Source organism: Hyphomicrobium sp., from assembly GCF_047600905.1.
Lineage (GTDB): Bacteria > Pseudomonadota > Alphaproteobacteria > Rhizobiales > Hyphomicrobiaceae > Hyphomicrobium_B.
Window position 1 is genome coordinate 2850905 of the sequence record NZ_JASGKD010000001.1, and the last position, 57671, is coordinate 2908575.

52 protein-coding genes and 1 pseudogene (2 of these 53 running past the window's edge) are annotated in these 57671 nt (G+C 59.6%); 20 read left to right on the plus strand and 33 right to left on the minus strand.

Features of this window, described 5'->3' with window-relative positions:
- The 13 genes from QM780_RS13695 to motA all read right to left on the minus strand — a co-directional run.
- On the minus strand, window positions 1-525 hold the 5' portion of the coding sequence (locus QM780_RS13695) for a MotE family protein (RefSeq protein WP_415071010.1). Its footprint begins 198 nt before the window's first position; the window shows 525 of its 723 coding nt (coding positions 1-525); the start codon lies at window positions 523-525; the stop codon falls past the left edge of the window.
- A complete protein-coding gene (locus QM780_RS13700) occupies window positions 522-1628 on the minus strand; it encodes a flagellar basal body P-ring protein FlgI (protein ID WP_415071011.1) in 1107 nt (368 codons plus the stop codon). Before QM780_RS13700 ends, QM780_RS13695 begins: the two co-directional genes overlap by 4 nt.
- Entirely contained in the window at window positions 1625-2110 is a 486-nt protein-coding gene (gene flgA / locus QM780_RS13705; RefSeq protein WP_415071012.1) for a flagellar basal body P-ring formation chaperone FlgA, read from the minus strand. Before flgA ends, QM780_RS13700 begins: the two co-directional genes overlap by 4 nt.
- Window positions 2110-2898, minus strand: coding sequence for a flagellar basal-body rod protein FlgG (gene flgG, locus QM780_RS13710; protein WP_415071013.1), 789 nt, complete (start codon window positions 2896-2898; stop codon window positions 2110-2112). The genes flgA and flgG overlap by 1 nt, the downstream gene beginning before the upstream one ends.
- A gap of 11 nt (window positions 2899-2909) precedes the next feature.
- Complete coding sequence (locus QM780_RS13715) at window positions 2910-3230, minus strand: flagellar hook-basal body complex protein FliE (RefSeq protein WP_415071014.1); 321 nt, start codon at window positions 3228-3230, stop codon at window positions 2910-2912.
- Window positions 3230-3646: a flagellar basal body rod protein FlgC gene (gene flgC / locus QM780_RS13720; protein WP_415071015.1), complete on the minus strand. Its 417-nt coding sequence runs from the start codon at window positions 3644-3646 to the stop codon at window positions 3230-3232. Before flgC ends, QM780_RS13715 begins: the two co-directional genes overlap by 1 nt.
- Window positions 3647-3649: 3 nt before the next feature.
- Window positions 3650-4027: a flagellar basal body protein gene (locus QM780_RS13725; protein ID WP_415071016.1), complete on the minus strand. Its 378-nt coding sequence runs from the start codon at window positions 4025-4027 to the stop codon at window positions 3650-3652.
- A gap of 98 nt (window positions 4028-4125) precedes the next feature.
- Window positions 4126-4545 carry a hypothetical protein gene (locus QM780_RS13730; protein ID WP_415071017.1) on the minus strand — a complete coding sequence of 140 codons (420 nt, stop codon included), beginning with the start codon at window positions 4543-4545 and terminating at the stop codon, window positions 4126-4128.
- A gap of 16 nt (window positions 4546-4561) precedes the next feature.
- The gene (locus QM780_RS13735; RefSeq protein ID WP_415071018.1) at window positions 4562-5647 is read right to left on the minus strand and encodes a flagellar biosynthesis protein FlhB; all 1086 of its coding nucleotides are present in this window, start codon (window positions 5645-5647) and stop codon (window positions 4562-4564) included.
- A gap of 33 nt (window positions 5648-5680) precedes the next feature.
- Window positions 5681-6667: a FliG C-terminal domain-containing protein gene (locus tag QM780_RS13740; RefSeq protein WP_415071019.1), complete on the minus strand. Its 987-nt coding sequence runs from the start codon at window positions 6665-6667 to the stop codon at window positions 5681-5683.
- A gap of 36 nt (window positions 6668-6703) precedes the next feature.
- On the minus strand, window positions 6704-7015 hold the full coding sequence (gene fliN / locus QM780_RS13745) for a flagellar motor switch protein FliN (protein ID WP_415072043.1): 312 nt from the start codon (window positions 7013-7015) through the stop codon (window positions 6704-6706).
- Between the two features lie 213 nt (window positions 7016-7228).
- On the minus strand, window positions 7229-8200 hold the full coding sequence (locus QM780_RS13750; RefSeq protein WP_415071020.1) for a FliM/FliN family flagellar motor switch protein: 972 nt from the start codon (window positions 8198-8200) through the stop codon (window positions 7229-7231).
- A gap of 75 nt (window positions 8201-8275) precedes the next feature.
- Window positions 8276-9160, minus strand: coding sequence for a flagellar motor stator protein MotA (gene motA, locus QM780_RS13755; RefSeq protein WP_415071021.1), 885 nt, complete (start codon window positions 9158-9160; stop codon window positions 8276-8278).
- A 169-nt stretch (window positions 9161-9329) separates the two neighbouring features.
- Between motA and flgF the strand changes: the two genes are divergently transcribed.
- The 3 genes from flgF (at window position 9330) to QM780_RS13770 (ending at window position 12147) form a co-directional block, all read left to right on the plus strand.
- On the plus strand, window positions 9330-10073 hold the full coding sequence (gene flgF / locus QM780_RS13760; RefSeq protein WP_415071022.1) for a flagellar basal-body rod protein FlgF: 744 nt from the start codon (window positions 9330-9332) through the stop codon (window positions 10071-10073).
- 94 nt (window positions 10074-10167) lie between these two features.
- Window positions 10168-11490 carry a FliI/YscN family ATPase gene (locus tag QM780_RS13765; protein ID WP_415072044.1) on the plus strand — a complete coding sequence of 441 codons (1323 nt, stop codon included), beginning with the start codon at window positions 10168-10170 and terminating at the stop codon, window positions 11488-11490.
- Between the two features lie 234 nt (window positions 11491-11724).
- Window positions 11725-12147, plus strand: a complete 423-nt coding sequence (locus tag QM780_RS13770) for a hypothetical protein (protein WP_415071023.1) — start codon at window positions 11725-11727, stop codon at window positions 12145-12147.
- 12 nt (window positions 12148-12159) lie between these two features.
- Here the strand turns inward: QM780_RS13770 and QM780_RS13775 are convergent, their stop codons facing one another.
- From QM780_RS13775 to QM780_RS13785, 3 genes are all read right to left on the minus strand, one after another.
- On the minus strand, window positions 12160-12900 hold the full coding sequence (locus tag QM780_RS13775; protein WP_415071024.1) for a lysozyme: 741 nt from the start codon (window positions 12898-12900) through the stop codon (window positions 12160-12162).
- A 56-nt stretch (window positions 12901-12956) separates the two neighbouring features.
- Window positions 12957-14189, minus strand: a complete 1233-nt coding sequence (locus tag QM780_RS13780; RefSeq protein ID WP_415071025.1) for a CBS domain-containing protein — start codon at window positions 14187-14189, stop codon at window positions 12957-12959.
- 134 nt (window positions 14190-14323) lie between these two features.
- On the minus strand, window positions 14324-15292 hold the full coding sequence (locus QM780_RS13785; protein WP_415071026.1) for a LysR family transcriptional regulator: 969 nt from the start codon (window positions 15290-15292) through the stop codon (window positions 14324-14326).
- 118 nt (window positions 15293-15410) lie between these two features.
- Between QM780_RS13785 and QM780_RS13790 the strand changes: the two genes are divergently transcribed.
- The 11 genes and pseudogenes from QM780_RS13790 (at window position 15411) to QM780_RS13840 (ending at window position 28507) form a co-directional block, all read left to right on the plus strand.
- A complete protein-coding gene (locus QM780_RS13790; protein ID WP_415071027.1) occupies window positions 15411-16673 on the plus strand; it encodes a sarcosine oxidase subunit beta family protein in 1263 nt (420 codons plus the stop codon).
- A 12-nt stretch (window positions 16674-16685) separates the two neighbouring features.
- Window positions 16686-16982: a sarcosine oxidase subunit delta gene (locus QM780_RS13795; protein ID WP_415071028.1), complete on the plus strand. Its 297-nt coding sequence runs from the start codon at window positions 16686-16688 to the stop codon at window positions 16980-16982.
- Window positions 16979-19964 (plus strand): annotated as a pseudogene (locus QM780_RS13800) (sarcosine oxidase subunit alpha family protein). Before QM780_RS13795 ends, QM780_RS13800 begins: the two are co-directional and overlap by 4 nt.
- Entirely contained in the window at window positions 19957-20487 is a 531-nt protein-coding gene (locus QM780_RS13805; RefSeq protein ID WP_415071029.1) for a sarcosine oxidase subunit gamma, read from the plus strand. The pseudogene QM780_RS13800 and the gene QM780_RS13805 overlap by 8 nt, the downstream one beginning before the upstream one ends.
- A 165-nt stretch (window positions 20488-20652) precedes the next feature.
- Complete coding sequence (locus QM780_RS13810; RefSeq protein ID WP_415071030.1) at window positions 20653-21306, plus strand: helix-turn-helix domain-containing protein; 654 nt, start codon at window positions 20653-20655, stop codon at window positions 21304-21306.
- 129 nt (window positions 21307-21435) lie between these two features.
- Entirely contained in the window at window positions 21436-22332 is an 897-nt protein-coding gene (locus QM780_RS13815; RefSeq protein WP_415071031.1) for a class II glutamine amidotransferase, read from the plus strand.
- A gap of 23 nt (window positions 22333-22355) precedes the next feature.
- Window positions 22356-23042 carry a protein GlxC gene (locus tag QM780_RS13820; RefSeq protein WP_415071032.1) on the plus strand — a complete coding sequence of 229 codons (687 nt, stop codon included), beginning with the start codon at window positions 22356-22358 and terminating at the stop codon, window positions 23040-23042.
- Entirely contained in the window at window positions 23042-24379 is a 1338-nt protein-coding gene (locus QM780_RS13825) for an FMN-binding glutamate synthase family protein (protein ID WP_415071033.1), read from the plus strand. Before QM780_RS13820 ends, QM780_RS13825 begins: the two co-directional genes overlap by 1 nt.
- A gap of 70 nt (window positions 24380-24449) precedes the next feature.
- Window positions 24450-25757: a type III glutamate--ammonia ligase gene (glnT, locus tag QM780_RS13830; protein WP_415071034.1), complete on the plus strand. Its 1308-nt coding sequence runs from the start codon at window positions 24450-24452 to the stop codon at window positions 25755-25757.
- Between the two features lie 213 nt (window positions 25758-25970).
- On the plus strand, window positions 25971-27143 hold the full coding sequence (locus QM780_RS13835) for an FIST N-terminal domain-containing protein (protein ID WP_415071035.1): 1173 nt from the start codon (window positions 25971-25973) through the stop codon (window positions 27141-27143).
- Window positions 27140-28507, plus strand: a complete 1368-nt coding sequence (locus QM780_RS13840; RefSeq protein WP_415071036.1) for a hybrid sensor histidine kinase/response regulator — start codon at window positions 27140-27142, stop codon at window positions 28505-28507. The genes QM780_RS13835 and QM780_RS13840 overlap by 4 nt, the downstream gene beginning before the upstream one ends.
- Window positions 28508-28517: 10 nt before the next feature.
- Here the strand turns inward: QM780_RS13840 and QM780_RS13845 are convergent, their stop codons facing one another.
- The 11 genes from QM780_RS13845 to QM780_RS13895 form a co-directional block, all read right to left on the minus strand.
- Complete coding sequence (locus QM780_RS13845; RefSeq protein WP_415071037.1) at window positions 28518-29189, minus strand: response regulator; 672 nt, start codon at window positions 29187-29189, stop codon at window positions 28518-28520.
- A 236-nt stretch (window positions 29190-29425) separates the two neighbouring features.
- Complete coding sequence (gene hrpB / locus QM780_RS13850; RefSeq protein WP_415071038.1) at window positions 29426-31900, minus strand: ATP-dependent helicase HrpB; 2475 nt, start codon at window positions 31898-31900, stop codon at window positions 29426-29428.
- A 43-nt stretch (window positions 31901-31943) separates the two neighbouring features.
- Window positions 31944-32618, minus strand: coding sequence for a ribulose-phosphate 3-epimerase (rpe, locus tag QM780_RS13855; protein WP_415071039.1), 675 nt, complete (start codon window positions 32616-32618; stop codon window positions 31944-31946).
- Between the two features lie 24 nt (window positions 32619-32642).
- Window positions 32643-33518 (minus strand): phosphoribulokinase, encoded by an 876-nt coding sequence (locus QM780_RS13860; protein ID WP_415071040.1) that lies wholly within the window; start codon window positions 33516-33518, stop codon window positions 32643-32645.
- 39 nt (window positions 33519-33557) lie between these two features.
- Window positions 33558-34601, minus strand: a complete 1044-nt coding sequence (locus tag QM780_RS13865; protein ID WP_415071041.1) for a class 1 fructose-bisphosphatase — start codon at window positions 34599-34601, stop codon at window positions 33558-33560.
- A gap of 230 nt (window positions 34602-34831) precedes the next feature.
- Window positions 34832-35572: a peptidase gene (locus tag QM780_RS13870; protein ID WP_415071042.1), complete on the minus strand. Its 741-nt coding sequence runs from the start codon at window positions 35570-35572 to the stop codon at window positions 34832-34834.
- 27 nt (window positions 35573-35599) lie between these two features.
- Window positions 35600-36412 (minus strand): transglutaminase family protein, encoded by an 813-nt coding sequence (locus tag QM780_RS13875; RefSeq protein WP_415071043.1) that lies wholly within the window; start codon window positions 36410-36412, stop codon window positions 35600-35602.
- 10 nt (window positions 36413-36422) lie between these two features.
- Entirely contained in the window at window positions 36423-37370 is a 948-nt protein-coding gene (locus tag QM780_RS13880) for an alpha-E domain-containing protein (protein ID WP_415071044.1), read from the minus strand.
- Between the two features lie 7 nt (window positions 37371-37377).
- On the minus strand, window positions 37378-38772 hold the full coding sequence (locus tag QM780_RS13885; RefSeq protein WP_415072045.1) for a circularly permuted type 2 ATP-grasp protein: 1395 nt from the start codon (window positions 38770-38772) through the stop codon (window positions 37378-37380).
- A 215-nt stretch (window positions 38773-38987) separates the two neighbouring features.
- Complete coding sequence (locus tag QM780_RS13890) at window positions 38988-40178, minus strand: MFS transporter (protein ID WP_415071045.1); 1191 nt, start codon at window positions 40176-40178, stop codon at window positions 38988-38990.
- Between the two features lie 105 nt (window positions 40179-40283).
- Window positions 40284-41960, minus strand: a complete 1677-nt coding sequence (locus QM780_RS13895; protein ID WP_415071046.1) for a formate--tetrahydrofolate ligase — start codon at window positions 41958-41960, stop codon at window positions 40284-40286.
- Window positions 41961-42217: 257 nt separating this feature from the next.
- Between QM780_RS13895 and QM780_RS13900 the strand changes: the two genes are divergently transcribed.
- Window positions 42218-43450, plus strand: a complete 1233-nt coding sequence (locus tag QM780_RS13900; RefSeq protein ID WP_415071047.1) for a cyclic nucleotide-gated ion channel — start codon at window positions 42218-42220, stop codon at window positions 43448-43450.
- A 61-nt stretch (window positions 43451-43511) separates the two neighbouring features.
- Here the strand turns inward: QM780_RS13900 and QM780_RS13905 are convergent, their stop codons facing one another.
- From QM780_RS13905 to QM780_RS13920, 4 genes are all read right to left on the minus strand, one after another.
- Window positions 43512-43685, minus strand: a complete 174-nt coding sequence (locus QM780_RS13905) for a hypothetical protein (protein ID WP_415071048.1) — start codon at window positions 43683-43685, stop codon at window positions 43512-43514.
- A gap of 218 nt (window positions 43686-43903) precedes the next feature.
- Complete coding sequence (locus tag QM780_RS13910) at window positions 43904-44692, minus strand: PP2C family protein-serine/threonine phosphatase (protein WP_415071049.1); 789 nt, start codon at window positions 44690-44692, stop codon at window positions 43904-43906.
- A 7-nt stretch (window positions 44693-44699) separates the two neighbouring features.
- On the minus strand, window positions 44700-45512 hold the full coding sequence (locus QM780_RS13915; protein WP_415071050.1) for an FHA domain-containing protein: 813 nt from the start codon (window positions 45510-45512) through the stop codon (window positions 44700-44702).
- A 110-nt stretch (window positions 45513-45622) separates the two neighbouring features.
- Window positions 45623-46267: an FHA domain-containing protein gene (locus QM780_RS13920; RefSeq protein ID WP_415071051.1), complete on the minus strand. Its 645-nt coding sequence runs from the start codon at window positions 46265-46267 to the stop codon at window positions 45623-45625.
- A gap of 260 nt (window positions 46268-46527) precedes the next feature.
- Between QM780_RS13920 and QM780_RS13925 the strand changes: the two genes are divergently transcribed.
- The 5 genes from QM780_RS13925 (at window position 46528) to prmB (ending at window position 54608) form a co-directional block, all read left to right on the plus strand.
- The gene (locus tag QM780_RS13925; protein ID WP_415071052.1) at window positions 46528-48876 is read left to right on the plus strand and encodes a protein kinase domain-containing protein; all 2349 of its coding nucleotides are present in this window, start codon (window positions 46528-46530) and stop codon (window positions 48874-48876) included.
- A 135-nt stretch (window positions 48877-49011) separates the two neighbouring features.
- Window positions 49012-50178 (plus strand): thermonuclease family protein, encoded by a 1167-nt coding sequence (locus tag QM780_RS13930; RefSeq protein ID WP_415071053.1) that lies wholly within the window; start codon window positions 49012-49014, stop codon window positions 50176-50178.
- A 741-nt stretch (window positions 50179-50919) separates the two neighbouring features.
- Window positions 50920-52287 (plus strand): DUF2541 domain-containing protein, encoded by a 1368-nt coding sequence (locus tag QM780_RS13935; RefSeq protein ID WP_415071054.1) that lies wholly within the window; start codon window positions 50920-50922, stop codon window positions 52285-52287.
- A 237-nt stretch (window positions 52288-52524) separates the two neighbouring features.
- A complete protein-coding gene (locus tag QM780_RS13940) occupies window positions 52525-53628 on the plus strand; it encodes a fatty acid desaturase (RefSeq protein ID WP_415071055.1) in 1104 nt (367 codons plus the stop codon).
- A gap of 23 nt (window positions 53629-53651) precedes the next feature.
- Entirely contained in the window at window positions 53652-54608 is a 957-nt protein-coding gene (gene prmB, locus QM780_RS13945; RefSeq protein WP_415071056.1) for a 50S ribosomal protein L3 N(5)-glutamine methyltransferase, read from the plus strand.
- An 8-nt stretch (window positions 54609-54616) separates the two neighbouring features.
- Here prmB and QM780_RS13950 read toward each other — a convergent pair whose 3' ends face one another.
- Together QM780_RS13950 and sucD are read right to left on the minus strand one after the other, a co-directional pair.
- Window positions 54617-57466 (minus strand): phosphoenolpyruvate carboxylase, encoded by a 2850-nt coding sequence (locus QM780_RS13950; protein WP_415071057.1) that lies wholly within the window; start codon window positions 57464-57466, stop codon window positions 54617-54619.
- Between the two features lie 103 nt (window positions 57467-57569).
- On the minus strand, window positions 57570-57671 hold the end of the coding sequence (gene sucD / locus QM780_RS13955; RefSeq protein ID WP_415071058.1) for a succinate--CoA ligase subunit alpha. Its footprint extends 798 nt past the window's final position; the window shows 102 of its 900 coding nt (coding positions 799-900); its start codon lies beyond the right edge, outside the window; it ends in the stop codon at window positions 57570-57572.

Here is a 57671-nt window from a genome sequence, read left to right on the forward strand (position 1 = left end):
CTTCATCCGGCTGTAGATCTGGACGAGGGAATCGGTGGCGCGCGCGGCAAAATCCTCTCGCAACTTCATCCAGTTTTTCAGCACTTCAGCTTTTGCCGTAAGGAGCGAAATCCGATCGTCGATGTCTTTTTGCGCCTTCTGCAAATCGCGCGTCTGCTGAGCGATTTGCGCGGCCGACGTCGTATCAATAACGCTCGAGCAATATTGCTGCGCGGGGCTCAGCTCCGGTTTGACCGTCGGCGGTAAGGGAAGAGCGTCGGGGTCTTTCCCATCTGACTTTTCGGGCTTGCTGTCGTCAACGGCTATGCGGAAGGAGTAGGCGATAGGCTCGGAGGCTCCGGCGGTTTGGCGAAGCTCCAACGACCGTGCGCTTCTGTCGACAGGCGGCCCGACCATCGGCTTCATCAGGCTATCGGCGAAGGATGGCGATGTGCCGAGGACCAAAGCAGCGAGGACGATGGCGACGACGCCGCTAATATCCAAGAGTGCCGCGGCGCGAGTCCAACTTATGATTCCAGGCTTCATTGTACGACGAGCTCCGCTTGCAACGCGCCCGCCGTCTTCATCGCCTGCAGGATCGCGATAATGCCGATTGGCTTTAAGCCCATTTTGTTAAGTGCGCTGACAAGCTCGCGCAGGTTGGCGCCGTTTACCGTCGCAACGTTGCCGCCGGCTTCATTTACGTCGACTTGCGTATTGGGCACGACAACCGTCTCACCACCACGAGAGAACGGAAGCGGCTGCGAGACCTGAGGCGTTTCGGTGACGCGCACTGTTATATTGCCGTGCGCCACGGCGACGGTCGAAATTTTTACTTCGCTGCCGATGACGATCGTCCCCGTTCGCTCGTCGATTACGACGCGCGCCGACTGATCCGGATCGACTTCAAGCTCGCCGAGCTCGGCGAGAAGCCGGGAGGACAGAATGCCGGGAGGTTTGCGGATCATGATGCTCTGCCAGTCGCGGGCTCTGGCGAGCGGCATGCCGAAGCGGCCTTTGGCAAAGTCATTGATGACGTCCATTATCCGCACGGCCGTCGTGAAGTCCGGATTGCGGAGTTCGAACTCGAGCGGCATTGATTCATCGAAGGCGCCCGGGGCGTCCTGCTCGACGATGGCGCCATTCGGTATCCGGCCGCGCGTCGGAATTCCCGACGTGATCGATTCGGCCGCGCCTTTTGCGAGATATCCCGAGATCGTCACTGCGCCTTGCGCAGCGGCATAAATTTTCTGGTCGGCGCCCGAAAGCGGCGTCAAAATCAGGGCGCCACCTGCCAACGACTTGGCATCACCAATCGACGACACCGTCACGTCGAAGCGCGCACCCTTTGACGCGAACGGCGGAAGTTCGGCAGTGACCATGACAGCGGCGACGTTTCGCGTTCGCGGCTCGTATTGCGAGCCTCGAATGTTGACGCCCATTCGATCGAGCATCGCCTGCACCGACTGCTGCGTGAACGGCGAGTTGCGCAGCGTGTCGCCTGTTCCGTTGAGGCCTACGACAAGGCCATAGCCCACGACCTGGTTGACGCGGACGCCTTTGAGATCGGTAATATCCTTGATTCGCGTGGCTTGAGCGGAAGCCGTCGCGGCGAGCAGGAAAAACAATGCGGCGATCGCCAATTTCATTGATCGCTCACCGTCAGCGACTGATCGGCTTCGATGCGCGCCTTGATGATCACGCCGGATTCCGGATTGCGAACGTTGATGATTTCTCCCGCGGCTCCCGATTGCAGGGGAACGCCGACGCCGATGATCGAAACGTATTTGGAATTGTAGGTGAGTTTATAGGTGCGTCCTTGCTTAATGAGATCCTCGGCACGCACGCCCGATTCTGGAATCAATTCGCCGGGCAAGAGAGTGCGGCGCGCGACTTTGCCGATAAGATCCTGTTCGTTCTCGCCGAATACGGGCGGATTGTCGGGCGACACGATCAGCTGCCGCTCAATGAGAGTTCCATCGCTGATCCGGTCGCCCGGATAGATGACAGCGCGCGGCACGAAGACCGTCCGACCGGAATCGCCTGCGTCGGCTGCCACGCTGAATGCGAAGCCGGCGAGCAGCGTGACACCGATGAGGACCTTACCTCGCATGTCGCGCGAGAGAGACATCAGCGGATGTCCTTCGTGATCACGTTATACATATCGTCAGCCGCCGATATGACCTTTGAATTCATTTCATAGGCACGCTGAGCCGTGATGAGCTCAGTGATTTCCTTGACCGGATCGACATTCGAGCTTTCGAGATAACCCTGCTGAATGGTGGCGAAACCATCGTCGCCAGGATTGCCGATAACGGGCGTGCCGGAAGCCTGCGTTTCCTGGAAGAGGTTGCCTCCCAGAGGCGCGAGGCCGGTTTCGTTCGCGAAATTTGCCAACGTCAATTGACCGAGAAGCTGCTGCGTTCCGGTCGTCCCGACGATCGCGTAGACCTGCCCGGAGGCATTGACAGTAATGTCGGTGGCATTGGTCGGGACAGTAATGCTGGGAATGACGAGGTTGCCGTCGAGCGTGATGAGCTGGCCCGTCGCATTTCTGTTGAAGGCGCCATCACGGGTATAAAGGATTTCGTTATTTTCGCCCTGAACCTGAAAATAGCCACGGCCGTTCAATGCGAGATCGTAGTGATTGTTGGTCGAAGCGAGCGACCCCTGCATCGACAGATGGCGGATCGCGACCGTCCTGGCACCGAGACCGATGGAGTTGCCCTCGGGAATGATGGTTTCGTCGTCGCGAGCCAGCGTACCGGCGGGGCGATCGGTCTGGTACAGCAAATCAGCGAACTCGGCACGAGATCTCTTGAAGCCGGTCGTATTGATATTCGCGACGTTGTTGGCGATGACCTCAACGTTGGTTTGTTGCGCGGCCATGCCGGTCGCCGCAATCGAAAGCGCTCGCATGGATCGTCACCTCAGATCTGCATTCTGCTGATTTCTTGATATGCGCCCACGACTTTGTCGCGGACGGCGACGACAGTGCGCAGCGCCTGATCGGCCTGCATAACGGCCTGCACGACTTGCTGCAGCGGTGCTTTACCTTGCATCCCTGCAATAGCCGTGGTTTCGCCAGTCTTTACAGTCGAGATGGCGTCGGCGGCCATTGAGGCCATCGTTTGCGCGAAGTCGTTTTCGGGGGCGGCTTGCGATGCGGCTGAAGGCGCGCTCGGAGACAGCGGCGTCGAACCCGTAACGCGATTGATATCGGGCGAAAGCATAGCGACGTTCAGGCTCATTACGACCTCAAAAGATCTATGGTCATATTCACGATGTCACGCACTTGCTTGATGACCTGGGTATTGGCCGAATAAGAGCGCGACGCTTCACGCATGTCGGCAAGCTCGGTGAGCATGTCGACGTTTGGCATTTTTACGTAGCCTTTTGCGTCGGCCGCCGGATGGCCGGGCATGTATTCGGTGCGAAACGGCGCCTCATCGCGCGAAATATCTTGCACCTGAACGAGGTCAGCGCCGCTGGCTTCGTCGGTGACGGCCGCAAAATCGATCGTCTTGCGCTGGTAGGGGTCGGCGCCGGCTGTCTTTCCGGTCGAGTTGGCGTTGGCGATATTTTCCGACACCACGCGCATGCGAGTTGATTGGGCGAAAAGCCCGTTCGCTGCAGCTTTGGTTGCGGATATGAGAGGATCGCTCATCTATCAGCCCTTCGTAACGGATTGCAGCATGCGGTCGAAGGTCTTCATGATCTGCGTATTGAGGCTGTAACTGCGCATCACGTCGTTGGACTTCAGGAATTCCTGCTCGAGATTGACGTCGTTGCCCGAAACGAACACCTCAGCCTGATCTCCGCTATTTTCCTCACTGCGAACAACGTCGGCGTCGGCGGACGCAAAATGCTGTGGGTCCGTTGCGGTCAGCGGCACGGACGAACGCATTTCCGCGTCAAAACTTTCAATGTCTTTCGCCTTGTAGCCGGGGGTATTGGCGTTTGCGACGTTCGACGAAATCACGGATTGGCGTTGAGCCAGCCATTCGTTTTGGCGAAACGCGAGATCGAAGAGTTGCATCGGCTGCATGGGCAATTCCTGGGCGCGATCATGGGTGGCCTTTTACCTTTGTGCACGCCCATGCTTGCGTAGGACTGGACAGATGCCCTCGCTGCCCCAGGCGCCGATCAATTGATGCGCGCTTCACCGAGCGCATCGTGCAATCGGATGGTATTTTGGTTCGGTCCGCCCGTTTCACCCTCGAACGAGATGTAGGTGATCTCAACGGCAGCCTCTTCGGCTTCGAGCATCAGGCGGAAATAGACATGGACGGACTGGTGATGAAATTCCATGTCGAGACAGACGCACGGCAGTAGCCCCCATTCGAGGAAGACGTCGCCGGCATGGCCAAAGCGCAATGTTTCAGGCTTGAACGACAGCTCGATCGATGACTGCACCAGCGAACCAACGCTCGCGATCTGGCCGGTTTTAATATAGCTGACCAGATCGGGAAGATCGATCAACCGGAGATCGGTTGCCACGCCACGAATGCTTTCTCCAAGTATCTTCTCGCGTGTCTGCGAATGATCGATGCGTACGGGAATCATCGACTTTTTTTCCCTTTTAGGCGCGAACTGAACCAACGCCATTCCGCTGGGCCTGGAGGCGAAGCAGAATCTGGGCGACGGCCTTGTAGAATTCGACGGGGATCATTTGATCCACCTCTACTTTTGCATACAGAGACCTTGCGAGAGCCTTGTCTTCGATAACGGGAATGCCATTTTCTTCGGCTATTCGCCGGATCGAGAGCGCAATGAGATCTTGGCCCTTGGCAACGACACGGGGCGCGCCGCCTTCTGAGCGCACGTAGCGCAGTGCGACTGCAAAGTGGGTCGGGTTTGCAACGACGAGAGTTGCACGCGGAACCGATCTCATCATGCGCTGGCGCAAACGGGAACGAGCGATCGAGCGGCGGCGGGCCTTGATTTGCGGATCGCCTTCCGACTGTTTTCGCTCGTCCTTGATTTCCTGTGGGGCCATCCTGAGCGAGCGGCGCCAAATCACGTGCGCCACCGGGAAATCGAAGATGAGAAGCCCGAACGAGAGCAATGCGAGAGAAATCAGAAGCAGAACGACGCTTTTTTGAGAAAGCACAAGTATGGCCGAGGGATCATCCCAGATCGAATTGGTGAAATCGTGCCAGAGATACATCAGTATCGCCGCGCTCATGGCGGTCACGACGAACAATCGAAGGGAAAGCTTCAGGAATTCGACCAGGCCGGTCATGCTGAAAAGGCGCTTGAAACCTTTGGCGGGCGAAAGCCGGGAAATGTCCGGCATGATACGCTTGAACACCAAATTCGGCGGATTTTGCGCAACCGAAGCGATAACGCCAGCAGCCGTAAACGTCAGAATGATCGGTGCAGTGATCAGAGCCGCGCTTTTGCCGACGACATCAAAGAGCAGCGAAAGATCGCCGCCATTCTCGATATGTATCGAACCGACGTTGGCGAGCAGCCCGGTCAACAGATCGGTGAAGTGGACCGTGAAGGTTTGTCCCAGGACGGCGATAACGAGAAGCGCGGCGAGCAGGTAGGTAAAGTTCGTCGCCTCGCGGGACATCGGCACGTTGCCGTCCCGCTTCGCGTCATTGAGCCGCTTGTCGGTCGCTTCTTCTGTGCGGCTTTCTTTATCCTGCCCTTCGGCCACAGCCCCGCTCCAGTGTCTCGTTCATTGGACGACCTAGGCGGCGATGTTCGAGATATCGATCACACCTTCCGCGGACAGACGGAGGACAGAATCGACTATCGCGCGGCGCGCATCGGCGATATCGCGTTGAGGAACGTTCGCCGGGCTTTGCAGTTCGGCCTCCGCCATGCGCCGCGCGCGTGGAGCAAGCGCAGAAAGAACCTTCGTCTGCAGCTCCGGATCGGCACCCTGCAGGGCGAGAACGGTCCGTTCGACCGGAATGCCGTCCATGAGAGCGGTGAGGGCGCGAGCAGCGAGCTTCGAGAGGTCTTCGAACTTGAAGAGCATCTTGCGGATAGCTTCGGCATCCTTAGGCTTGATGCTCGCCAGGTATTCGAGGGCCTGCGTCGACTCTTCTTTATCGAGATTATTGAGGATGCCGGCGAGCGCGACGTATTTATCGGATGAGCGATGATCGATGTCGAATAACTCGTCGTGCAAGCCGCTTTCGAGCGCTTCGATCACCTGAGGGGCGACCTGTCCCATTCCAAGTATCCGATTGAGAAGGTCGTTTCGCTTGGCAGGCGAGAAAGATTTCAAAATTGTCGATGCGCGCTCGCTGCCGAGGCGATCAAGATAATAGGCGGCAACTTGCGGAGATTGACTCTCGAAGTGCGCCGTCAGCACGTCGTCTGGAAGTGCAGATAGCTGGCTCCAGACATCCTGGCGTGCGGTGAACTGTTCGCTCGGATCTCCGGACGATCGGTTTTCGGAAATGACGTCGGTGACAAGACGCCTGACATCCTCGGCCCGCCCGAGGAAGGGTGTGCCCTGGCCGAGCTGGCTCTCGAATTCGTCGACAATGCGTTCGAGTTCAGCCGCGGTAATCGTCGGCATGATCTCGGCCGAACGCACGAGGATATTCAACTCCTCGGGATTGAACTTCTTCAACAGACCGCTGGCGCGCTGCTTGCCGAGCGCGAGAAGAAGCACGCCGACCTTTTCTGGTCCCGTCAGAGCTCGCGAGTTTCCGGTTGACATCGATAACGGGTCTCGCCTGGAGCGCAGCTGCGATTACTATTTCGTGACGCCGGGGATCGACCCGACGTGGGTCAACACGACGCCGAAACGCGATGTTCCTTCGTTGAGTACGACGACCTCTCCGCGAGCGATCAAGCGGCCGTTGACAAGAATATCGACGGGATCGCCGACCATCTTGTCGAGCTTTACGACCGAGCCCTTTGCCAGCTTGGCCAATGTCGCGACGGGCATCTTCGCGGAGCCGAGCACAACTTTCATCATGACCGGGAGTCCCATGATCATGGCGCTGTGCGCTCCGAAGTCCGCGCCAGCTGTATCCGACGCCTCCGAACCAGCATCAGGGGCCATGCCGTGCGGCGACTCGGCAAGCCCGGCAATTGTTCCTTCGCCGAAATCTGCCATGCTGGGCATCGCCTGATCGAAGCCGGTTTCGCTCCCTTCGAGGCCGTGTTCCGATGGGTCGATATCACTCGGGATCATGACAAGCGAGTTCCTTGCGCTAACACTTCCAGAATTGAGTTTGCCGCATGAAGCATGCCGCAGCCTTGAGGCGAGAGGGCATCAAAGACCGTAGAATTCATCTACTGCCTCCCTCTGGTGGTCGAATTCGTCGTCGACGCGAAGAATGAGGCCGTTTTCTCGTTTGCCGAGTTCGCACCAGAAAAGCGGGCTTTCGTCGGCGTCGAGGCGAACGCGGGACATCGACGTCAGCGGCAGCTCGATGACAGAGCCGACTTTGAAGCGCTGGACATCGCCGAGTGGAACCGGGCGTTCCTCGAGCACACCGTTGAGGTCGATGAAGGCGCGCGCGATTTCCTCGGCGAGCTGCTTAGACCAATGCGGGTCTTCCGCGGATTCGGTTGATCCGGTTGCCGATTTTCCAGGTGTTGCGGAGATGAGCAACGATCGAATCGTTTCGAGGCCCGATTGCGGAATGACGATCGTCAAAAAGCCGACGTGACCACAATAATCAAGCGCGAGTCTTGCTGCGATGACGGGCGAAGACGGGCTTAGCTGGGGTTCAAGTTCGATCTTTTCGACGACATCACCGACATCGAAGTCGACGTCGGCGAGGATAGAAAATGCTGCGGTCAGCGCCCGCGAAACCCGTCGAAACAGGACACGCAGGACGTTGGCATCGGTGCGGGTCGGCTTGCGTTTCGGCAGGCCGCCGTCCGGAATCCGTTCGCATCCGGTCGCTGCCTCGACGAACAGCAGGCTCGCGTCTTGGTCGGCGATGAAATAGAGCCAGCTGCGCCATCTCTCGGCACGGACAACTCCGGCGGAGGCTCCTTCAGACAGTGCGCATGTATCGGCGATGGTCGAGGAACTGAGCTCTTCGAGCGACACCTTCAAAGGCAGCAGCGACAGAATGCCGATTTCCTCGGTCATTATGCGCGGCAGCTGACCGAAGATCATCTGCAGACCGGGCATGCGGTCCGGGCGATTTTGCCCGGCGGAAAGCGCGCGCTCGAGAGATCTTTCTACTTCCATCAGCGACCTGGTCGCTTCCATCAGGACATCATCAGACATGATGGCTACCCCGAGTTTTCCGACCGGCGTCGAGCTGCCGCAAGCCGGTGAGAGTTGCTGTCGCTCGCGTGATCATCACGCTGCCTTTCGTTCCGCGCCGCGCGCTGTACCACCGCCCATGGTCGCGGTTTCCACCTCGTTGATCGTGGGGCGCTCATATGCGGAGATTGCTTTGCGGCCGTGCTCGATCGCCACCTGCGGCATGGCACCGTTCATGAACGCGAGCAACGACTGCTTGACGATCACATAAGAGCGCAATTTCTTGTCTCGAATGATCTTCACTTTCGTCGCGAGCGGCCCGACGACAGCATATGAGAAGAAGATGCCGGCGAACGTGCCGACAAGGGCCGACGCGATCAGATGGCCGAGAATTTCCGGCGATTGGTCGATCGCGCCCATGGCCTTCACGACTCCGAGCACGGCTGCAACGATACCCAGCGCAGGGAGCCCGTCACCCACAGCAACGAGGGCGTGATAGGCTTTCAGCTTGTCGTGGCGCACCGTTTCGATTTCTTCGTCCATCAACGCTTCGATTTCGTGCGTCCGGGCATTGCCCATGATGATGAGACGGAAGTAATCGCAAATGAAGGTCGTCAATTCTTCATTGGAAACCACGGTCGGGGCGCGGCGGAAGACTTCCGCCTCTTGCGGCGCGTCGATGATCATTTCCATTTCAGCGCGCGATTTGTCGCGAAGCTCGCGCATCATGAAAAACAGGAGCGCCAGCAGCTCGATATTCTCGTCCTTGGTCGGCGTCCCGTTCTTGAAGGCCTCGACCGTCGCCTTGCCCGCGTCTTTGATGGTTTTCATCGGGTTAGCGACGACGAACGTTCCGAGAGCGGCGCCACAAATGATCACGTATTCCCAAGGCTGCCAGATGACCAGGATATGGCCACCCATAGCGGCAAAGCCGCCAAGCATACAGGCGAGGGTGATAATCAGGCCGACGATAATGGTCACGTGAACATCCCGCTGCGGATTTTTTCACATGCCATAAGGGACGCTTTGGCTTGCGTGGGACTTGTCCCCTGAATGCGCTGGCCAACCCGCAGCCGCCGAGTCAGCCCGCCACAAGTTTGTTGACCCTAAAGTTCTTCCAGGCCGAGCTTCACGGGATGGATCTTACCGGATGCAATCGAATATCTATGTCGCGCTCTCAGCCCAGTTGTCTCTACAGCGCCGCCTCGACACACTCGCAAACAACGTCGCCAACGTGAACACCGTCGGATTTCGGGGCGAGGAAGTATCCTTCGAGGAACTCGTCTCGCAACCTGACAGCAGCCCCGGCCAGTCGAGCAACAACGGCGTGAGCTTCGTTTCCAAGGGCGAGAATCATATTTCGACGAAGACCGGTGAAATCACGCAGACCGGCAATCCGCTCGACGTCGCCTTGCGCGGCGACGTCTGGCTGGCGATCCAGACACCGAATGGAGTTGCATACACGCGCGACGGCCGGATGCAGATGAACAGCGAAGGCGGACTGACAACTCTTGAGGGCTATCCGGTTCTGGACGCCGGGGGCACGGCCGTTCAGCTCAATCCGGATGATCCTCCGCCGACGATCAACAAAGCCGGAACCATCGAACAGGCGGGCAACAATATGGGCGCGCTTGGGCTTTACCGGATGCCGCAAGGCGCAAAGCTGACGCGTGCGGAGGGAGTCTCAGTTGTCTCGGACGTTCCTCCGGTCGCCGAACTCGACTTTCTGCACAATGGTGTCGTTCAGGGCTACATCGAGAAGTCGAACGTCAATCCGATGCTTGAGATGACCCACCTCATCACTATTCAGCGAAATTTTCAGGCGGTCAGCACAATGCTGAGCGACACCGAGACGTCGTTGCAGGATTCGCTGAAAGCGTTGGCGGGCTCGTGACGCGTCGCGGCCGAACATGACGTGCCGCCGGGAATGAGGAGAACGATTTTTGACGCTCGCCGCCGCGACGCCTTTCGATCAACTCGATCTGCTGATGGCTACAGCCGCGGCCAAATCGCCAGCGCATCGCGTATCGGGTCGGGTGGTGCGCATCAGTACGACTTATCTCGTCGTTGCAGGACTCTCGAAATTCGTCTCGATCGGTGATTGCGTGTCGATCTCCGGCATTGGGGGTGATGTTCTCGCCGAGGTCGCGACGATCGAATCGCAGACGGTCAACGTCACGCCTTTCGTTCCCGATCACCGCATTGAACTCGGCGCGCGCGTCACGACGATGTCGGGACAGATGGTGCTCTGGCCGCACGAATCATGGCTCGGCCGGACGATGAATGCGTTGGGTGAGCCGATCGATGATGAGGGTCCTCTCGTCCGCGGTGAGCGCGCGTTCGCTGTTCATGGATCGCCGCCCTCGCCGCTCAAACGAAACAGGCTGGGCGTTCCGCTTGTAACCGGTGTCAAGCCGATCGACCTGTTCACGCCCATCTGCGCCGGGCAGCGCATCGGCATTTTCGCCGGCTCGGGTGTGGGTAAATCGACGTTGCTCGCGATGCTGAGCCGCGCTCCCTCGAGCGATGTGACGGTCCTTGCGCTCGTTGGCGAACGAAGCCGCGAAGTCCGCGATTTTCTCGATGATACGCTCGGCGCGACGCGTTCGCAGGTGGTTTCGGTGGTGGCGACATCAGATGAAAGTCCGATGATGCGCAGACACGCGCCGAGCACGGCGATGTGCATCGCGGAATATTATCGCGACCGCGGCAAGAACGTGCTCCTGATTATCGATTCGCTGACGCGCTACGCGCATGCGATCAGAGAGCTGGCGCTGGCGGCCGACGAGCCTCCGGTCGCGCGCGGATATCCGCCAAGCGTCTTCAGCAGTCTGCCCCGGCTGCTCGAGCGGGCAGGACCTGGCGAAGCCGGATCCGGCACGATTACAGCTATCCTGTCGGTGCTCGTAGACGGCGACGACCACAACGATCCGATCGCAGATGCGACGCGCGGCATTCTGGATGGGCATATCGTGCTCGATCGCAGCATAGCCAGCCAGGGGCGGCTTCCCGCACTTGATCCTCTGGCTTCGCTTTCGCGTCTGGCACCAAAGATTCGAACGAAAAATCAGGCTCAGTTTGTCACGCAATTGATCGAGGCGATCTCGCGCTTCGAAGATACGCGGGATCTCCGTGCCATCGGCGGCTATAAGCCGGGCAGCGATCTGACGCTCGATCGCGCCATGGAAATCGTGCCGCGCGTTTACGAAGCGATGAAACAGACCCTCGACGAGCCGCCAGTCGAAGACGTTTACGCGTATCTTTCGCAAGTACTCCCATCCGGTCAACGGCAAGGAGCGGCCTCGCGTTGAGGGCAATTTCAGTCATTTGCGAGCATCGAAAGGACATCGTGAACCCGGAGTGTGAGGAATATGGTCAGCACGACGGAATCCATTGGCCGCTTGATTGCGGACGAAGTGCTTCTCCAAGCCGAGAGGCAGTTGCTTCGAAATAGAGAACAGCCAAACCAGAAATCGGACGACAAACCGGCCCAACCATCGTCAGCGCCACTCTCACACAACGACAAAGCGGTCGCGTCCGTTTTGATGACACTGCTTGATGAACAGCTTGACGCGTCGGCATCCTATCCTCAGCGCGGCCTCGCCGGTTCTAGTCCCGCGCAGGCAGTCGACGCCGAAGCGGCGACGCCGAACAGAGTCGCGGCCCAATATGCCGAGGCCGCGACGGCATTTCGGCCTGACGCGCCAACGCAGCAATCTGCTTTTGCACCTGACACGACGAACCAGCAGATGCTGCTCGCGGCAGCTTCCCCGGAGCTTCGCATGGCAATGCAAAGCGCTTTCGTGTCAGCTGCCGTCCGCGCGCAGGCGGAGGATCCGCGAGCCTCGGATAGCGTCAGACGGCGGCAGGCCGGAGGCGCCACCGGCGCAGTGATGCTACGCGTTGGAGCCGGTGTAATTGCGGCCATCGCCTTATTAATCGTTCTCGCGCTGAAATACGCCCATTGATCGGCTGTCGTCTCAGCCGGTATGCAGCAGAGCCCCGGTTTCGCCGGCCTTCTGGTCCGCAAAGCGAGACTTATTATCTTCATCGCCTCGATCGGCGGATGTGGGCAGAGCGGGCATCTTCGTGAGCAGGGTCAGCATGACCTCATCGCTTCCAAAGCTCGATAGCGGTTTTGCGCCATCCGTTGTCGATGCCGCCCGCAATACCGTTTGCGACGGTATCGTTGCTGTGGGCAAACTTGTCGTTTCGGCCTCTGACGCTGAAGAAGATGCGGCGACCGCGGAAGCGCTGGCGGCGGCGGCCATTGCTGCAAAGCCGGCGCCGGCGCCTTGCGTCGCCGGATTGCCCTGCCCGAACCAGGTAACCTCCTGGAGGCGCCTCTGCACGAGGCCATCGAGCACGTTGCCGCCTGCTTTGTTGTATTGCAGGAAAAGCGAGCGTGCCGTGTCGAGATCGCCGCTTGCGACGGCGTCGCCGAGGCCGCTTTTCGTCCAGGCCGTTCCGGCGTTGTATGTCAACGATGTCAAGGCGGCTTTGCTGCCATCGTCGAGGCTGGGTGCGAACTTATCGACGAAATCGGCGGCTTTCTGGATTTCGGACGAGAAGCGACGATCAGCTTCCGCCTTATCGATCACTTCGCCAGCATATTTTGCGCGGGTGCCATAGCCGTTCGTATTCTGCGCGTAATCCCACCGGGCTTCGGCGCTGTAACCTTCGAACTGCTTTATCGCATCGAGATAGCTGGATTCTACCATGCCAGGATGCTTGCCATGATTAGCTTGCGGCAAGCTGGTGTCGTTCGCACCGGCGGCTAGCGGCGCGAGCGCGCCACGTCCCTCAGAACGCTGGCTTCGAGCCGCACTTCGTCGAGGCGATGCTTCAGGACGTCGCCGATGCTGATAAGTCCGACCACCTTGCCGTCGACGACGACAGGAAGGTGGCGGATGCGTTGTTGCGTCATGACGTTGGCGACGGCGGCGACACGGTCCTCAGGTGCACATGTCACGACCGACCGCGTCATAAGGTTTGCGACCCGCATTTGGGGCAGGTCGACGCCAAATTCGTCGATGCCGCGCGCAAGGTCACGCTCGGAGATAATGCCTTGCAGGCCGCCCTTGTCGTCGAGAACAAGCAAGGCGCCGACCTGCTCTTTTCTGAAGGAATGGGCCAACGCGCGCATCGTGGCATTTGCCTCGATCGTCTTAATCGCGGAACCCTTGGTCTTCAGGATGTCTGAGACCTTCATCTCGTCACTCCAATCCAAGCCCGTCAATCCGCTGCAATTGCTCGCATGGAGACGGTAAATTGCTGCCAAAAGGTCTGCACGATCCTCGGCCGTCAGCGGGTCGTGAGGATCGCGGTCTCGCGCGGCGAGAAGGCTCGTCAAATCATCGACGAAGACTGCATCTTCGCTGAATGCCGGACTTTCGCGGCAGAACGCGCTGCGTGTTGTTATTACCGGAAACTCAGAGGTCTTCGCCGCCATCGCACCCCGGCGGCCACCCTCGATCACAAGGCTATGTCGGGGATCGCAACCCAGAACGGCGCGAACTTCGTTGTAGAGCCGCTCGCATTCGCCTTTGCCGCTTTTGTCCCCGGACACGACAACGTCGAACAGCTGACGGCCGCGCTCGCCAAGAAGCGTCGTCAACAGCTGCTCGGTATCGCGCGGCTCAAGTAGCGAGACCAGAATAAGTCTCAATCCATCCCCGCGGGCGGCAATGATTAGATCGCGTATTCCAGGGCGCGGCTCGACGGCCGTCGTCGAGAGCATTTCGCCGAAGAGTTTGGATGCGCGGCGATGCATCGCCTGAATGAGGAGGGAAAAGTCCTCTGTCTCAGGTTTTCCGCGCAGGAACGAGCGTACGTAGTGGGCCATGCGCGCTACGCCGCTACCGAGCTTTGCGGTCAGCGCGAAACCCTCACGGTCGCAAGACCAGTCAAAGCCGGCTTCGGAAAAAACCCGAGCGAAAGCTCTCCGGCGTATTTCTTCCGTTTCGGCGAGCGCGCCATCGGCACGAATGATGATCGCCTGCAGCGTCATCGGTCAGCTATGATCCAATCTCGATTCAAGTATGCGCTTTAGGTAGCCCGAGTTCGGGCTTGGGCCAACGCGACGTAAGGTCTTTGAGTATCGCCTCGAACCGGCCGAAGTTTGCGCTGCAGTGCAGCAGCGCGTCAGACTTGGAGTTCCCCCGAAAGCCACGGCAGCGACGTCCGCAATGCCGGAAGAGTCGTCGTATCCAAAGACGACTTACAGGCTTTGGTCAGTTCTCGCGGCAAGGTCCCAAGCTCAAAGCGGCGGCTGACGAGTGTTAACGTTCTCTTCAGACTCGGACCGGGGAGCGGCGCGGCCCGTAAATCGCGATTTTCCAAAGCCGCTTCGGCGATGCAAATGGGCGTCGAGATGGCAAAGCCTTTACCGCGGGCGACCATATCGGTCACGCCGAAGGGGGTGTCGAATTCGAGGCCCTGGGGAAAATCAATATTCAGCCGGCGGAGATAGCGCTCGATATCGATTCCCGTCTTCGACCGGGCGCTGTAGCGGATGAAAGGCAGTCTTTCAGCGCACGACGCCAAATCGGCAACGGAACGGGGTATTTTGGCTCGCGACGGCAGCAGCAGGATGTAGGGTTCCGTGATGAGCTCATGGCGGTCGAAACCCTCCACGTCGCTCATATCGTCGACGCCGATGAAAAGGTCGAGATTGCGGGTCAGAAGGGCGCCGGCATGGGCTGCGGTCAGTCCGGATTGCACCGAAACGTGATCGGCGTGATTGGCGAGGAATGATGCGACAGGGCCCGTCAGGGCCCGCGACAGACTGTCCACCAAGCCGACGCGAACGAGCGCCAAGCGTCCGCGAGCCGTGTGGCGTATGACGGTTGCAATTTGACGGGCTTCTGACAGCAGCGCCGATGCGCGCTGGCGCATGATCTCGCCGGCTGGTGTGAGCGCCAGAGGGCGCACACCGCGATCGAATAGTTTCACTCCCATCCGCGATTCCAGATCGGCCACGGCTTGAGAGACGGCAGGCTGCGTCAGCGAAAGCTTCTTAGCGGCGAGCGCCATCGACCGGCTATCGCAGACGCCGAGAAAGGCTTCGAGCGCGTGAAGATCAAACGGCAGTCTGTTCGAGCGCGTGGACATAGCCCGATAGAATAAGAATTTCTTATATTAACGTCAATGCGGGGCTGATTTATAAGCATTCGAAATCGAGTTCCCGGCTTCCTCCGGGCTTTCTTAAGATCAGCCGGTAGCAACAGCCATGGCATCCCCCGATCGCTATTCGATTTTTTCGGTCTTGGCTGAAGCGCTTCGCGGCCAGACCGGCTGGAAGGAGGCTTGGCGCAAGGCCACTCCCAAACCTAGCTACGACATTGTCATCGTGGGCGGCGGCGGCCACGGACTGGCGACCGCCTATTACCTCGCCAAGCGATACGGCAACGCCAACGTCGCGGTCATAGAAAAGGGCTGGATCGGATCCGGCAACGTCGGCCGCAACACGACGATCGTGCGCTCGAACTACCTGCTGCCGGGCAATATCCCCTTCTACGAAACGAGCATGAAGCTTTGGGAAGGTCTCGAGCAGGATCTGAATTACAACGCCATGGTGTCTCAACGCGGCGTTCTAAACCTCTATCATTCCGACGCTCAGCGTGACGCCTATGCTCGGCGCGGCAATGCGATGCGGCTGCACGGGGTCGACGCCGAGCTTTTGGACCTCGATGCCGTGCGGGGCATGTATCCCTGGCTCAACTACGATAATGCGCGTTTTCCCATCAAAGGCGGCCTTCTTCAACGGCGCGGCGGAACGGTTCGGCACGACGCGGTGGCGTGGGGCTATGCGCGCGGGGCGGATCGCCTTGGGGTCGACATCATCGAGAATGCGGAAGTCACCGGGTTTCGGATCGAGAACGGCAAGATCGCCGGCGTCGAAACCTCACGTGGCTTTATCGGCGCGAACAAAGTCGGACTTGCCGTGGCAGGCAATTCCTCGCGCGTCGCTGGCCTCGCCGGCCTCATGCTGCCGATTGAAAGCCACGTGCTGCAAGCGTTCGTATCGGAAGGCATCAAGCCGTTCATCGACGGCGTCGTGACGTTCGGCGCCGGGCACTTCTATATCAGCCAGTCGGACAAGGGCGGCCTTGTCTTCGGCGGCGATATCGACGGTTATAATTCGTATGCGCAGCGGGGTAACCTTCCCGTCGTCGAAGATGTCCTCGAAGGCGGAATGGCGCTGATGCCGCGGATCGGTCGGGTGCGACTGCTGCGGTCGTGGGGCGGCATCATGGACATGAGCATGGACGGCTCGCCGATCATCGATCGCACGCCGATCGAAGGTCTCTATTTCAACGGCGGTTGGTGTTACGGCGGCTTCAAGGCGACGCCGGCTTCGGGATTGTGCTTTGCGCATCTCTTAGCGCGCGGCGAACCGCATGAGGTTGCGAAAGCCTATCGCCTCGATCGCTTCCGCACCGGTCACATGATCGACGAGAAGGGCATGGGCAACCAGCCCAACTTGCATTGAAGGTAAGCCATCATGCGCATCCAATGTCCCTTTTGCGGTGACCGCGGCAACGAAGAGTTCTCTTATCTCGGAGACGCGAGCGTTGTTCGACCCGACGCCTCGGCGCCCAACGCAAACGACGCGTTTTATGAATTTGCGTATCAACGCCGCAACGTCGCGGGACCCACTCAAGAGCTTTGGTATCATTCCGCTGGATGCCACGCGTGGCTCGTGGTCACGCGCGATACGCGCACGCACGAAATTCTCGATGTCAAAGCCGCACAAGATGTCACCCTCGAGCGCCATAACACGCAAGGCAGCGCGCCATGATTCAGTCTGAAGGCTCACGCGTTGCTGGGTTAGGTCTTGTCGACCGCACGAAGCCTGTCGGCTTCACATTCGATGGTGTGCCCTACTCGGGCTTCAACGGCGACACGCTTGCGTCGGCTCTGCTTGCCAACGGCGTGCATCTTGTCGGCCGGTCATTCAAATATCATCGGCCACGCGGTATTCTGACAGCAGGTCCTGAAGAACCGAACGCTCTTGTCGAACTCCGCACGGGCGCTCGTCGCGAACCCAACACGCGTGCGACCGTCGCGGAACTCTATGAGGGCCTCGAGGCGAAGAGCCAGAACCGCTTTCCTTCGCTTTCTTTCGACATTCTGTCGATCAACGGACTGCTGTCGCCGGTGTTTTCCGCCGGCTTCTACTACAAGACGTTCATGTGGCCTGCTTCCTTCTGGGAGAAACTCTACGAGCCCATGATCCGGCGTGCCGCGGGTCTCGGCCGCGCGGCCGAGCAACCGGATCCCGATAGCTATGACAAGGCAAACGCGTTCTGTGACGTGCTTGTCATCGGGGCCGGCCCGACCGGGCTGATTGCGGCGCTTACAGCGGCGCGTGCGGGCGCAAGAGTGATCGTCGCCGATGACGGCTTTGCGCTTGGCGGCCGGCTACTGAGCGATGCCCGATCAATCGACGGCGATAGCGGCGTCGATTGGGCCAAATCGGCCATCGCCGAGTTGTCGGCTGCGCCCAATGTCAGGCTGATGTCTCGGACAACGATCTTCGGCGCGTATGACAGCGGCGCATACGGTGCGGTCGAAAGGGTTTCCGATCACCTGCCGGTTCCGCCGACCGGCGAGCCACGGCAGCGTCTCTGGCATATCGTTGCAAAGCATACCGTTGTTGCGCAAGGCTCGACCGAGCGTCCTATCGTCTTTGGCAACAATGATCGTCCAGGCGTGATGCTGGCCAGTGCAGCACGAAGCTATATCAATCGCTTCGGCGTGGCGCCGGGCCAAACAGCGGTCGTGTTCTCGAACAACGACGAGGCCCTCCAACACGATCGACGATCTCACGCGAGCAGGGATTGCCGTCGCGGCGCTCGTCGATACGAGACCCGTGTTGCCCGAGCAGATCAAGTCGAAGGCGCGCAAGAAAGGCATTCGTGTTTTTGAAGGCGCTGCCGTCTCAGACGCCCTCGGCAGCCGGCGCGTCGTCAGCGCACGAGTCGTTGCGGCTTACGGCGCCGTCCAGACGATCGCATGCGATCTGATCGTGGTCTCCGGCGGATTTAATCCCAACCTGCAAGTCACGACTCACCTCGGAGGCCGGGCGCAATGGCAGGAAAGCTTGGCGGCGTTCGTGCCTGGCGTCCCGCCGAAGTGGATGACCGTCGCCGGCACGGCCAACGGAACATTCTCACTGGCGGCTTGCCTCAGCGAAGGCGCAAAGGCCGGTGCCGCGGCCGCAGCGGCCAGCGGATTTGATGGCGCTTCTGTCCCGATCCCTGATGTCGACGACGAACTCGTTGGTGTGTCCGCGTTCTGGCATGTGGAAGCGGCCAAACACAAAGCTTTCGTCGATCAGCAGAACGACGTGACGGCGGCTGACGTTCGTCTTGCGGAGCGCGAAGGTTTCCGTTCGGTCGAGCACCTGAAGCGCTACACGACGCTTGGCATGGCGACGGATCAGGGCAAGACGTCGAACGTCAACGGGCTTGCCATTCTTGCGGAGCTGACAAAGAAATCCATCCCGGCAACAGGAACGACGACCGCCCGGCCACCGTATTCCCCTGTTTCGCTCGGCGTCTTCGCGGGCGAGCATCGGGACAAGCATTTCAAGCCGACGCGCCTAACGCCCTCTCACGATTGGGCGAAGGAGAAGGGCGCTGTTTTCGTCGAAACGGGCATGTGGCTCAGGGCGCAGTATTTCCCGAAACCTGGCGAAACCGATTGGCTGACGACGGTCAACCGCGAAGTGACATCCGTCCGCAGCGGCGTCGGCGTCTGCGATGTGTCGACGCTCGGCAAGATTGAGGTCCACGGCACCGATGCCGGCAAGTTTCTCGATCGCGTCTACATCAATATGATGAGCACGCTTGGCGTCGGCAAAGCCCGCTATGGGATGATGTTGCGCGAAGACGGCATTGCGATGGACGACGGGACGGCCGCACGCTTCGCGGACGACCGATACTTCATCACGACCACGACAGCGAACGCGATCAAAGTCCTGCAGCATCTGGAGCTTTGCCGGCAATGGCATTGGCCAGATCTTGACGTTCAGCTGTTTCCCGTCAGCGACCAGTGGGCGCAATATTCGGTTGCAGGTCCGCGAGCCCGCGATCTTCTTGCCAAGATCGTCGATGCGCCATTCGATATTTCAAATACGGCATTTCCCTACATGGCTGCTGCCGAGATTACCGCTCTCGGCGGCATCAAGGCTCGAATCTATCGCCTGTCGTTTTCGGGCGAGCTCGCCTACGAGATCGCGGTTCCGGCGCGGCACGGCGATCTTCTGATGCGAAAGCTGATGTCGGAAGGCGAGGCGTTGGGCGTCACGCCGTACGGCACGGAAGCGCTCGGCGTCATGCGAATTGAGAAAGGCCACGTCGGTGGCTCGGAACTCAACGGCACGACGACGGCTGCTGATCTCGGCCTCGGCAAGATGGCTTCGACGAAGAAGGATTTTATCGGCCGCGTGTTGTCACAGCGACCCGGGCTCGCCGAGCAAACGCGTCCTCGGCTCATCGGTTTCAAGCCAATCGACAAGACCGTGCGGTTGCGAGGTGGCATGCATTTCATCGGCAAGGATGACCAGCCAAGCGCCGAAAACGACCAGGGATACATGACGTCGGTCGCGTATTCGCCGATGCTCGGTCATTGGGTCGGTCTTGGCTTGTTGTCTCGCGCGGAGTTACGCATGGGCGAGATTCTGTCCGCCGTCGATCCGGTCCGGGGTGCCGCTATTCTCGTCGAAGTGGTTCCAGCTGCGTTCTACGATCCTGAAGGAGCACGGTTGCGTGTCTGAGCTTGCAAACGGTTCGATAGCGGAAAGCAGTTCGGCGATCTCCGAGCATTCGGACGTCGCGGTCACGCAGATCGCCGCCAGACGGGACGGGCGCGAGACGCTGCGCGATCTCGCACGCTCGATTTTCGGCGCGGATCTGCCGTTGACGCCGCGCGTCGTCCAAGCCGGTGAGCGTATGATCGTATGGGCTGGCCCTGATCATTGGCTGATCATCGACAAGAGATCGGGTGACGCCGACCCGAGCGCCCAGCTCGCGAAAGCTCTTCATGGCGTGGCTTCCGTTCTCGACGTCAGCGACAGCCGGACAATCTTCAGGCTGCACAAAGCCCACCCATCAGATGCGCTGGTCAGGAGCATGGCTATCGATTTCGAAGACAACGCATTCAAGCCGGGCGATGTGGCAATCACCCAAGTCGCGCATTTGGGTTTGATGGTATGGCGCCTGCCCGACGGCAGCGGCTATGAGTTTGCCTGCGCGCGAACTTATGCGCGGGACTTTTTCCATTGGCTTGGTAAAGCCTGATACTTAGTGTATCGATTGGGAATATTGATTAGGCGCCGGGCCATCGGTCCGGATCTGCGTCTTTGACACATTGGACATTTTTGAATCGCATGGTGGAATAATCGTCCGCGACGTGCGAACCTATTTTTTCCTTATTTAAGCCGCCGTCGCCGGCGGAAAGCATTCATGTCGGAAAAGCAACGCAAAAACGTTCTCGAAGTCGCCGAAGCCGAGCCGCTCGCCACGGGCTCCAACGCTCCCGGCGCGGCCGAACATACTCTTGAACAGGCGATCGGACACCAAGTCCGACACCATCGGAAACACGCCGGTTTGACCGTTGCCGAGCTTGCTACGGCTTCGCAAATCTCACCGGGAATGCTTTCCAAAATCGAAAACGGGCAGATCTCGCCGTCGCTGAGCACGCTGCAGATGCTGGCGTTGGCGCTCAATGTACCGCTGACGGTTCTGTTCGCCTCGTTCGAGCAGCGGCGCGACTGTTCCTACGTCAAATCCGGCGAAGGGGTCGTTATACGTCGCCGAGGAACCAAGGTTGGCCACCAATACCAGCTCCTTGGGCATTCGCTCGATGGCCCGGTCATCGTCGAACCCTATCTCATCACCCTTTCGGATGATGCGGCTGCCTATACCGGCTTCCAACATGAGGGCGTAGAATTCATTTTCATGCTCTCGGGTGAAGTCGAATATGCGCATGCAGATCGCAGCTATCACCTGAAATCGGGCGATGCGATCTTGTTCGACAGCGCCGCGCCGCATGGTCCCGCACGCCTGATCCAAACTCCGATGACCTATCTTTCGATCATCATCTACCCGCGTCCATGACCTGGGATTTGGCAGAGCGCATGTTTTTTGGACATTCCTTTAAAGAAATCTTCTTTCTTCTGAGTTGACAGAGCGCCGATGCGTGCTTAATCTCCGGCCATTCCTTCGCGGCCCGGTCAGGAGGCGCAAATGTGTGGCATCGTCGGACTATTTTTAAAGAACCCGGAAATGGAACCGCAGCTCGGAAAGCTTCTTTCCGGCATGCTTTCAACGATGTGCGAGCGCGGTCCCGACTCGGCTGGATTTGCCGTCTACGGGACATCTGAAAAGGGGCGGACCAAGATCACGCTCCAATCGGCCAACGCCGAGGAAGACTTCGAGGCGCTCGAAGAGGCTCTCTCCAAAGTCAAGAAGGCCGATGCCAAGCTCAGCGTGAACGACACCCATGCCGTTCTCTCCGTTCGCTCGGACAAGTTCGATGCCATCAAGGCGCTCCTCGCAGAGGATTTTCCTTCAATCCGCATCATGGCAACGGGCGAAAATATCGAGATTTACAAAGAGGTCGGCTATCCAACCGACGTCGCCAAGCGCTTCGATCTTGCGCACATGGCCGGCACGCACGCCATCGGCCACACCCGCATGGCGACGGAATCGGCTGTAACGACGCTCGGTGCCCATCCGTTCTCAACGGGCGCCGACGAATGCCTCGTTCATAACGGCTCGCTTTCCAATCATGCCAGCTTGCGTCGCGAACTCGTACGCGACGGCATGACCTTCAACACCGAAAACGATACCGAGGTTGCCGCTTCGTATCTCACGTGGCGCATGAAGCAGGGCATGAACCTCGGAGAGGCACTTGAGAAGAGCCTCGAGGATCTCGACGGCTTCTTCAATTTCGTGGTCGGCACCAAAGAGGGATTCGGCGTCGTACGCGATCCCATTGCCTGCAAGCCGGCCGTCATGGCCGAAACCGACGACTATGTCGCGTTCGGCTCGGAATATCGCGCGCTCGCAGGATTGCCTGGAATTGATAAGGCAAAAATCTGGGAGCCTGAACCCGCAACCGTTTATTTCTGGCAACGCTAATGCAGCAGTTAATTGGGGAACTCATGCGAACGTACGATCTCGCCAAGAGTCCGTTGCGCGAACTGAACGAAGAGCTGCATAGGCAAACAGACGGGTCGAACCAAGCGCATTGGGAAGTGCTCAATCCGCGCGGCGGCCACGCGATCTGCGTCGGCATCGACGCACCGATCGGCGTCGATGTTCGCGGCAGCGTCGGCTATTACTGCGCCGGCATGAACAAGAAGGCGACGGTCACCGTACATGGATCGGCGGGGCCGGGCGTCGCCGAGAACATGATGTCGGGCAAGGTCGTCATCAAAGGCGACGCGAGCCAGTATGCCGGGGCGACCGGCCGCGGCGGTCTCTTGGTCATCGAGGGCAACGCATCATCACGGTGCGGAATTTCGATGAAAGGCATCGATATCGTCGTCAAAGGCAATATCGGCCATATGTCGGCTTTTATGGCGCAGTCGGGGCATTTGGTTGTCCTCGGAGATGCGGGCGATGCTCTCGGCGATTCCATCTACGAGGCGCAGCTTTACGTGCGGGGCAAAGTCAAAAGCCTCGGCGCTGATTGCATCGAGAAGGAGATGCGGCCGGAGCATCACGAAGCGCTTGGAAAGCTGCTCGACGAAGCCGGAATCAAGGACGCTAAAACCAACGAGTTCCGGCGATATGGCTCGGCTCGCAAGCTCTATAATTTCAACATCGACAACGCGGATGCTTACTGATGTCGCCTAAGATCCCGATCACGACGCCACGCCCATCGGCGACCTTTGACGATTACACCTTATCGGAGATCCGGCGCGCGGCGGCGACCGGCATCTACGATATTCGCGGCGGCGGCGCCAAGCGCCGTGTTCCGCACTTCGATGATCTGCTGTTCCTCGGAGCTTCCGTCTCGCGCTATCCGCTCGAAGGTTATCGCGAAAAGTGCTCGACGAACGTTACGCTCGGTACCCGGTTCGCGAAGAAGCCGATCGAGCTCAAAATTCCGATCACAATTGCGGGTATGAGCTTTGGCGCGCTTTCTGCCAACGCAAAAGAGGCGCTCGGCCGCGGTGCGTCGATCGCCGGCACGTCGACGACGACCGGCGACGGCGGCATGACGCCGGAAGAACGCGGACAATCCAAGACGCTCGTCTATCAATATCTGCCGTCACGCTACGGTATGAATCCGGACGATCTGCGCAAGGCAGATGCCATCGAAGTGGTCGTCGGCCAGGGTGCGAAGCCCGGCGGCGGCGGCATGCTGCTCGGTCAGAAAATTTCCGATCGCGTCGCCGAAATGCGCAACCTGCCGAAGGGAATCGACCAGCGTTCCGCCTGTCGCCATCCCGACTGGACGGGACCCGACGATCTCGAAATCAAGCTTCTCGAGCTTCGCGAAATTACCAACTGGGAGAAACCGATCTACATCAAGGTCGGCGGCACACGACCCTATTATGATGTCGCACTTGCGGTGAAAGCGGGCGCCGATGTCATCGTGCTCGACGGCATGCAAGGCGGAACTGCGGCGACGCAGGAAGTCTTCATCGAGCATGTCGGCCTGCCGACGCTCGCGTGCATCCGGCCCGCCGTTCAATCGCTGCAAGATCTTGGCATGCACCGCAAAGTGCAGCTCATCGTCTCCGGCGGCATTCGCAATGGGGCGGACGTTGCCAAGGCGCTTGCTTTGGGCGCCGATGCCGTTTCGATCGGCATCGCGGCTCTCGCTGCCATCGGCGACAACGATCCAGCGCTGGAAGCCGAGTATGAGAAGCTCGGCACGCGGGCTGGATGTTACGACGACTGGCATGAAGGGCGTGATCCCGCCGGCATCACCACGCAGGATCCCGAGTTATCGAAGCGTCTCGATCCGGTTCGCGCCGGCCGGCGTCTCGCAAACTATCTCAAAGTCATGACGCTGGAAGTGCAGACCATCGCGCGCGCTGCCGGCCACAACAACATCCACAATCTCGAGCCGGAAGATCTTTGCGCCCTGACAATCGAAGCTGCTGCCATGGCGCGCGTGCCCCTTGCAGGCACTTCATGGATCCCCGGGATGACAGGATCGGGCGGCTTTTAGGCCGCCCCTTTTTTCGTCTGCCGGTCGGCAAATAATCAAGAATGAAACGCAAGCGTTGAGGATAGACAGCATGGCCCAGGACCTCGCCCAGCTCGCCAAGGAGCGCGGCATTCGTTATTTCATGATTTCCTATACGGACCTCTTCGGTTCGCAACGGGCGAAGCTTGTCCCGGCAGCGGCAATCGCAGACATGCAAAAAGACGGTGCAGGCTTCGCGGGCTTCGCGACATGGCTCGATATGACGCCGGCGCATCCCGATCTTTTCGGCATGCCGGACCCTTCGAGCGTCATCCAGCTGCCGTGGAGAAAAGACGTCGCCTGGGTCGCCGCCGACTGCGTGATGGAAGACAAGCAGGTTCCGCAGGCGCCTCGTGTCGTCCTCAAGAAGCTGATGGCTGAGGCGGCAGAGCTTGGGCTTTACGTCAAGACCGGCGTCGAGTGCGAGTTCTTCCTGATCTCGCCGGAAGGCACCGAGATCTCCGACGACAAGGATAATGCATCGAAGCCCTGCTACGATCAGCAAGCGTTGATGCGCCGCTACGATATCATCGCCGAGATCTGCGATAGCATGTTGGAACTCGGGTGGGGCCCCTATCAGAACGATCACGAAGACGCCAACGGCCAGTTCGAAATGAACTGGAACTTCGATGACGCACTGGTGACGGCCGATCGGCACTCGTTCTTCAAGTTCATGACTCGATCGATCGCCGAGAAACACGGTCTTCGCGCGACGTTCATGCCAAAGCCTTTCGCCGGGCTCACCGGCAACGGCTGCCATGCTCACATTTCAGTGTGGGACAAGGACGGCAAGACGAACATGTTCTACGACGGCTCCGACGAAATGGGACTGTCGCAGCAGGGCTATCATTTTCTCGGCGGTATCATGAAGCACGCCGAGGCGCTGGCCGCGATCACGAACCCGACCGTCAACTCGTATAAGCGCATCAATGCGCCGCGCACTCTTTCCGGCGCAACCTGGTCGCCCAATACGGTGACGTGGACGGGCAACAATCGCACGCACATGGTCCGCGTTCCGGGTAAGGGCCGGTTCGAGTTGCGTCTGCCGGATGGGGCTGTCAATCCCTACCTCCTGCAGGCCGTCATCATCGCTGCCGGTCTCGACGGCATACGCAGCAAGGCCGATCCGGGCAAGCGTCTCGACATCGACATGTACCAGCTGGGACATACGGTAAAGGACGCTCCGCGCCTGCCCCTCAACCTGCTCGACGCCATTCGTGCCTTCGACAAGGATGCTTCCCTCAAGAGCGCGCTCGGAGATGAATTCTCCGCCGCCTACATCAAGCTTAAATCCGAAAATTGGAACTCGTACGTATCCCACTTCACGGATTGGGAACGCGCGAACACGCTCGATTGCTAAAACCTCCGCTTTACCTAGACTTGCTAGCCATCTTGCCCCGACCGCGACGCGGCCGGGGCTTTTTCATTTTGAGGCTTTGGCATGGCGCCCCGAAACACCGTAAAGAACGTTCCAATACAGACGTTGTTTGGTCGAAATTGTTGTGGCAGATTCGATCAAAAAGCGATCAACAAGAAACTCGCGTCGCCTCGCGACCGAGGAATTTGAGATTACATGTCCATCAAAACTTTTCGTGCGGCATGCGGCGTCCGCGTGGTGGCGAGCACTCTTTCATCCGAGGAAGCAGTATCGGCCGCGCACGCCGAACTCGCCGATGGCGTCTTTCAACACATCATCGTTTTCTTTTCCGTCAACCACGACCCTGATCTCCTTATCAAGCTTTTGAAGAGTCATTTCCCTGACGTGTCGGTGTCGGGCTGCAGCACTTCGGGTGAGGTCGGCCCTCTCGGCATGACGGAGGGCGGGATCGTCTTCATCGCTTTCCCTGAGGCTGGCTTCCGGATCATGAGCGAGGTCATTCCGGACATCGATAAGGGCGGCGTCGAGCGCGCGTCGGAGATTGCGCGACGCTTGCGGGTGCAGATGATCACCGGAGTGTCGCGGGCGGCGCGCGAGAACATTTTCGCGATGGTCCTTGTCGACGGACTTTCGGATCGTGAGGAACCGCTGGCGGCAGCATTGCATTGGTCTCTCGACGACATGGAACTCGTCGGCGGATCTGCCGGCGATGGATTTGCATTCAAAAAGACCGCGCTCATCCACCGAGGCAATCTTGTCCGGCGCGGGGCCATCCTCTTCGTTATCGAAACAACGTCACCATTTCGGGTGTTTAAAACACAGAACTTCGAACCTACTCCGATCAGGCTTGTGGTCACGGCCGCCGACAGCGAAAACCGCATCGTCTATGATCTCAATGCCGAACCTGCGGCGAGCGAATATGCGTCCGCGATCGGCGTTTCCGTCGATGAACTCGGCCCATCGAGCTTCGCCGCTTATCCGTTGATCGTGAGAGTCGGCGGCGAATACTTCGGCCGGTCGATCCGAAACATGAATTCAGACGGCAGCTTGTCATTCTTTTGTGCAATCGACGAAGGTCTGGTTTTTACCGTCGGACGTCCGCGTGATATGGTCAGTTCAACGCTTGAAACCCTTCAACATCTCGATGCAGATCTGGGCGGGATTGATTTCGTCCTTGGCTTTGACTGCATCTTGAGGCGTCTCGACGCTGAAACGGGGCAGAACCGTCACGCGGTTGAGGAAATCTACGGGCGTTTCGGGCTCGCTGGATTTTATACGTACGGCGAGCAGTTCAATGCGATGCATCTCAATCAGACATTGACCGGGATCGCTTTTTCCAAGTCTCAAAGAAGACTTTTGCCGCCATGAACGACGAAGAGGATCCGTCAGAGCAATTGCCGTCACGGCAATCGGACCTTCGTCGCGTGGTCGATAAGCTTCGCAAAATCAATGCCGCGCTCATGAAGCGCGTTGAACATTCCATGGATCAGCAAGCCAGTTCCTTCTCGCTGTTCCAGACCGCGATCAATCAGGAAGCGCAGATCAGGCGGCGAACCGAAGAACTCAATCTGGCGTTGACCAAGCTTGCGCATACCAACCTAGAACTCAGCAAAGCGCGCGACGAGGCAGAACGCGCCAACGTCTTCAAAACCCGGTTCTTCACTTCGGTCGGACACGATTTGCTGCAACCTCTTCACGCGGCTCGATTGACGCTTTCGGAATTGTCGGATGCGCAGCACGAGGCGGACAATAAAAGACTGGCACTGAATATTTCTACGGCACTGGTCAGCATCGAAGAACTCCTGACCAGCATTCTCGATATCTCCAAGCTCGAAGCCGGCGTTTTCGTGCCGAACATCCAGTCCGTGATTCTAGAGGCCATCTTCGAACAGGTCGCAAATAGCCTGGAGCCTGTGGCGCGGAGAAAATGCCTGCGATTTCACTGGCGCAAGACCGATCTCGCGGTCCGTTCCGATCCGCTCATGCTCCGGCGGATTGTTCAAAATCTGCTGGCAAACGCGGCGCATTACACGGAAGCGGGAGGCATTCTTCTGGCTGCGCGTCCACGCGGTGATGACGTGGCTATTGAAGTTTGGGATACAGGCCAGGGCATCCCCGAACAGGAGCAGCAGCGCATCTTCGAAGAGTTTCAGCGCGGGAGTGCATCGGAACGTCTTGGCAGTTTGGGCTTCGGTCTTGGATTGGCGATCGTCCGCCGCATGGCCGATGCCCTTGGCCATCGCCTTGAACTGCAGTCGCGTGTTGGGCACGGCTCGCGCTTTTCAGTTTTCGCACCGTCCGCGGCCGCCCTGGCCGGTGCACGGCTGCCGCTCGGCGTTTCCAGCAACGAAAGCAATTCTTTCTTCGCCCGGCAGGTTATCGTCGTCGACGACGACCTGACCGTCCTTGCCGCTATGCAAACTCTGCTCTCGCGGTGGGGCGCCGATGTTCGTCCCGCTCGCGATCTTGAGGATGTGGGAGACATTCTCTCAGATCCGACGTTCTCGCCGGCTATCGTCCTCGCCGATTATCACTTGGATGAGGGAATTTTTGGCATCGACATCGTGCGCAGAATTCGCCGTCGCCTGGCTTCCGACATACCAGCAATTCTTATCACAGCGGACCGTACGGATGCCGCTGCGGAAGCGGCCATGCGTTCGCAATGTGAGTTGCTTCTCAAGCCCATTCGGCCAAGCGAATTGCGGGCGCTGATGAAGCATCTGCTCGGCTGAGAAACGGACGTCAGCTGCTGTTCGCATCCCCCAGGATGATGCTGAAGTCGATTTTCTGGGCTTCAATCACTGCTTGCGTCCGAGACGATACATTCAGCTTTCGCAAAATTTCGGAAACATGCGCCTTCACCGTCGTTTCCTCGATCTGCAGTTCGTGGGCGATCTGCTTATTCAGCAACCCCTGACGAAGCATCTTCAGAACGCTCAATTGCTTGGGCGTCAATGTTCGCAAGCGGCGGACGACGTCACTTCGCGTTTCGGACGTCACCATTTCCGGCGGGCGATAGCCTTTCGGCAGAGTCAGCGAGCCATCCATGACGTCTTTGATCGCCGCTGCAATTTCTGCCCGGTCTGCCGATTTCGAAATAAAGCCGGCGGCGCCATAGCGCATGACGTCCTGCACGATACGCGGATCTTCGAGCGCTGACACGACGACGATCGGAAGACGTGGATAGAGTGTTCTCAGTTCAAGGAGGCCGTCGAATCCCTGGGTGCCAGGCAGGGCGAGATCGAGCAACACCACGTCAAAGGAAATCCCGCCATTGAGCTGGCTCTTCGCGGCTTCGATTGAAACCGCAGGATAGGTAATCGTTTCTGCGAATGCGCTAGAAATTGCCCTCTGCAAAGCTTCGACGAAAAGGGGGTGATCATCGACAATCAGAATGTGCGCCGGCACAGACAATATATACCTCCGAAATTCCGCTAGGAGCGCGTATCGGGCCCCCGACGAAGCAATCCAAATGCCGCTATCCTGCGGCAAACGAACGCGGAATTTGTCTTAACTCGCCAAGGTGCGGGGCAACAAACACGACTTTGGTCGTAAGCGCTCTGTGAGCGATTGATCAATCAAATGAATTTTTAGACTGAGTAGCCGCGAAACCGCTTCTTCGCACGTGCGCTTTCAGGCGAAGGTAAACTCTACCATGAATGTTTTCGCGTTTTTGCACGCGCGGTGGGCAACGCAGTTGCGGGGTCTTCCGGCCACTCGTGTTTGGGGTACTGGCCGCGCATGTCCGCCCTTACCGAACGCCATGATCCGGCCCAGAAACCGGGCAAATCCCTGGTTATCTGGATAGGCCGGTGCGCCGGAGACAGCAGGTGCAGCGTTAGAAGCAATCGACCTCGCGCTATGGAGGGGTGCTCTCGCAAGCCAAAAAGTTCCTGGACGCGAATATGAACGGCCGGCGCGCCCTCGCTTTCGTAATCGATCAAATGAGCATTACCGGTCGGAGCGGCGAAATGCGTGGGTGCCTCATTGTCGAGACGCTGGCGCATCGCGCGCGGAAGCAGCACGCTTAACGCATTCTCCAGCGTCTCGCCGTTGACCTCGGACGCGCGCGACTTGCCGAGCAAAAATGGACCGAGCCATTGTTCGGCAGTTGTGGCGAGGGCGGTGTCCGAAAGATCCGGCCAGTTGTCGTCTTCCTGGCGCAGGAAAGAGACACGGGCGCGAAGCTGCGACTGCGTTTTCGTCCAGGGCAGGGACGCGATTCCCTGCTCGGCCAATCCCCGCGCCAACACGGATGCAACATCATCATCGGATTCGAGCGTTCGGGCTTCGCTTTGCAGCGTGATGGCTCCGAGACGGCGAACCCGTTTTGCGCGGACGGCACGTGCGTCCTTGTCGAAGACGACCTCATCGCGCGTTTCGATTGCACCGGCGGCGATGTTTTCGACTTCCGCTTCATCGGACGCCAGTGCCGCCAGAATGCGCGTCGCGGCGGCGCGTCCCTGCATCTCGGCGACGACGAGGAAAGGCGCGGATGCCAAGTGATGGCCGTCTTCGATCTGTCCGGCTCTGCCGTTTGCCAAAACGAAACTTCCGCGCTTGCCGCGATTTTTTGCAATACGATCGGGATAAGCAAGCGCGAGCGTCGCCGCGACGGATAGACTTTGCTTGCCGGGTGCGGCGGCCGTCGCCATGTTCTGCCACTGGCGCACGAGCGAACGCATTGCCTCGGCGCGTTGCGAACGATCATGACGGAATCGCTCAAGCCGCTGCAAAAGATCGATATCATTTCCGCCAACTCCGCGCTCAACCAGAACAGCAGCCAATTCGGAGGCTTGTCTGGCGTCGCCGCTTTCACCGGCTTTGATGATCATGCGTGCCAGCCTCGGCGGCAGCGGAAAGGAGCGCAGACGCCGGCCATCGGCGGTGATGCGGCCGTCCGGTGTGAGTGCGCCAATCGCTTCGAGACCGGCGCGCGCCGCAGCGAGCGCACCTTCGCCCGGAGGATCGAGCCAGCGAAGCTTACGCGGATCGCCCGCTCCCCATTCAGCGCAGTCGAGCAGCAGGCTTGAAAGATCGGCGGACCGAATTTCCGGGTCTGCAAAAGGCGCAAGACCCTGCGTCTCGGGCTCGTTCCACAGGCGATAGCACACCCCGGGCTCGGTTCTGCCCGCGCGGCCGCGGCGTTGATCCGCCGAGGCACGGGAGACGCGGACGGTCTCGAGCCGCGTTATGCCGATATCCGGTTCATAACGGGGAACACGCGCGACGCCACTGTCGATGACGACGCGAACACCTTCTATCGTCAGCGACGTTTCGGCGATCGACGTCGCGAGGACGATCTTTCTGCGCCCTGGATTCGATGGAGCGATCGCACGATCTTGCGCCGACGGATCGAGGCCGCCGTAGAGCGGAACGACATCGACATTTGAAGGCAGTGCATGATTACCGAGACGTTCTGCAACGCGCGAGATTTCGCCCTGACCGGGGAGGAAGACCAAAACAGATCCCGATTCGGCGGCCGTTGCCCGGAGTGTCGCGGCGACAATATCGTCTTCCAGGCGTGCAGCGTTTCGGCCGAGATAGCGTGTCTCAATCGGGAAGGTGCGACCCTGGCTCTCGATCACCGGCGCGTTGCCGAGCATGGTTGAGACTGATCTCGCTTCGAGCGTCGCCGACATCACGACGATCTTGAGATCGGGACGTAGCGCGGAGCGCGCATCAAGCGCGAGAGCAAGGCCCAGATCAGCATCGAGCGAGCGCTCGTGAAATTCGTCAAAGAGAACGGCGGCGACGCCACGCAGCTCAGGATCGTCGAGGATCATGCGCGTGAACACGCCTTCGGTCACGACCTCGACGGCGACGTGAGGTCCTGTTCTAGAATTGAGACGAGCTCGCAGGCCGATATCGTCGCCAAGGCGGCTGCCGACCGTTGCCGCCATGCGCTCGGCAGCGGCGCGGGCCGCGATGCGCCGAGGCTCTAGGACCAGGATCTTGCCGTCGGCACGCCACGGCTCGTCGAGCAGTGCAAGCGGCACGCGCGTCGTCTTGCCTGCGCCCGGTGCGGCAACAAGCACGGCCGAACCATGCACGCGCAGTGCCGAACGAAGATCGTCGAGGACAGCATCGATCGGAAGCGGATCGGATAACCGGCGGTCAATCATGGGCGGTGGAAATATGCCGTCGCGCCGGCAAATCAAGGGCTTTCTAGCTGGCCGATGTCGCGGCCTTGCGAATAGCGTCGATGTTGGCGCGATAGCTCGCTTCGCTTCCGCCTTTGAAGACGGCCGAGCCGGCGACCAGGACGTTCGCGCCGGCCTTGGCGACGAGCGGTGCCGTCTCCGGTGTAACTCCGCCATCGACTTCGATGTCGATAGGACGCGATCCGATCATCGCCTTTACGCGACGGATCTTATCGACGACTGAGGGAATGAACGACTGACCGCCGAAGCCCGGGTTGACGCTCATCAGCAAAATGAGATCGAGGCGGTCAAGAACGTATTCGATCACGTTTTCTGGGGTAGAGGGATTGAGTGAAACTCCGGCCTTCTTGCCGAGTGCGCGGATTGCCTGAAGCGAGCGGTCGAGATGCGGGCCCGCCTCGGCGTGAACGGTTATGATGTCAGCGCCGGCGGCGGCGAAATCGGCGAGATAAACATCGACCGGTGCGATCATCAGATGCACATCGAAGATTTTCTTCGAGGCGCCGCGCACGGCTTTGATCACGGGGGCGCCGTACGTAATGTTCGGAACGAAGTGACCATCCATGACATCGCAGTGGATCCAATCGGCACCGGCGGCGTCAACGGTCCTGATCTCATCGCCAAGCTTGCTGAAATCGGCCGAGAGAATTGAGGGGGCGATCAGGAGAGGGCGCGTCACTGGCTACCTTTCGCAAATGGTGGGTCAGATGACCCGACGGCGCCGTTCGACAAGCTGCAAAATGAGCGGCGTCAGGATGAGCTGCATGGCGAGATCGAGCTTGCTGCCGGGAATCACGATCGAGTTGGCACGCGACATGAAGCTATCGTGGATCATCGACAGGAGATACGCGAAATCAATGCCGCGGGGCTCCTTGAAGCGGATAATCACCATCGATTCGTCAGGCGTTGGAATCCAACGGGCGATGAACGGGTTCGAGGTGTCGACCGTCGGGATGCGCTGGAAGTTGATGTCCGTCTGGGTAAACTGCGGACAGATATACTGCACGTAATCGGGCATTCGTCGCAGAATGGATTGGGTTACATCTTCGGTCGTGTAACCCCGTTCGCTGCGATCACGCTGGATTTTCTGAATCCATTCGAGGTTGATGACGGGCACGACGCCGATGCGCAAATCGGCATGGCGGGCGACGTTGTTCTCGCCGGTGACGATGGCGCCATGCAGACCTTCATAGAGCAGAAGGTCTGTATCGGGCTCGATCTCTTCCCATGGCGTGAATGTGCCGATGGGCGCGCCTAACGTCCGCGCTTCCACTTCATCGTGAACGTAATGACGATTGAGTCCTCGGCCGCCCTCGGCGTAAGTGCGAAACAGGGTTTCCAACTCGCCAATGAGATTCGCTTCAAGACCGAAGTGACTGAAATTGTGGTTGCCGCGTTTGGCTGCGGCTTTCATCGCCTTTTCCATGCCGCAGCGATCGTAGCGATGGAATGCGTCGCCCTGCACGAATGCGGCTTTGACATGCTCGCGGCGAAAGATGTTGTCGAAGGTCTGTTTAACCGACGTCGTGCCTGCGCCGGACGAACCGGTGACGGAGATGATCGGATGCTTAATGGACATTGACGAGGCTCGATGCGGTTCTCTTCTGCACTCAGGATGCTACTGCAATGCTCTGAAAAGACCGCGGCGGCCAAAGAGCGGCGAGCGATCGCCCTTGAATTCCTGGCCACTGTAGATGCGCATAACCCTATCGACCTCATCTCGTGATCCGCAAATCAGCGGAGTTTTTTGATGCAGAGCGGCCGGCACGACGTCAAGCACACGGTCTCGGCCTGTGGTCGCGCGTCCGCCCGCCTGTTCCATGATCCAACTCAGCGGATTGGCTTCGTACATGAGGCGAATGCGACCCTGATGGAAGCCTTTTCTGCGATCTCCAGGATAAAGGTAAATGCCGCCCCTGGTCAGGATGCGGTAGACGTCGGCGACGGGCGAACCTGTCCAGCGCATGTTGAAATCATGCCCGCGCGGCCCGTTGGCGCCGTTCTCGCAATCATGGATATAGATGCGTATCGGATCGTCCCAGTGACGGGCATTGGAGGCGTTGATCGCATATTCCGAGGCTTCGGGAGGGATCGAGACGTTCCGCTGCGTAAGATGGTAAATCTCGGTCTTGCGGTCGAGCGTGAAGATTTGCGTGCCGTGGCCGACGGTCAGCGCCAGGATCGTCTGAGGACCATAAACGAAGAACCCTGCAGCCAATTGGTGGGAGCCCGGGCGTAGAAATGCCGCTTCGCCATCCGAGGATGGGTGGCGCGGCAGAATCGCGAATATCGTGCCGACCGAGACGTTCGCGTCGACGTTCGAAGATCCATCCAGAGGATCGGTCGCAACGAGAAGCGGAGCATCCTTTTTGAGAGCAATGGGAAGTTCCGCCTCTTCCGAGGCCAGCGCCGCGACAGGGGCGTCTTGCAAGGCGGATACGATCACTTCATTGGCGAAGACGTCGATTTCCTTCTGCTCGTCGAGTTCACCCGCTCGCGCCACGATACGGCCCAGCCGGTTATCGAGGGCGCCCCGTCCGATGATATCCGCAAGACGGATGCTGGCTCCCGCGAGCGCAAGAACGGTGTCGGCCACCTGACCGCGGGTGCGGCCCTCCAGCGTCCAATTCGAAAGATACTCCTTAAGCGTCGGGAGACCCATTATGCCCTTCCAGCGCCTACCTGCCCTTCACGACCTCCGCTTATCTAAACGTAACTCAGGAAGAGAATCGAGACTGCTCTTTCGCTAATCGCGTGCAAAGGCAAACGAGGGCGCCGTTTTGCTGGGGTGCAGCATGGATTTCAGCGGCCGCATGTTGTAGCCGCCGCCTTTGACCGGCGACACGAGGGCTGCACACCATCTTAAATCATCGCGCCGAGCACGCCGCAAATTCAGACGTCGAACTCTTCGATCTTGGAGAACGCCTGCCTTAACGCGTCGGACCACGCGCCGGAGAGATTGCGGAAATACTCGTCGTCAGCGCTGATCCGCTTCTCTCGCGTGACGTCAAAAGTGTCGCGCTCGTAAATAACGAGGTCGATCGGCATGCCGACCGAAAGATTGGAGCGCAGCGTCGAGTCGAATGAGAGCAAAATCAGCTTCGCCGCCTCTCCGAGACGCATGTCGGCACGCGCGACACGATCGAGAATGGGCTTTCCGTACTTGTGCTCGCCGATCTGGAAGAACGGAGTATCGTCGGTGGCTTCGATGAAGTTGCCTTCCGGGTAGATCTGGAACAGCCGCGGCCGCTCGCCTTTGATCTGGCCGCCGAAGATGAAGTTGGTGTTGAAGCCAAGCTTGCTGGCTTCGAGCGCGGCGGCGTCGATCTTGCGCGCCTCGCGAACGGCGTCGCCGACAACCCGGGCTGCCCGATACATATTCGGGGCGGTGTAGAGCGTCGCCACTTCTTCGTCTTCGCCTGGCTCGGCGGCGAGATGCTCGTTGATCAAGCTGACGACGGACTGCGTGGCACCAAGGTTGCCGGCGCTCAAAAGCACGAAGACCCGTTCTCCCGGGCGGCGCCATAGCTGCAATTTTTTATATTGCGCGATGTTATCGACGCCAGCGTTGGTCCGCGTGTCGGCCGCGAACACAAGTCCGCACTCCAGGCGGAATGCTACGGCGTAAGTCATGCAATCGTCTCCGAAGTCGGCAGGCCACTACTGTTGCTGGCTGCTCTGCTGCTGAACTTCGACGATGACGTCAAGCTCTTCGTTGGCAATTCCTCTACGAGAGCCGCGAATTGGGGCTGCATAGCTCGAATCGAGGCCAGAGGCGAGCCGCACGTACTTGTCCGTCGGACAAAGCCGGTTGGCCGGATCGAAGCCGACCCAGCCCAAGCTATCGAGCCAAATTTCCGCCCAGCCATGGTTAGCGTCGGAGGGTTCGTTGGCTCCGGTCAGGACGTAGCCGCTGACGTAGCGGGCGGGAAGGCCCAGCGATCGCGCGGCGGCGATAAAGACGTGGGCGTGATCCTGACAGACGCCCTTGCCCTCCTTCAGGGCTTCGGCGGCGGTGGTGTGCGCGTTAGTGGCGCCAACCTCGTAGTCAATGGCGTCGCGGACGGCATGCATGAGATTGTGCATGCCGCGGATATCGCCTTTGGCACCGGCGGCACTTGCCAGCGCCCGGATGTCTTCGGTCGGCAAAGTCTTGGGGGTGAATCGCCGATAGACCCGGACCGGTGCGGGATCCGTCAGACCGCGGACGACGCCAGCGCGGTCTTCGGTCTCGACGACACCTTTGGCGATGATCAACGATTCGGAATGTTCTTCCGTGGAGTTGGCCAGATAAACCATATTGCCGAAACCGTCGCGAAAGGGCTTTACGGCGTCAATGCCCGGCGCGCTGACGCGCCATTCAACAACGCGTTGGCCCTGAAAATTCGGAGGCGTCAGGCGGAGAGCCAAAATCGAATACTTCGTCGGCTCGCTGTAGACGTAACGCGAAACGTGCCCAATCGAAATACGCATCGCCAGATCCTCAATCGCTGAAGTGGTAAGCGGTGGAGATCTCGTTCCCGAGCTTGTTGTTGCGGGTGATGAAGTCCTGCACGAATTCATGCAGACCCGATTGGAAGATGTTCTGGATGTCCGCCTCTAGCAGAAGGTCGCGTGTCGATTCCGCCGTCGTCTGGCAATCATGACGGGCGCCATAAAACACGGCGATATCGCGCAGAGCCAAGGTCAGTTCGTCATAGCAAGAACGCAGAGAGCGCGGCATTTGCCGGTTGAGGATCAGGAAATCTGCGATCTTCAACGGCCGGTAATGATCCTTGAAAACCCAGCGGTAGCTGCGGTGGGCCGAGACCGACCTCAACAGCGCCGCCCATTGATAGTTGTCCTTCTCGCTTCCGACCATCTCACTCGAGGGCAGCAAATGGTAGTATTTGACGTCCAGAATGCGGGCTGTGCTGTCGGCGCGCTCAATGAAGGTGCCGACCTGGCTAAAATAGAAAGTATCGTTGCGCAGGATCGTGTTCAGCATGGCACCGCGATAGAGCGCCGAACGCGACCGCACCCAATCGAGAAGCTCCGGAAGCGAGTTCGACGTCACCTCCGACGGCCGGATTGCGGAGAATTCCAGCCAGGAACTGTTCAAGCTCTCCCACATTTCGCGCGTCAGAGCAGTGCGTTGAGCCCGGCCGTTGCGGCGGGCGGCCGCGAGACACGATGCTATGCTCGACGGATTCGACGTATCGAAAAGCATATAGTCGATGACGTTCTGCGAAATCAGTTCGCCGTGCCGCTGCACATAGCCTTGAAGACACCCAGCGCTTTCGAGCGTCGACCGCCATTCCTCGTGAAAGCCTTCGCCTTCGCGCGGGAGCAGCACGATGCGATAGCCGACCTCCAGCAGGCGGGCTATGTTTTCCGCGCGCTCGATATAGCGCGACAGCCAATAAAGATCGTTTGCGGTACGTCCAAGCATTCCGAAGCTATTCCTGCAGCACCCACGTATCCTTGGTGCCGCCGCCCTGGCTCGAATTGACGACGAGCGAACCCTTCTTCAGGGCCACGCGCGTCAACCCTCCCGGCATCAGCCGCACCTGGTCGCCAATCAGCACGAACGGACGCAAATCGAGATGCCGCGGTGCGACGCTCGTATCGGCGAGCGTCGGACAGGTCGAAAGCGAGAGTGTCGGCTGGGCGATGTAATTTTTTGGATTGGCGATGAGCTTAGCGCGGAAAGTCTCGATCTGCTCAGCGGTCGACTTTGGTCCGACGAGCATGCCGTATCCGCCTGAGCCATGGACTTCCTTCACTACAAGGTCAGGAAGGTGATCGAGAACGTATTTGAGACTGTCCGGCTCCCGGCAGCTGTAAGTTTCGACGTTCGGCAGGATCGGAGGCTTGCCGGTGTAGAATTCGATGATCGCGGGGATATAGCTGTAGATGGCCTTATCGTCGGCGATACCGGCGCCGGGCGCGTTGACGATCGTGACGCGGCCCGACCGATAGACGTCAAAAATGCCGGGCACGCCTAGGAGCGACGTCGGCTCGAACACCAATGGATCGAGGAAATCATCATCGACGCGGCGATAGAGAACATCGACGCGTTTCAGACCTTCCGTCGTCTTCATCCGCAAAAGGCCATCGATGACGACAAGGTCGGAGCTTTCAACCAGTTCGACGCCCATCTGATCGGCGAGGAACGAGTGCTCGAAATAAGCGCTGTTGTAGATGCCCGGCGTCAGCAGCGCGATTGTGGGCTCGGCATCGAGATTGCTCGGCGCCACGCTTTCAAGCGTTTTCAGAAGGGCGTCGGCATAGTTATCGACCGGCCGCACGCGATTGCGACTGAAGAGGTCAGGAAACAGGTGCATCATCGTCTCGCGGTTCTCGAGCATGTACGAGACGCCCGATGGCGTGCGCGTATTGTCTTCGAGAACCATGAATTCATTTTCGCCGGTGCGGACGAGATCGACACCGATGATGTGGCTGTAAATTCCGCGAGGCGGATCGACACCGATCATTTCCGGCAGAAAGGCCGAATTCTGGACGACCAGTTCCTCGGGGATCTTGCCGGCTTTCAAGACTTCCTGGCGGTGATAGATATCATAGAGGAAGGCGTTGAGGGCCCGGACACGCTGCTCGATGCCAAGTTCCAAGCGGCGCCATTCCTCTGCCGAGATGATGCGCGGCAGAATATCGAAAGGAATGAGACGCTCACCCGCCTCTTCGGCTCCGTACACGGCGAACGTGATGCCTGAACGACGGAACAAAACCTCCGCCTCGGCAGATTTCTGCCGGAGAGTATCGAGACGCTGGACACCGAGCCATTCCGCGAAAGCTTTATATGGCGGACGGACCTCGCCGCCGAAGCCGTTCATTTCGTCGAATGGCACGCCCAAATGCACCCTCCCGCCGTGACTCTTTTCGGTTCGGTATCGCAAAGCCCAGGCCATTTTACGCAAAGCCCGGATTTGCTGCACCTACCTAATCACAACAGCATCAATTTGCTTGCGAAATAAGCAGCCATCGACGACGCCAGCATAAAATTGCGGCAGCGGCCCGAGAGCGAGAGCGTACCCCGCGCGCCACTGAGTTATATCGCAGGTGGAGAGGAAATGGCTGCCGTGGCAAGAGCGGATCTCGCTTTCAGGCCCCGGGACGTCGCGATGCCGAGCAGTCCCATCACCACGCCCGCGAGGAGCAGCCACCAAGCCGTTCCCAGTCCCGGCAGCCCGATACCGTAGATGATCGGCCCGAAGGCCTGTCCCAAGAACACGAAAAAGGTATGCATGGCGACCGCCGAGCCGCGATTGTGAGGCGCGAGTTCAGTCGCCTGCGTCTGCAGGGAGTTATGGATCATATAGAAGCCGACGCCGACGACGATAAAAATCGCCATCTCAGCCGGCCAGGTCGTTCCCAGGGAAAGCAAAGCTAGACCCGTGCCTGAAACAATGCCGCCCGACATGATCAGCCTGTAGAGGCCGAGGCGGCCGAGCATCAGGCGCACCAGGGCGGTGTAGACAAATCCGCCGAGGCCGAAGCCCGCGAGAACGAAGCCGGCTTCCCGCAAGCCGCCGGCGCCACGCTGTTCGAGGAGAACCGCGACATATGGGAACAGTCCGAAGATCACAATTCCTTCAACAAAGACCGCCGAAAAGCAAACTGCCGAACGGGGATTGGCGAAGACGGCGCGGTAGCCGCCAAGAAATTCGCCGAGGCTCGGTTTTGTTCGCTGTGCGGTCGGCGACGGGCGCAATTGCCGAAGCGTGACGATGAACGCGAGAAGCGACAGGATTGCTGCCGCAGCCGTCGCCACTCGCCAGCCCACGAACGACGCGACGAGGCCCGAGCCGATCGAACCCGTAAGCTGCCCGGCTATGATCGCGGTCAGAACGCGCGAGAGCGCAAGCTGGCGTTCCGACATCGGAAAGCGATCTCCGACGATGGCAAACGCCAAGGGAATAATCCCGCCTGCTGCGGCGCCGCCGACCAGACGTGCGATCGCGAGCAACTCGAGACTTGGCGCGACCGCCGACGCAGCGAGGCAGGCCGTCAACACGGCCAGAGCGATCTTGATGATGCGCGCCTTTCCGAGCGCGTCGCCAAAGGCCCCGAGTACGGGTTGGGCGAGGGCATAAGGAAACGCATAAAACGAGGCGAGCATCGCCACGGACGCAGGATCAGCCCCGAGATCCCTCGAAATGTCGGGCACGACGGGGTCGATGATCCGCATCGACATCGAGCTGACGAAGCAACTGGTGGCGAGAATGGCGAGAAGACGCATTCGAGGTCAATCGGCGGGACGAAAAGCCTGGCCTTGGTAACAAAAGAGGGGCGGGTCTTAGAATGACCCGCCCCGTATGGCTGATATGAGTTAGACTTCTTTGTGTCAGAACAGACCCTGGATCTGACCCTTGTCGTCGAGACGGATGGAGTCGGCGGCGGGCACCTTGGGCAGACCCGGCATCGTCATGATCTCGCCGGTGACGACAACCACGAATTCCGCACCTGCCGAAAGCCGCAATTCGCGGATCGGGACGATGTGGCCTGTCGGCGCGCCCCGCTTGGCCGGATCGGTCGAGAACGAATACTGGGTCTTTGCCATGCAGACCGGGAAATGCCCGAACCCTGCCGCCTCCAAATCCTTGAACTGGTTCTCGACGCTTGAATCACACGAGATATCGGCGGCGCGATAAATCTCGGTTGCGATCGTTTTGACCTTGTCGCGCAGCTTCATGTCGTCGGGATAGAGCGGCTTGAAGTTGGCCTTGGCTTCGTCGATCACCTTCACGACATGGTGCGCGAGGCCTTCGGTGCCTTTGCCGCCATCGGCCCAGTGCGTGCACAGGAACGCCTTCGTGCCCATGCTTTCCGCGGCTTTTTGCACCTCGGCAATCTCGGCATCGGTGTCGGTGATGAACTTGTTGACTGCAACGACAGCGGGAACTCCGAACTTGTTGACGTTCTCGATGTGACGCTTGAGGTTTTCGCAACCCTTGGCGACAGCTGCGGCGTTTTCTGTCTTCAAGTCGTCCTTGGCGACACCGCCGTGCATCTTCAGCGCACGCACCGTCGCGACAATCACGACGACGGACGGCGCGATCCCTGCCTTGCGGCATTTGATATCGAAAAACTTCTCAGCGCCGAGATCGGCACCGAAGCCAGCTTCCGTCACGACGTAATCGGCAAGCTTCATCGCGGTCTTGGTGGCAAGCACCGAATTGCAGCCGTGGGCGATGTTGGCGAACGGGCCGCCATGGATGAAGACCGGATTGTTCTCCAGCGTCTGAACAAGGTTCGGCTGAAGCGCGTCCTTGAGGAGGACGGTCATGGCGCCATCGGCTTTGAGATCGCGGGCTCGGACCGGTTTCTTGTCGCGCGTATAGGCGACGATGATGTTGCCCAGTCGATTCTCGAGGTCCTTGATGTCTTTCGACAGGCACAGAATTGCCATGACCTCGGAGGCGACGGTAATGTCGAAGCCGTCTTCGCGCGGGAAGCCGTTCGATACGCCGCCGAGTGAGTTGACGATCGAGCGCAACGCACGGTCGTTCATATCGAGAACGCGTTTCCAACCGACGCGGCGCTGATCAATGCCCAGCGCATTGCCCCAATAGATATGGTTGTCGAGCAGCGCCGAAAGCAGGTTGTGGGCGCTCGTTATGGCGTGGAAATCGCCGGTGAAATGCAGGTTGATGTCTTCCATCGGGACGACTTGGGCGTAGCCGCCGCCGGCCGCGCCACCCTTCACGCCGAAGCACGGGCCCAGCGAAGGCTCGCGCAGAGCGGCGATGGCTTTCTTGCCGATATAGTTAAGGCCGTCGCTCAGACCGACAGTGGTCGTCGTCTTGCCTTCGCCGGCGGGTGTCGGGCTGATGGCCGTCACCAAGATGACCTTGCCGTCTTTATTGCCCTCGATCTGCTTGATGTATTCGGAGGATACCTTGGCTTTCGTCCAGCCATAGGGAACCAACGCATCGGCGGGCACACCTACCTTCGCCGCGATCTCGGCGATGGGCTTCAGCTTCGCTTCACGCGCAATTTCTATGTCGGACTTCACGGCCACGGACTTTTCCTCCTAGAAATCTTTTTTTATTGAGCGAAAATCTTACTCAACTGGGGCGGGCGGCGGTAGTGAACTGAGGTGTCGAAGCGCCAAGGACCTTTGGCCAAAACGGCGGTGGGGCTCGGCGTGACCCATGCGCTGATGCCTCAGTTGGCTCATAGACGCAAGGTCTACTCAACGTCGCGGGTGTTTGCGAATTCTTAGCAAGTCCAGCGACCGCCCATGATGCACTGCGAAGACAGAGATTCGCCAAAACGATGATCTCTATGCGGAGCGAAGAAGAAGGGAAGCCGATCTTGCAGGAACGCCTCGACCGTAGCGCACCTGTGTCCTCTGGAGTGCACCGCAAGAGTTTGCGGAAGCGCGTTTATGAGGTCATCGAGACGGGGCACGGCGAAGATCTCGCGAGCAAGGTGTTCGACACCTTTATCGTCTGCCTCATCCTCTTGAACGTTGCCGCGTTCGTTGCAGAGACGGTGCCGGCGGCGCGCGCCAGATGGAGCCATTGGTTTTACTGGTTTGAAATTTTCTCCGTCGCGATTTTCACGATCGAATATGCGCTCAGGATCTGGACCGCGATCGAGGTGCCCTACCTTGCGCGCAAGCAGCCGTGGAAAGCACGGGCCAAGCTTGCACGGCAACCGGCGTTGATCATCGATCTCGCCGCGTTCCTGCCATTCTATCTGAGCGGCATCTTTACGATCGACTTGCGCATCCTCAGAACGTTGCGGCTTCTCCGCTTCCTGAAGCTCTCGCGCTACTCGCCGGCGATGTACACGCTGGTTCGAGTCCTCTCGAACGAGCGCAAGGCGCTGTTGGGTGCATGCTTGCTGCTGGCGACCGCACTGCTCTTCTCGGCCACGCTCATGTACTATATCGAGGGCGATGCTCAGCCCGACAAATTCGGAAGCGTTCCGCAAGCGGCGTGGTGGGCAATCGCGACGCTGACAACCGTCGGCTACGGAGACGTCACCCCGATCACCGCGCTCGGCAAGGTCGTCGGCGGGTTTACGATGGTCGTCGGGCTCTGTGTTCTGGCATTGCCGGTTGCAATCATCTCGACAGGTTTCGCACAAGAGCTGCAGCGGCGGGATTTCGTCGTCACATGGTCGCTGATGTCACGCGTGCCATTGCTGGCGCGGCTCAACGCCAAAGAAGCTGCGCAGATCATGCCTCTGCTGCAAGCCCACAATTTTCCGCCGAACGTTGAAGTCGTGAAGAGAGGCGCGCCGGGCGATGCGATGTATTTCATAGCGTCCGGAATACTCGAAACGCAGTCGAACGAGGGGCGGCGGACGTACTCTGCCGGCGACGTGTTCGGGGTCGGAGCGATGTTCGATGACGGCGTGCACGATGACGCGATCATTACGACGTCGAAGTGCCGATTGCTAAAACTGCAGCGTGAAGATTTTCATCGGCTAGCAATGATGCAACCGCATATCGCGTCTCACATTCGCAGTCTTGCGAGCGATTTCGTTGAGGACGTTTGAATAAAAAAACAGCGGGCTCGCCAAAGACCGCTGTTTCTCCAGTGCAAAGTCTTTTCAGACCTTACTTCGCTGCGACGGTGCAGGTCTTCGTCTTCTTGTCCCACTTGCCTTTGGCCTTCTTGCAGTCGGCCTTGGTCTTGGGAGCAGCAGCGTCGTCAGCATAAGCAACGACGGGGGCCGAAACGGCCATCAGAAGGCCAGCAATAACCGCACCGCTCAGAACTTTGGAAAGCATTCGTATCTCCTTCGCATCTCACCCGGCCACTTGTGGGCCGTCAGGCAGCGGCTCTTAAGGGAGGTTCATTGCGGGTTTCTGGCGGCCAATATACATTTGCGTAAGGTTGCAATGTGCACGGACCAATCGTTCAGCAGGCCTTTGAAATTCGAGTTATTTTGAGAAAGATAAAAGCCCGCTCGGCGGCGTCGTTTCCCGAACCCGCGCTTGAAAAATAATCAGCCGACCGCTCTTACGACAAGCACGGTGGCGTTGTCTTGATAAGGCTCGCGGATCGCTTCTATCGAACGGATGATCGCTTTGGCCACGGCGGCCGCGCCGTCCTTGGCATAGCCCTGGATAACGCGAGCGATTTCACTGTTCTCAAGCGTTGCGATGCCGTCGCTTGCCAGAATGATGTAGTCTCCCGGCTCCAGCTTCAACGGTTGGCGCGAAACATCGAGAAGGTCGATTTCATCGCCCGTCACGGCCGACCGCAACATATGCCGACGCGGATCGTGGCGCGCCTCGTCGGCAGTCAGCTTGCCTTCGGCCACCATGCGGTCGAGTTCAGGCGCGAGTGAATGATCTTCGTTCAGAAGCGCCACTTCACCGCGGCGGAAAAGAAAGAGCGGACTGTCGCCGACGCTGACCCATTCGATGCCAACAGGTCCGAACGCCGCGCCGACGAGGGTGGAACCCATGCCGGCGAGCAAAGGATTCTCCGCGACCTTGTTGGCGACGGCGGCATTTGCCGCACCAAGCCCCGCAATGAGGCGCTCGCTGGCATCACCTTTTGCCGTGGATGCTGTTTTCAGAAAATGATCGCACACCGTACGGCTCGCCAGAGCGCCGCCGGTGTGGCCGCCCATGCCGTCTGCGAGGACGGCGAAGCCGCTGCGATCATAGCCTGGACCGTCAGCGGACAACATCACCGGTTCGCCGCCCTCCGACAGGAATGCAGCGGTATCTTCCTGATAGTCGCGGGCTCCGCGCGTTGCGGCGACTGCATGCTCGAACGGCGGCATTCGATCCTTAGGTTTCGGAAATCTCTGACCAGTCAAAATCGCTTCCGCAGAACGGCAGGAATGCGACTTGCGTGCGCCCGAGCGTTATGACGTCCATCGGCTGCAACGGCACGGGGCCGGCCGGTCGCTTGTCGTTCACAGAAACGACATTCGTCTTAGCAAGATTTGGCACAAAGAGGAAAGACCGATCGGTCGAATCATAGCGCAGATACGCCTGCGCCTCGTTGGAGATGGCATCGTCGCCAAAATCCAAGGCAATGCGGTTGTCGCGCGAGCGCCCGAGGGTGTTATTGCCCTCGAAAACAGGCCGGTAGGAGCCGAGCCCCGGTCCGCCGACGACGATCAAAAAGGCGACGACAGGGTCGCGCTCGAACGCGCCGTGCTCGATTTTCTGCTTGCCGCGCACGAGAACGGTGCGAGGTGCCGCTTCTGGCTCAGGCTCGGCTTTTCTAGCTTTTGGAGGCTCGGGCCGAACGACGCGCGTCGTCGGTGGGGCGTCCGCTTCTTTTTCTTTCGAGAGACCCAAACCCTCCGGAATTTTGGGCTCAGGTCCGGAGCGCGCGAGGCGAGCGGCCTCTTCGGCGCTTAACACGTCGGGTTTCGATGCGATTGGCGGCGGGACAACGTCATCGGTCGTGGCCGCCTGGACTTGCGGGGGAGACGGAGACTTCGCCGGCGCGGCCGCGACTGCAGGACGACCGGGAGTTGTCTCGTCGCGTCCGGCTGCCATCAACGCATCCCTCAGAGATCCCAAAAATTTGTGTGGCTTTGCACCCTTCGCCTCATTACCCGCGGTCGTCTCGCCTCGTTCGACAGACATCGACAAATCTCCCTCTGCATCTGGACAGGCGCCGACCTCCGCAGAATCGGGCCACGTATGAGATACGCATGAACTGGAACCTGGACAGAACCTTGGCGGCGACGCGAGTATTACCCAATGCCAGCCCGAAAACGCAGCTTTCCAGGCCCGAGCTGAATCAGATCACCGTCGTTGAGGCGCGCTTCGCAACACCGTTTCCCATTGATGATCAGGCCGTTACTCTCGACGCCGGTCAAATCGGTAATGCGCCAATCGTCAAGATCCTCGCGATGAATGGCGGCGTGATAGCGATGCACGTAGCGGCTCGGAATACGAATGTCGTTATCGTCTTCACGACCAATTCTCAGCATGTCGCGCAGAATCGCGCAGCGCATGCCGCGACCGTTCTCGATCTCGATGAATGGGAGATGGCGGGGAATGGCCGGTGGTCCGGCTAGACGGGCGTCGAATGTATCGCCGCGCCTCGGCTTGTATGGGCGCGTCGCGTTCTTCGATCGCGTCAACGGCTTGGACATCCTGATCAGCGCAGCAACAAGCGGAAGACAGGCGGCCAGAATGATGCCGACTGTCAGAGCCGGTGCAGCGTGATAGCTTTGCCGAAAGAGTGCCGCGGCCCGCAGCATGAAAGGCTCAGCTGCGCCCAATATCTTTTTTGCGCCGTCCTCGGATGCCCAGAAAGTCAAGACTGCCATCACCGAGAGAATCGCCGTACCGGCTAGGGCAGTTCGCATCCAGCGTGGCTGCGCGTCCTTCATGATTCGAGTCCCCATCGCGCCACGCTGATTTGGTGAGGAGATGTCGGCGGCAACATGGCCCAAAAGCGACGCATCGAGGAATTATTCATCGACGGTTCATCACCCGTCGATACGCCACATTCTTGCGCCATGGGTTCAAAACAGAGACAAGAGGGTAATCGCCCGCTAAGAGGGTAGAGCAACTCCGGCAGCAAGGCCTTTAGACCGGACAGAACACAGGGCGTGTAATCACAAGCGCGGACGGCCCGCGCAAGAGGACAATGACGCAGCTTGTCGCTTTACCAGACGGCACTGAGCTTGCGGGCGATTACAAAATCGTCCGGGTTCTCGGTGCGGGCGGCTTCGGCGTCACCTATCTTGCCGACGAACCGGAACTGGCCCGCAAAGTCAGCATCAAAGAATATTTCCCGAGCGATTTTGCGCTTCGAACGGAAAATCTCGAAGCGACGCCACGATCCGAAAGCTGCACCAGTGACTATAACTGGGGGCTCGATCGCTTCATCGACGAAGCGCAGACGCTGGCGAAGTTCGATCACCACAACATCGTCAAGGTGCATCGCATCTTCCGGGCGAACAATACTGCCTACATGGTGCTCCGGTTCGAGGAAGGCAAAAGCCTGAAGAACTGGCTCAAGGACCTGGGGCGGGCGCCGCGTCAGAAAGAACTCGACCAGATCGTAGCGCCGCTTCTCGATGCGCTCGAGGTCATTCACAAAGCCGATTTCCTGCATCGTGACATTGCCCCCGACAACATCATCATCCGCAATAGCGGCGATCCGGTGCTGATCGATTTCGGCGCCGCGCGTAGTGATATAGCCGCCCACTCGAAGACCAAGACTGTGTCGGCGCTGGTGAAGCCCGGGTACAGTCCTTACGAGCAGTATGCCGAGACGAGCCGCCAGCAGGGGCCGTGGAGCGACATCTACGCCTTCGCCGCCACGCTCTACCATGCGGTGACCGGCAAGCGGCCGCCCGACTCGCCGTCGCGAATGCTCAAAGACGAGATGGTGCCGGTTCGCGACGCGGCGCTCGCGGGATACCGGGCATCGTTTCTTGCCGCGATCGGGCAGGCGCTGGCGCTTTCGGTCGACGCACGCCCACGATCGGTCGCGGAATGGCGCGGGGCTTTGTTGGCTCCGGATCCGGAAAGGCCCGGTCTATTTCAACGCCTCAAAGAGAAGACCGAAGTTCGCCGACGCCGCGAAGACGATAAGCGTGCGGCCGATGCAGTCGTACAGACGCCCGTGCCGCCGCCGCCCGACGCGCCGGGGCCCAAGGGAGGCATGCTCGATTTTGTCGAGTCGCTGAGAGAGCAGCCGGCCGAAAAGAGCAAGACGAAGGCGCCTGCAGCCGTTACGCCCGCTCCGTCTGCCGCCGCAAAGAAAGCCGCCGCCGCGGAAAAAGCCAAGGCCAAGGCCGAAAAAGCGAAAGCTGAAAAAGCCAAACCGGCCGAAAAGATTGCGCCGCTGCCGCCTCCGGCTCGGGCGGTGGCTGAAAAGGCAAAGGGGAAACTGAAAGTCCGTCCGAAACCGGACGTTGCCCGACGGCCTTTTTCGCGCTGGCTGAAGACACGCCTTATCATCGCGGCCGCCATCGCCGGCGTCGTTCTGGCGTTCCACGATCGCATCCCACAATTCCTGGCGTCGCAGAAAAATGCCATCACGACGGGGACGATCTTGAAGCCCGTCGCAACGGCCGATCCGGCTCTCACAGAAACAGCAGAGATCAAAGCTTATGATGGGCCGGTCGAGGAACTGGCACTCAGCGGCGATGGCCATCTGATCGTGACGGCGTCGCACGAACCGCTGCTGAAAGTCTGGTCGTACGATACGCGCTATCAGCTCGGCACGATCCCGCTCGAAGACGGACCCGCGGTATCGCTGGCGGTTCGCAACAATCGCGTCGTGACCGGCCATGCCAACGGTGCCGTCGCGATTTACGACCTCGATACCAAACAGCGGCTTTTCAGGTTCAAGCGCAACGACGCGACGATCTGGGCCGTCGCCTTCGTTGCCTCGGAGGATCGCATTGCGGCGGCGAGCCATGACTGGACAGTGACTTTGTGGGAAACGGCATTCCAGGACACGCCGGTTGCCGTGCTCGATGGACACGAAAATGCCGTGCAGGCCCTTGCGGTCGACCCCTCCGGAAGGTGGATCGCATCCGGCGGCGCCGACCGCGCAATACGGATCTGGAGCGCCGATACGAAGGATACACGCCGACTTTATCGTAACAATTCCGATTTCATTTCGTCGCTTGCATTCTCCGGCGACGGCGCGTTGCTCGCAGCGGGAAGCCTCGACGGAACCGTCAAGCTTCTGTCAATGAATTCCTATCGGATGCAGCGGACCCTCAGCGGTCATGCGGCTCGCATCACCTCGCTGGCGTTTTCGGAATCCGGCGATTTGCTGGCATCGGCTTCCGAGGATGGCGTCGTGCGCGTCAGGAGCTTGAAGCGGTGGCGCACTTACCTGCCCTTGAACGGCCTCGGGTCGGGGGCCAAGACGGTAGCGTTTTCCAATGATGGACGCACGTTGCTGACGGGCGGACAAGATGGTGTGATCCGGCTCTGGTCATTGCCCGGCGCGCAACTTGCGCAACGCAATTGACGCCGGCGCGGCTTGCAATGCCTCAGCGGCGTCGCTAGACCGGTCGGAAATGCATGTGGGCGGCGTCCTGGAGACAAAGCACCGCCATCATTGGTCCGAACATACTCAAATCGATTCATGCGGGAGGTGCGCTTCATGTTCGGATGGCGCCGACGGAGCGAAGGCTTTGAATGGAAGGAATACGTGCGGACGACGATTCTCGTTCGGCGCGCCGACCGTCAGCGCCGGATCGAAGACGCGCGGCTCGCCGCCATCGGCAAGGTCAAGGACGCCGCTGACGCCGGAGTCGACGCCGGACGCGCAGGTGTCTCCGCTGCCAAGGCCGGCATCATGCGCGGTCTATCGTTTCTCGGCCGTGTGATCGCCGATTTTGCGGTGACCATTTTCTGGGGCGTCGTACGTTGGGGACGGTTCGGCTGGAGCATTCTGAAAGATGCTGCGGCCGCGCTTCTTGCGCCGATCGCCAATGCGCTGCGCGTGCCCGCCGGGGCTGTCAGCGACAAGCTTAGAATGATGCCCGACGTTGCCCAAAAATTTCCGGTCAAGGCGCATCATCTGATAACCGCGGGGATCGTATTGGCGTTGATCTACGTCGGCGGCCCGATGCTCAGAACGGCCGATGGCGTCGGCACGATTTCCGTCGCGGACGCGATGCCGGAAGCGAATAGCGAAGCTCACCAGGTTACGATTTCGAACGAGATCTCGGGACCGGCCGCCGCGTTGACGGGCGATACGATGCGCGTCGACGGCACTCTTATCCGCCTTGCCGGGATCGAAGCGCCTGCTTCGGAGCAACCATGCTATCGCGCAACTGGACGGCGGTGGAACTGTGCTTCGGCTGCCCGTGCAGGGCTCAATAGCATCGTCCGCGGGCGCGTCGTCACATGCAGCCCGTCGGGGCAGGCCGAGGACGGCAGGACGGTCGCGAATTGCGTCGTCGACAGTTCGAAGGACGTGGCGACCGAGCTTGTTCGAAACGGATTTGTTTTTGCGACCGCCAGTTCCTTCTTCAGCTCGCTCAGCGGGGAAGAAAGCAGTGCGCGAGACGCCAAGCGCGGTATCTGGCAGGGAGAAGTCCAGCGGCCGCAGGAATGGCGAGATCAGGCGTGGGAGGCCGCCAAGCGCGAGGCGCCCGACGGATGCCCGATAAAGGGTGTCGTACGGGCTTCGTCGAAGATCTACGCGCTGCCGTGGTCCGGCGCGTATGCGAAAGCGCGGGTGCGGCCCGAACGTGGGGAGCGCTGGTTCTGCAGCGAAGATGACGCCAAGGCCGCTGGTTTCGCGCCTCTCGACAAATCCTGAAAGTGAATTGGCGAGGGCAAAAAAATCCCGCAGCCGGGGGAGACTGCGGGGTGGAAGTGACCTTGTACGCCATTGGGGTTGTGGGACGGCGCAAAGGATTAATGCGGATCATACAGCCAAAGGTGGCAGAATTATCAAGACTTGGCGCGCCGTGATTCGTTTTTTGCCGTCAAGATGTGTCTGTTTGGCTGGGCGTCAGTGCGCCAGCGCAACGGCGCTGTGCCGCCCAAACAATAATGTTTCCTGAGCGTAATTATCGGTTGTGACTCAACGGCATCAAAGCGGATTGCGTCGCAAAGCAGCTGCGGATCAATAAAAGCGGGCCGCCCCCAGACTTCCTTTCCCATCGACCGATTCCCGGCCTGCAACTGGAAGTACTTGCATCGCCCAGTTGGTTTGACCGGCAAATTCGGTCTTAGCAGCCGCCCGCATCGGCCGTGGGTACGCTTCGGCCATGATGCCTTCTGCGGTTCCTAACGCTGCCCGGTTCCGCATCGCTGAACGACCCGGAACCGGCCAAAAAAAATCCGTGCGCAGTCAAACGCGCACTGACCGAATTCCGATTCTTCTTTCATGCACACAAGTCTCGGAGAGATCAGCCATAAGTCTGTGTTGCAGATTCACACCATGATTTTTTCTGAACAGTCGAACCTTGGTCTCGGCGCTCCCTGTTTTGAAGAGCTGCCGCTAAAGTGCGCGCGTCTAGGGGCACGGGCGTTAGTAACCAGAGGGGTTAAGTTTATGTTGCGCAGACTGGTACTGGGGCTGTGCGCCATGCTGGCCACGGGCGTTGTGGCTTCGACAGGAGTCGGAACCGTTGCCGTCGTCGGAACGGCGGTGGGTGTCGCGGGCCTCGTGAGCAATGCGACGTCAGCGGATGCCCAGTCGTGGCGTCGTAGATATCATCGCTATCGGCATCGCTATCACTACCGACACGGCGACCAGCTCATTCTCATTGCCGAAACCGACGTCGATCTATCTCTCGATCGCTATACGATTGATGTGCGGCAAGCAAAAGGCGCCTACAAAGGCATTCGCATCAAAAATGCGATGGGCAGGTTGTTCGACGTTCGGCGCGTGCAAATCGTCTACAGCGACGGATCGGTGTGGAACGAAGATCGCCAGATCGACATGTATTGGGGCGAGCGCAGCAGGCCGATCAATCCGACCTACGAAAACAAGTTCATCGACCAGATCACGATCGAGCAGGTGCCTAATCCTGGACGCGGGCGGCTGCAGATCATCGGCATTCAGGATCGCGAAGGCCGGTCGATGGATCGGGGGGGACGTTCGGGTCCGCCAGATCGCTACGACAGGCCTAGCACGGGTGATTCCAGCATTTCGGTGCGTCCGACCGTGCCCGTCGCCACGCCGACGACCCCTGGCCAGCAGACGGCCGGCGGAGATGTGCTGTTTGGTGCGCAGTACGTCGGCTTCCTTACCGACCGTGACGTGATCCGCATCGGGCCGGAAATCGGAAAGTTTTCGAAGATCCGCCTGCGCGTTTTGGACAACGACATCCATATCAACGAGATGAAGATCGTCTATGCGAACGGCGAAAGCGACTCGCTGGCGATCAACGCCGATATTCCGAGGAATTCGCGCACCAATTGGATCGATCTTCGCGGTGACCGGTTCATCAAGGAGATCCAGCTCAGCTATCGGTCGCGCCCGAACTTCAACGGACAGGCGCGGGTCGAGGTTTTCGGCCGGTATGCACCGGGCTGGCTCGGACCGAACGGCGAAGGCCGCCGGTATAACCAGGGTTGGGTGCTGCTTGGCGCTCAGACGGCTGGCTTCATCGGCTTCGACAAGGATATCATTCCTGTCGGCAGCAACGAGGGCGGCTTCCGGCGCCTGCGGGTGACGGTCCGCGATCGCGCCATCACGCTTAACGAGATCAAGGTGGTCTATTCCGACGGCCAGGAAGAGACCGTTCCGATACGGACCCGCGTCGATGCGGGCGGCACGTTCGGACCGATCGATCTCAGAGGCGGACGGCGGCAGGCCATCGACCACATCGAAGCCAAGTACCGCTCGCGATTCTTCGACTCGTCGGCGAAGGGCAAGGGCTCTGCCATCGTCGAAATCTGGGGCCAGCATTACTAGGTTCGGATCGATGGTCGCTAAAGAGAGAATCAGGAGGGCCGGGCACAATCCGGCCCTCTTTTTTTCGCACCAATGCGCGCCGGCTCGGAAACACGCCGATTTTGCGCAGGAATCGCGTCGACGCGCGCGCTTATCCGCCTTAAATCGCGTCGACAGCGTTTCGCGACGTGCGACGAATGTGCTACGCGACGCCAACTCGTCGGCGGCTATCGATTCCACTTTTGGGGGACCAAAGCTTTGAACGTGAGCCTTAAGCAGCCGCTGCAGGCGGAGAGCCGCGCCAACATTCTGATGCGCGACAAGCAAACGGCTCAGCTTTCACCTTCGGATCTTCCCGAAACGCAAAAACAGCGCGTGCGGCGCCTCGCCGCTCACTGCCAGAAATATCGCGGGCCGGTCACGCGTCTGGCGATCCTGCAACTGTTCACGACATTGGTGCCGCTCGTTCTCATCGTCGGCGTAATGTTCGCGACGGTCGAGCACGCTTATTGGGCAACGCTGCTGCTCGCGCTTCCCGCCGCCGGTCTGCTCGTCCGCGCCTTCATCATTCAGCATGACTGCGGGCATGGCTCGTTTTTTGGATCGCGCGGGCTCAACGATTTCGTCGGCCGAGCGATGAGCGTTCTGACCCTTGCGCCCTATGGGTTGTGGCGCCGTGAGCATGCGCAGCATCACGCGACGTCGGGGAATCTCGACCGCCGCGGCGCGGGCGACATCAATACGATGACGGTCGAGGAATACGTGAAGCTGTCGCCCCTCGGAAAGCTTCGCTACCGGCTTTATCGCCATCCGCTGTTTCTCTTCGGCCTTGGGGTGCCGACCTACTTTCTTGTTCTTCAGCGCGTGCCCTGGTTTCATGCCCTGCCGCCCAAGGATGCGTGGAAAAGCGTGCTGGCTTTGAATGTCGGTCTCGTCGGGCTCTACGCACCACTTTGCTATTTTTTTGGCATCGCCAATGTCGTGTGGGTTGGATTGCCGGTATTACATCTTGCGGCCGCGACCGGCGGCTGGCTGTTCTTCATTCAGCACCAGTTCGAGGAGACGACCTGGGACAAGGCTGAAGGCTGGGATTTCCAAGTCGCCGCTCTGCTCGGTTCTTCGTATTATGAATTGCCAAAGACGCTCAACTGGTTCACCGGCAACATCGGGCTGCACCACATTCATCACCTCAACAGCATGATTCCGAATTACCGGCTCATGGCCTGCCTCAACGCCAGCCCGGAACTGCAATCAATCAACCGTTTGACGTTACGCGACAGCCTGCGGTGTGCCCGGCTCAAGCTGTGGGACGAGGACGGCCGCCGTCTCATCGGCTTCGACGAACTTCCTGCGACGGCCTGAACTCCATTGTCGGTGGCGCCGGTATGAGCGAAGACAATGGCCGCGCGCCGACAGACGAACTGATAACGATCCGGGATTGGCTGAGATTTGCCGTAACCTCGATGACGCGTGCCGGCCTGGTGTTCGGGCACGGCACGACGAATGCCGTCGATGAAGCTGCGTTTCTTATTCTCGCGACGCTCGACCTTCCCATCGAAGACATCAATCCCTGGCTCGATTGCCGGCTGACCGCTGCCGAACGCGACAATGTCGAGTTCGTGATTTCAACGCGCATCGAGACGCGCAAGCCAGCAGCTTACATCACCAACTCGGCGTACATCCGCGGTCACAAGTTCTACGTCGACGAACGCGTGATCGTGCCTCGGTCGTTCATCGGGGAACTGATCGTGCAGGATCATCTGGCGCCGATCGTCCCGGACGACCTCGCCGTCCGCCGCGTGCTCGATCTGTGCACCGGGTCCGGCTGCCTTGCCATTCTCGCGGCGGAGGCGTTTCCCAACGCTGTCGTCGATGCGAGCGATATTTCCGACGATGCGCTTGCAGTGGCGCAACGAAATATTCGCGATTGCGGCCTGGAAAAGCGCGTCCGCACGTTCAAGGCGGATCTTTTCAGTGGGCTTTCCGCAACCGAATACGATCTCATCATCTCGAACCCGCCTTATGTCACGGCGGATGCGGTCGCAGCGTTCCCCGCGGAGTACCAAGCAGAACCGAAGATCGCGCATCTGGGCGGCACGGACGGCCTCGATCTTGTCCGTCGGATCCTCAGCGACGCGCCCGCCTATCTCGCGCCGAAGGGAAGCCTTATCGTCGAAATCGGGGACGGCCAGAGCGCGCTTGAAGCGTCGAGGCCCGATTTGCCGTTTCTGTGGCTCGATACCGAAATGAGCAAAGGCGAGGTGTTCGCGCTCTTCGCCGAGGACTTCAAACCCGCTGATGCGGACAGCGGGCGAAAGCGACAAGGATCGCCTCGCCGCTGATATGAGCGTCAGCCAAAGGCGCCGAAATGATGTGAAATGCCGGTGCCGATCTCGCGAACAAATTCATAGGCAATTTCCATCGGCGTCAAAATTTCCGTTTCCAGGCGCGCATAATCGTCAATGCCACGCGGGCGGTAGCTGGCCTGCTCGTCGAAGGATTTCGCAGCCAGGTTTTTCTCGTCGTGCGGGAATGCCTTGCGCAGAATGTTCAGGACTTCGGGAATTTCCAGGCTCAGCGCCATCTCGAGCACCTGCGCATGCGACAGGCCATCCTGGGGCGCAAAGCGCGGCAGCTGTGCTGCCAGGATGAAGATGCGCATGATCAGAGCAAGGCGGATCGCCTGAAGAAGATCAAGCTCGAGACGGTTTTCATCCGGCACCATGCCATCCTCGATATTCAAATCGGCGAGGATGGCATGCAGATCGATGGCGTCGAGGCGCAACAAATGGACGAGCTCGGAAATGTCGCCGTGGCGTTCGTCGGGTAAAAGATGCGTTGCAAGCGTCCGGAAGGCGCTGTTCAACGCTTGCTCACGTCCCCACGACGCACGCGACGCCCAAAGGCCGGCGTTGAACACCTGGGCGTTGGCGGCCATTGCATTGAGGCTCGACATGGTCTTGCCGTGGGCGATCATGGCGAGCAGCGACTGCAGCCGCTTCGATGACTTGGCCAGTTTATAGAAGCGATCGCGATCGGCGCCGACGGCCGTGCCAAGGCCCGCGACGACGTTGGCGATATAGCCGAACTGCTGAAGGATGGCGTTGTTCGGAATGGCGCGCATGCGCGCAGGGTTGCCGCGATCGGAGGCGTGCTCGCCCTGCCGTTTCACCGGCCGCGAGCCGGTCTTGAAGAGCAGGTTCGGACCGAAGGCACCAAGCACGGCGCGATAGCCGTCGTGCGCAAACAGATCCTGCTGGAAAGCCCGAAGACGCAGGAAGAAATCGAAACTGAAATCCTGCGCCGAATAGAACGGATCCTTTTCAGCGGGCGGAATTTCGCCGTCCATCACGATCGTCGCCAACGCGCGGGTTGTCAGCGCGCGGTTGCCGAAAAAGACGTAGCCGTCGCCGCCCTGGAAGCTCGTTTCGTGCTTGACGGGAATGCTCGCTGCGCCGAAGCGGCGACGCGCCTCGTTCGTCATGACGTAGTGCAGTCGGCGATAGAGAGTGCCCGGATGAGCACCACGTCCCATCGACTCGCCATGCGTTGAAAACAAAAGCGTCTCGATGCCTTCGAGCTTGGCGCCATCGACGAGTGCGGCGAGCGCCTTGTAATAGCGCTCGACGGCGAGCGTCGCCGAGATCTGACCGATGAAGCGGCCGGCGTCGGAAAAGCCGGTTTGGATGCTGATGCGTTTCCGACCCTTGACGTAGTCGCGATAGGTTTCCTCTTCGACCAGCCGCTCCATAATGCGGGCGCCGTTTTCCAGGCCCGTCGGAGTTTCGAAGAGCGGGGAAATATCGGTGATGTGATCGACGCCGAAGAGCTTTGCAAAGAACACCGCGATCAGCACGGTAGCGGGAGATTCGCATTCGGCGATAAGGAAACGGATCGGTGTTTCCTTATCGACGTGCTTCATGATTTGCGCGGTCAGCGCGAACTGCCGGATCGCCGTTGCCGATTCAAGATCGAGGGTCGCGAAGTTGACGGTTTCGCGCGGCGTATTCCTGATCATCTCGACGATGCGAGCGAGCGACTGGCTTTCGGTCAGGTCGCGCGTCCACGGCTCGTGCACGTAGGCGCGGAAGGCGTTGTGCAACTGCAGAGCGTTGATGCGCAGGTGAATGTGCGACATGCCGAGGCCTGTCGCCTCGACGAGACCGGCGAGCGCGGCTGTCGCCCGCTTCATTTGCGGCGCCTGAACGACATCGATCAGATTGTTGAAGAGCGTCTGAAGCGGCTCGACCGTCAGCAGGTTGTAGCCGTCGGTCTTGGTGATGATGTTGGCTGCCTTCGCCAGACCTTCGGTGTCGTTGGTGAAGCTTTCCAGCGCTTTCAGCTGTTCATCGACCGCCGCGATGGCGAGATCGAGCTTGCCGACGATCTGGCGGGCCACGCGCTGCGCGGCATCGCCACTTTCGAGCTTGTGCTTCAGGACGACGAAGCGCTCGCGAATGTCGGCAAGGGCGGCACGCTTTTCGCGCAGGCGGACTTCGAACGAAAAGGTCCAGGCGATGTCGGTGCGGCCATCGAGATCGTAGCCTACCCAGGACGCAAATGTCGTCAGCTTGGGACGCACTTTGAATGCGGCGTCGCCAAACTTCTGAGATGCGACGCTGTAGAAGCCGTGCAGCAGCTCTTCGTAAGCGTTGCGCAGATTGCGGATCGCGTCCTGAGCGCACTTGTGCTCATGGTGGAGCGTCAGCTTGTCCTCGGGACGGTGGGGCAAGCCGATCGTCACGTCGGCATTGGGATCGGCGACCGCGATATCGACCATGCGCCGATAAAGCGCGTCGGAGAGACCGAAAGTGGGATGGGCCGTCAAAACAATGCCCGTGCGCGCGCGCGACCAGCGCTCGGCGAAGGCCTGAAGGTTATTGCCGGTCTCCGACACGGTCTTTTCGACGTAGGCGGTGAAATCCTTGAGCGTGGTCGCCTGGTCGACGTAACCGATCTTGTCGCGAAGGCCCCTGGCACGGCGGACGAAGGCGCGATCCATCAAGCGGCCGGCGAGGCTCTTTACTTCATCGAATGACACATCGTTCGACTCGAGCCGGCGCGAAAGGTCGAACGCGACGTTCAAAATCGGATTGAGCGAAGGGTTGTCAGGGATTTGCGTTCTGAGACGCTTCAGCTCGTTGATCAGCTCGGTTTCGTCGAGTTTGGTCGAGCCGACAGCGGGCGTCGTATCCTGCATCACCAAGGCTCCATGTCCCGAGAAGGGGACAGACTTCTCATGCAAATCGTAATGTAGCGAGCGAGCGGCCGGAGGCAAAGCGCCCTCCGGCCGCGAACCGAACTCAAGCGACCTTGCGCATCTGCCCGAGGACCTGGGCAATCGTCGAGCCCATCTCGGAAGGCGTCGGCGCAATCGTGACGCCGCAGCCTTTGAGAATCTCGAC

What these genes read in the sequence shown, in the direction of transcription:
- QM780_RS13740 (WP_415071019.1), bottom strand. Translation starts at nt 6,667, where the DNA reads ATGTCAACCGGAAACTCGCGAGCTCTGACGGGACCAGAAAAGGTCGGC.
- QM780_RS13825 (WP_415071033.1), top strand. Translation starts at nt 23,042, where the DNA reads ATGTCGCCTAAGATCCCGATCACGACGCCACGCCCATCGGCGACCTTT.
- QM780_RS13790 (WP_415071027.1), top strand. Translation starts at nt 15,411, where the DNA reads ATGGCATCCCCCGATCGCTATTCGATTTTTTCGGTCTTGGCTGAAGCG.
- QM780_RS13860 (WP_415071040.1), bottom strand. Translation starts at nt 33,518, where the DNA reads ATGTCCATTAAGCATCCGATCATCTCCGTCACCGGTTCGTCCGGCGCA.
- QM780_RS13815 (WP_415071031.1), top strand. Translation starts at nt 21,436, where the DNA reads ATGTGTGGCATCGTCGGACTATTTTTAAAGAACCCGGAAATGGAACCG.
- QM780_RS13715 (WP_415071014.1), bottom strand. Translation starts at nt 3,230, where the DNA reads ATGAGCCTGAACGTCGCTATGCTTTCGCCCGATATCAATCGCGTTACG.
- QM780_RS13835 (WP_415071035.1), top strand. Translation starts at nt 25,971, where the DNA reads ATGTCCATCAAAACTTTTCGTGCGGCATGCGGCGTCCGCGTGGTGGCG.
- QM780_RS13930 (WP_415071053.1), top strand. Translation starts at nt 49,012, where the DNA reads ATGTTCGGATGGCGCCGACGGAGCGAAGGCTTTGAATGGAAGGAATAC.
- QM780_RS13765 (WP_415072044.1), top strand. Translation starts at nt 10,168, where the DNA reads ATGGCTACAGCCGCGGCCAAATCGCCAGCGCATCGCGTATCGGGTCGG.
- QM780_RS13840 (WP_415071036.1), top strand. Translation starts at nt 27,140, where the DNA reads ATGAACGACGAAGAGGATCCGTCAGAGCAATTGCCGTCACGGCAATCG.
- QM780_RS13750 (WP_415071020.1), bottom strand. Translation starts at nt 8,200, where the DNA reads ATGTCTGATGATGTCCTGATGGAAGCGACCAGGTCGCTGATGGAAGTA.
- QM780_RS13875 (WP_415071043.1), bottom strand. Translation starts at nt 36,412, where the DNA reads ATGCGTATTTCGATTGGGCACGTTTCGCGTTACGTCTACAGCGAGCCG.
- QM780_RS13935 (WP_415071054.1), top strand. Translation starts at nt 50,920, where the DNA reads ATGTTGCGCAGACTGGTACTGGGGCTGTGCGCCATGCTGGCCACGGGC.
- QM780_RS13885 (WP_415072045.1), bottom strand. Translation starts at nt 38,772, where the DNA reads ATGAACGGCTTCGGCGGCGAGGTCCGTCCGCCATATAAAGCTTTCGCG.
- QM780_RS13900 (WP_415071047.1), top strand. Translation starts at nt 42,218, where the DNA reads ATGATCTCTATGCGGAGCGAAGAAGAAGGGAAGCCGATCTTGCAGGAA.
- glnT (WP_415071034.1), top strand. Translation starts at nt 24,450, where the DNA reads ATGGCCCAGGACCTCGCCCAGCTCGCCAAGGAGCGCGGCATTCGTTAT.
- fliN (WP_415072043.1), bottom strand. Translation starts at nt 7,015, where the DNA reads ATGGCCCCTGATGCTGGTTCGGAGGCGTCGGATACAGCTGGCGCGGAC.
- QM780_RS13770 (WP_415071023.1), top strand. Translation starts at nt 11,725, where the DNA reads ATGACACTGCTTGATGAACAGCTTGACGCGTCGGCATCCTATCCTCAG.
- QM780_RS13775 (WP_415071024.1), bottom strand. Translation starts at nt 12,900, where the DNA reads ATGGTAGAATCCAGCTATCTCGATGCGATAAAGCAGTTCGAAGGTTAC.
- QM780_RS13785 (WP_415071026.1), bottom strand. Translation starts at nt 15,292, where the DNA reads ATGTCCACGCGCTCGAACAGACTGCCGTTTGATCTTCACGCGCTCGAA.
- QM780_RS13910 (WP_415071049.1), bottom strand. Translation starts at nt 44,692, where the DNA reads ATGCCGCCGTTCGAGCATGCAGTCGCCGCAACGCGCGGAGCCCGCGAC.
- QM780_RS13905 (WP_415071048.1), bottom strand. Translation starts at nt 43,685, where the DNA reads ATGCTTTCCAAAGTTCTGAGCGGTGCGGTTATTGCTGGCCTTCTGATG.
- hrpB (WP_415071038.1), bottom strand. Translation starts at nt 31,900, where the DNA reads ATGATTGACCGCCGGTTATCCGATCCGCTTCCGATCGATGCTGTCCTC.
- flgC (WP_415071015.1), bottom strand. Translation starts at nt 3,646, where the DNA reads ATGAGCGATCCTCTCATATCCGCAACCAAAGCTGCAGCGAACGGGCTT.
- flgG (WP_415071013.1), bottom strand. Translation starts at nt 2,898, where the DNA reads ATGCGAGCGCTTTCGATTGCGGCGACCGGCATGGCCGCGCAACAAACC.
- QM780_RS13870 (WP_415071042.1), bottom strand. Translation starts at nt 35,572, where the DNA reads ATGACTTACGCCGTAGCATTCCGCCTGGAGTGCGGACTTGTGTTCGCG.
- QM780_RS13810 (WP_415071030.1), top strand. Translation starts at nt 20,653, where the DNA reads ATGTCGGAAAAGCAACGCAAAAACGTTCTCGAAGTCGCCGAAGCCGAG.
- QM780_RS13890 (WP_415071045.1), bottom strand. Translation starts at nt 40,178, where the DNA reads ATGCGTCTTCTCGCCATTCTCGCCACCAGTTGCTTCGTCAGCTCGATG.
- flgF (WP_415071022.1), top strand. Translation starts at nt 9,330, where the DNA reads ATGCAATCGAATATCTATGTCGCGCTCTCAGCCCAGTTGTCTCTACAG.
- QM780_RS13700 (WP_415071011.1), bottom strand. Translation starts at nt 1,628, where the DNA reads ATGAAATTGGCGATCGCCGCATTGTTTTTCCTGCTCGCCGCGACGGCT.
- prmB (WP_415071056.1), top strand. Translation starts at nt 53,652, where the DNA reads ATGAGCGAAGACAATGGCCGCGCGCCGACAGACGAACTGATAACGATC.
- QM780_RS13730 (WP_415071017.1), bottom strand. Translation starts at nt 4,545, where the DNA reads ATGATTCCCGTACGCATCGATCATTCGCAGACACGCGAGAAGATACTT.
- QM780_RS13880 (WP_415071044.1), bottom strand. Translation starts at nt 37,370, where the DNA reads ATGCTTGGACGTACCGCAAACGATCTTTATTGGCTGTCGCGCTATATC.
- QM780_RS13950 (WP_415071057.1), bottom strand. Translation starts at nt 57,466, where the DNA reads ATGCAGGATACGACGCCCGCTGTCGGCTCGACCAAACTCGACGAAACC.
- QM780_RS13865 (WP_415071041.1), bottom strand. Translation starts at nt 34,601, where the DNA reads ATGGGTCTCCCGACGCTTAAGGAGTATCTTTCGAATTGGACGCTGGAG.
- QM780_RS13725 (WP_415071016.1), bottom strand. Translation starts at nt 4,027, where the DNA reads ATGCAGCCGATGCAACTCTTCGATCTCGCGTTTCGCCAAAACGAATGG.
- QM780_RS13915 (WP_415071050.1), bottom strand. Translation starts at nt 45,512, where the DNA reads ATGTCTGTCGAACGAGGCGAGACGACCGCGGGTAATGAGGCGAAGGGT.
- QM780_RS13920 (WP_415071051.1), bottom strand. Translation starts at nt 46,267, where the DNA reads ATGAAGGACGCGCAGCCACGCTGGATGCGAACTGCCCTAGCCGGTACG.
- QM780_RS13925 (WP_415071052.1), top strand. Translation starts at nt 46,528, where the DNA reads ATGACGCAGCTTGTCGCTTTACCAGACGGCACTGAGCTTGCGGGCGAT.
- QM780_RS13820 (WP_415071032.1), top strand. Translation starts at nt 22,356, where the DNA reads ATGCGAACGTACGATCTCGCCAAGAGTCCGTTGCGCGAACTGAACGAA.
- QM780_RS13795 (WP_415071028.1), top strand. Translation starts at nt 16,686, where the DNA reads ATGCGCATCCAATGTCCCTTTTGCGGTGACCGCGGCAACGAAGAGTTC.
- QM780_RS13780 (WP_415071025.1), bottom strand. Translation starts at nt 14,189, where the DNA reads ATGACGCTGCAGGCGATCATCATTCGTGCCGATGGCGCGCTCGCCGAA.
- flgA (WP_415071012.1), bottom strand. Translation starts at nt 2,110, where the DNA reads ATGTCTCTCTCGCGCGACATGCGAGGTAAGGTCCTCATCGGTGTCACG.